The sequence below is a fragment of the Helicobacter turcicus genome, assembly GCF_019711685.1.
Taxonomy (GTDB): Bacteria; Campylobacterota; Campylobacteria; order Campylobacterales; family Helicobacteraceae; genus Helicobacter_D; species Helicobacter_D turcicus.
On the sequence record NZ_JAIGYQ010000009.1, the window covers coordinates 1 to 57,671 of the forward strand.

The window sequence follows — 57,671 nt, forward strand, 5'->3', positions numbered from 1 at the left end:
AACACACGTTCCTTACATGCAAAAAGTTCTCCCCCAAACAAACACAGAAAAATCACTAAAAACCGCAACTTATCCTCCCTTACCTATTACTTTTTCTTGATAAATTTAGGCTTTTCCTTGCATAACCTTTGTTTGTTTTTAGAATCCGTATTTTCTACAATCACGCAAGAGTCTTGCAGTGCTAGTAATTTGAAATTTGTCTGTGCATGTGTGAATTTTGCATTTAGCATAACCCAATTTCCATTGATATTTGCCTTAGTATGCAGTATTCCAAAGAGTTTTAATTCCCCAAAATCCTTAGTTCCGTAATAAAATGGGTCGCAAAAAAGCACTTGAATCAATAAAAAAAGTATTAAATAGCGCAACTACTCCCCTTGAATCTGCAAAGTTGCAAAAAGTGTCAAATCTCTAGCACTTGAGCTTGGATAAAGTTGCATCGCAAAAAGAGATAGCTTAGGTTGCGTTTGCAAAGATTCCAAAAAGTTTAACATTGCGTGATATTTTCCCCTCGCTCCAAAATTTATCCGTCCATTTTCTTGCGCAATCTCCACATTATAGAGTGCATTACTATCTGCTAATTCTCTTAAAAAATACACACCAAACCTCTCCAACGCAAGCCTTTTTCTCTCCTCTTGCTGCATAATTTTTTGTTCCATTATTGCGATTTCTTTGCGAATGGTTTGTGTATCTTGTGCATTGAGATTACTCTGTGTTGTAATAGCATTTTGCAATGCAAATAGCCTATGATTGAGTTGTGCATTTTGTGCATTTTGATTTGTAATTGTATTTTGCACACTCTTAGATAATAACATTACAACAAGTGCAAATCCTAGCACAAAACACAGCACAAAAAGCAGCACCATTTCCCGTCTTGAACGTTCTTGCAAAAAAGATTCTATTTGCAAGTTAGGAATTTCCATTTTTGTTTCCTTTAATTGCACTCCACACGAACTCCCCATAAGCTCCCATTGTTTGAATCTCGCCTAGCGATTCTTTCTCTACCGCCTCCAAAACTTTTAGTGCATTTACCCCAAAAAGCAACAAGGCAAAACTCTCCTGCTCCACCCCAAAATATGCAATTTTCACATTAAATTTTTCCAAATGCGGATTTAATGTAAGTATTAATTGCGCCACTTGAAAATCCGCTTCACCAAAATCCTTTAAAGATTCCGCATTAGAATGATAAACACTCCACAAAGATTCTAATTTTTCTTGCAAACCTATTAGCTCATTTTGAGCTTGTGTGCGATTTTCACTAAGTCTCTCAAGCTCACTTTGCAATGTGCTAATTTGCAATTGCAACCCCGTATTTTCTCTTTGTTTTAACAACCCAACTAAGATGAACACAGCCCCTAGAGCAATCCCAAGCGCAACTCCTGCGACCAAACACTTAAACGCTCCTCCTGTGCGCGTTTGCAAAAAGGGCAAAGATTTTTCTAAGGGATTAAAGTTATAAGACTCTAACAACTCCATATTTTCTAAGGTTTGCGCAATGTGATGCCTAGAAAATTTAGATTCCATATCCTTTAAAATTTCTCTCTCATGGCAAGTAAGGTCACCCACTTCCCATAACCAAAACGCATTTAAGCCCAATGTTTCTAACTTCTTGCGCACTTCCCCCAAATTTTCTAGCGCATAAAAATCCACAATATTTTGCTCTTTAAATCCCACAAACACCCAATTGAGATTCCCATCCTTTATCAAAACATAACCCTCCCTAACAAATTGCGCACACAAAAAACAAGGATGGCTTAGAAACTCTTCAGCACTACTGGTATAATCCTTCAAGGTTTCCTTATCTAGTAGCACACAATGGTAAGCAGTGCCACTATCAGATAAAGTATAATGCAAAAAATATTCATGCTCTTTTGGTAAATTTAACACCACGCAAATTTTTGCTTCCAAAAAATCACGCAAATTCTCGCTATTTGCTTGATCTTGCATTTCTTTATCGCTTAAAAATAACGTATAAAATATTATGCAATCACTCTTAAAACACTTCAAAAATCACAATTCCTTGAGTTTTATTTTGATTTTAAAACTTAAAATTAACACACATAAAATAAATTTTACTTTTTTAAAGAAACTTATATAATCCTTTTATGAAAGCATTTGCACTTTTAGAATTTTTAGTTTTTATGGTAGTTTTAGGTGTGGCTATCTTGGGAGTTTTGGGAAATCTTAAACAAAATCATAGTAAAAACCCGCAAAATACACACAATTATTCCTATGAATCTGTAACTTTTTGTAACAAAATATCTCCAAATTGCATTTTAGATTCCAACATTCCTCCCCTTACTCCACTTTTTGAAATCAATGCTACCAAAGCCTATTAAATGCCAAAAAACTTAAAAAGAAGCGCTTTTACATTATTAGAAGTCCTACTTGCTATTTTATTATTGGGAGTTTTTGGAATCTTTAGCGCAAAATTACTGCTAGGAATCTATCAAAATTACAGCTTAAAAAGCCAAAGTTTTCAAAAACAATTAAAAGCACAAAATGCGCTTTTACAGATTAAAAGGCTCTTAGAAAACGCGCAACTAAAAAGCTTGCAAATTTTATCTAACCCTTCCGGTGCGCAAATCTCCACAACTCCAAAAAATCTCATTGGAGAATCGCTCATTTTTTATGAAAAATTAGAACATTTTTCTTTGCATGGGGATTTTGCAATTCCTTGTTTTCATGGGATTTTTAACCCAAAAAGTGTGCAGGTTAAAAATAATACCTTAACTCTAGATTTCCTAAAACTCTCACAACCCTCTAGTGCTAATACAACATGTGATTTTAAGATTCCAAAAACAGCCCTTTTAATTACTGAAGAATTCATCGCTCCACAGGATTTTTATAATCCGAATTTTCAAGGCAAAATTTTAGCCCTAAACACAGATTCTATCACGTTAGAACTCCCATCAACGTTAAGACTCCAACCTCTCACCAAGATTTCCCCACAGCTTTATTTTCTAAACTCTCCCACACTTTTACACTTTAGTAATTCTATTATCTTAGAGCAAAATGGCAATAAAACTTTACTCCTTGAAAATCTAAGTCATTTTAGTCTAAAATCTCATCATTTAGGGCTTTATGCTCACCTATGTTTAGAAAAGGATTCCTATTGTGCCAGCACGATAATTGTGGAACTATGATGCATAAAGGCATTATCTTACTGCCTTTGATGCTTTTTGTGATTTTAGGAGCATTTGTGCTAATTCTCTCTACAAAATTTGAGCAAAAAAGCCATACATTAGAAGATTTAAACGCGCGCATTTTATGGCTAGACCTTCATTTAGTTAGCATCAAAGAAGCTTTAAAAATCCAATTAAAAAATAAAAGCTTAACATCGATTAATTTCACAGAGCTTTCTTTGCAAATTGGTGATTATCACTATATTATTGTCTTAAAGCAATTCACCCCGACACTAATGCAAACACCTCCCCAAACAAACGCTTTACAAATGCCACAACCCTCAACTATTGCTTATTATTTTGTGGATGTTTTTGGAATCTACCGCGACTCTAGCAAGGAGTTTTTGCAAGAATTTTCCACAAGAAGAAATTTTATTTTATCACTTGAGCTTTGAGCCTTAAAGCCACTAGCGCAAAGTTTCATTTAAAATATGCTACAATGCTTTCTTATTTAGATTAGAAATTATGAAGGAAATTTTGTGATTTTAAGCCACGAGATTCCACAGGGTTGCAAACTCTATTTTGGCAAAAATGCACGTCTAAAACGTGAGATTGAAGCCCTTGCTAGTGCGATTCTTTATCAAAATGGGTATGAAGAGATTATCACGCCGACTTTTGCATATTTGGAACATCAACGTGATACACAAAGCCGTGAAGTCGTTCGCACAAACAACCAATACAATCACCAAATCGCATTGCGTAATGATTCCACTATTGACACAATCCGTCTTTTAGCACCACATTTGCGCGAGAATGCACTAAATAAGCGTTGGTTTTATATCCAACCGATTTTTATTTATCCTACAACTGAGATTCATCAAATTGGTGTAGAAAACTTAGAGAATTGCGATATTGCGCATTTTATTGCAATGTCTTTGGGTGTTTTAGAATCCAATTTTTCAAATTCTAAAAATTCTAGTTTAACAAACAAAGAAAATCACAAGCTATTCTTACAACTTGCTAATGTAAAAATCCCACAAATTTGCGCAGAAACTTTTGGGATTCCACTCATTGCTTTTGAAAAAATTGATGTGGATGCAATAACTAGCGCAAATCCTCTTATGCAAGAGCTTTTGTGTGTGCATAATGCAGAATCTCTGCAAAATTTTATGCAACACCACAACAATTTACCACAGAATCTAAATAATGCTTTAGAGCAACTCTTAAACCTTGCAAAAGCAATCCCGTATGCAAATTGCATTATCTCGCCGCTGTATTATGCACCAATGCACTATTACACTGGATTGTTTTTTAGATTCTTTGCAGAGAATGCAACTTTAATTATGGGTGGAGAATACACGATTTTAGGACAAAATGCTTGCGGTTTTGGAATCTACACAGATGATTTAATCCAATATTTATTAAGGAGTGATGGTGAGTAAAGCAGATTTAATTGTAGGGATTCAATGGGGGGATGAAGGTAAGGGAAAAATGGTGGATTTGCTTGCGCGCAACTATGCCTATGTCGTGCGTTATCAAGGGGGACATAATGCTGGACACACTATTGTTACAGAGGGAAAGAAATATGCTCTACACCTAATCCCTTCGGGCATTCTCTACCCAAATTGTAAAAATATCATCGGCAGTGGTGTTGTTATTAGCCCAAAAGCATTAATCACAGAAATGGCTCAATTTGAAAACATGCATGGCGGACTACAAGGACGCTTGTTTATTAGTGCAAAGGCACACTTAATCTTATCCTATCATGAGTTGCTTGACCAACTTAATGAAAAAAGTGCAAAAGTAGCTATTGGCACAACAGGCAAGGGAATTGGACCAGCATACACTGATAAAGTCTCTCGCAATGGAATCCGTATTGAAGAGCTAAAAAACACAGAATCCTTAGCACAAAGAGTGCTAGAAAAATTCCAAAGCTTGAGTGCAAAAGGAATTGTGATTCCAACTCCTACTTTTGAAGACATTAAAACTGAACTTGACTCTTATGCTAAGGCACTTTTGCCTTATCTTGCAAACACAACTGCAATGCTATGGAAGGCAATGGACAATAACGAAAAAATTCTATGCGAGGGTGCGCAAGGCAGCATGTTAGATATCGACTTTGGAACTTATCCTTTTGTAACAAGCTCCACAACAACAGCAGCAGGAGCATGCAGTGGAACAGGAATCGCGCCAAGAGAGCTAGGCGAAGTCATCGGAATCACGAAGGCTTATTGTACACGTGTAGGCAATGGACCTTTTCCAACAGAGGAAGAAGGCGAAATTGGTGAAACTTTGCGCACAAAAGGCGGTGAATTTGGTGTAACAACAGGACGCGCAAGACGTTGCGGTTGGCTAGATGCAATGGCGGTGAAATATGCTTGTCGCATTAATGGAGTTAGCGCACTTGCAATGATGAAGCTTGATGTATTAGACGGATTTGCAAGTATCCAAGTTTGCACCGGCTATAAAGACAAGAAAGGGAATGTTTTAAAAGATTTTCCAAACGATTTAGCGCAGGTTACGCCGATTTATCAAAGCTTTAAAGGGTGGGATAAAACTGCTGGTGTTAGAGAATTTGCAAAACTTCCAAAAGATGCACAAGACTATATTTTAGCCCTAGAGCAATTTATCGGCGTAAAAATCACAATGATTTCTACAAGTCCTGATAGAAATGATACGATTTTTAGATGAAAACAAAATTCACACAACTTGTGCTTTTGCGCAAAAAAAAAGTAGATGAGGCAGAATTAATGCTCCAAAAAAATGCCCGGCACATCATTGCTAAGCAAGGCGAGATTGATGCGCTTGTGCAAGAATTTGCCACACTAAAAGAGCCACAAAATGGAATCTATCAAGCTTTTTTGACCTTTGTCCATCACAAAGAAGAATACCGCTCTAGCATTGATTTTAAAATGCAGGAATTAGCAGAGCTAAAACAAGAAAAAAAAGCCCTTCAAGAGCACTTCAAACTCCAAAATGTAGAGTATGAAAAGGCGAAATATTTAGATGGTTTAGAGGTAAAAAAAATGCTTGATAAAGCACGTATTCAAGAAAACAGAAATTTAGATGAAATTTCTGTAATGCTTCATGCAAACAACAAAGACAAACACTAAAAGGAATCTTATGAAACACTCTTTTCGTTTTCCAAGTATGCTTTATGCCCTTATGTTCCCTTTCTGCCTTAATGCAGCACAAAGCAACCAAGTCATTGACTGCAATATCATTTTTGAACAACGCAAAGGTGAGATTCTAAGGGAGCTTGAAAGAATTGACGAACAACAACAAGCCTTGCAAGCTCTCCAAAGCGCAACACAAAATGTGCTTGACCAAAAAGAACAAGACCTCAAAAAACGCGAACTAGCCATCGCCCAGACACAAAAAGACATTCAAGAACGTCAGGAAAAAATTGAGCGCCTACTTAAGCGCAACGAGGAAATTTTAAAAGAGATAAAAGGCATTACACAAAGCAAAATTGGCGAAACTTATGCCACAATGAAAGACTCTAAATCCGCTACAATTTTGCAAAGTTTATCCGATGATGAAGCTGCTACGATTCTATTCTCTTTAGATACAAAAATTATAAGCAAGATTCTAGCAAAAATGGATCCTCAAAAAGCAGCAACACTCACAATGCTCTTGCAAAAAGGTCCTCCTTTTAAAGAGGATTCCAAAGAGATGCAAGAAACTCAAAACTAGCACCACAAAATATATGCGATAGCCAATCTAAAATCGTAAGCTTGTCAGATTTGCGATTCCATCAACATTGCACTAACGCCGTAAGTTTCTGCGAAATTACCGCACAATTCCTAGTGAATTACTTCATAAATTATAACTTAAATTAAGCTATATTTAATATAACTCCGATATAATTGCGACCTTTATCCCAAAAAGAGTTTTTGGGCTTTTTAAGTCATAATATTTTTAAGAAAGGCAATGCAATGAATATTACCAAAATGGCAAAAGCCAATGAAATTAAACGCGAATGGGTTGTTTTAGATGCAGAAGGTAAGACATTTGGTCGTCTCATCACAGAAATCGCAACACTCCTTAGAGGTAAGCATAAGCCACTTTATACACCAAATGTAGATTGTGGAGATTTTGTCATCGTGATTAACGCGCCAAAAGCTAAATTTAGCGGAATGAAGCTAGAGGACAAAGAATACTTCACGCACTCTGGGTATTTTGGAAGCACAAAATCCAAAACACTGAAAGAAATGTTAGAAAAACACCCCGAAAAGCTTTATAAGCTTGCTGTTCGCGGTATGCTTCCTAAGACAAAATTAGGACGCGCAATGCTCAAAAAGTTAAAAGTTTATTGTGATGCAAATCATCCACACAGCGCACAAGTTTCAAAATAAGGATTGAGAATGGCAAAAATTTATGCAACAGGAAAAAGAAAAACAGCAATTGCAAAAGTTTGGTTAGCTCCAGGAAGCGGAAAATTAAGCATTAACGATACGAATCTTAACGATTGGCTTGGTGGGCATGAGGCTATCAAAATGAAAGTTATGCAGCCTTTATTACTCACAAAACAAGAAAAAAGCGTTGATATTGTAGCACTTACACATGGCAGTGGTTATTCCGCGCAAGCTGAAGCATTGCGACATGGAATCTCTAAAGCTCTAGCCCTGTATGATACAAACTTCAGAGCAATCCTTAAACCAAAAGGCTTATTAACGCGTGATTCTAGAGTTGTTGAGCGTAAAAAATACGGCAAACGCAAAGCAAGAAGAAGCCCACAATTCTCAAAGAGATAAATGGCTTTATTACAGAGCCCTTTTGGGGTTCTTATCCGAATCTTTTGGTATTTTGGAAGCGCATTTTACGCATTATGCTAAAAACTATTTTCCTACCCCAAAATATACGCTTTTTACACTTTATTTTTATTACTATTCTTTGCAGTATTCATTTTGGATTCCATTATTTAGATTTTAAACTTCTTTTAGACGACCCCAAAAACTTCGTAGATGGCACACTAATCCTTACTTCTTTTGATGCCTACCATTATGCAAAAGGCACAAGAGAGTTTTTAGAATTCTTAAAATCACCAAATTTTTATACATTCAATGCACTATCTATGTTGCCCTTTTTGTCTATTTTAGGCGGAATCCTTGCTAAATACACCTCTTTAAGCTTTGTTCTAAGTTTTGCTAGTGTGATTTTTAGTGCAACACTTGCTCCTATAATGTATGCACTAAATTATTTTGTGTTAAATCTTCTATCTCAAAAACGTTATTTTTGTAACAATCTCCTAGCATTTACCGCCTTTTTAGCAAGTCTAATTGCTCTGTTTTTGCCTAGCTTTTATCAACGCGTTGGGGCTGGATATTTTGATACAGATATGCTCTTACTAACCCTTCCTTTGTGCGCATTATTTTTCTTACTCAAATTCACAAACGCAACACGATTTAGCTACCTTGTCCTATTTGCTGCTTTTGGGTTTCTTGCAATAAACTGGCATAATGGAATCCAAAATATATTTTTATTAGGATTCTTGTTATTTTTAATTCTAGAAATCCTCTGTGCCTTGCGATTTCGTTCTATTTCACAAGAAAGCTTAATGCTTGCTAGTAGTTTCTTTGTGATTTTAACACCCTCTGCACCCTGTTTTATTGTGCTTATTGCCTTACTTTTAGCTTTTAGATTCTGCCCAAAAGGTATTTGGCTCTATTTTGGAATCTCAATAATTTACGCCATTGCTTTTGACTTATTTAATCCCCTTATTGCGCAAATTAACGCTTATATTTTTGGTGCGACACAACATACAAGCGACTTTATCTTTGCCTCTGTTGTTAATACAATTTTAGAGACAAGCCCCACTACGTTATCTGTGCTTATTGCACGCAATGGTGGAATCTTAATTTTTATGCTTGGGATACTAGGTTTTGGGGCACTGCTTTATAATGCCGCCTTTGTCTTTTTTAAAATGTTTATTGCACGCAAAAACCCTAGCAGACCTATTCTCTACCTAAGCATTTTTTTGCTTCCTTTTTGTATTCTAGGATTCTATTCTCTTAATCTTGGGGTACGTTTTAGTTTCTTTTTAACACCCATTGTTTCTCTTGGAATTACACTATTTTTGCTTATTTTCTTTTCAAAATGTTACCGCTACTTGCCCCTTTGCGTCTTTGCAAGTGCAATTATTTTGCCCCTATCACTCACAACTCTGCGCTATTCTATCCCAAAACCCATTTTATCCGCAGAAGAAATCCACGCATTTAAAATCCTAGATTCCAAACTTAGCGCAAATGACTTTATCTTTTCATGGTGGGATTATGGCTATGCGTTACGTTACTACACAAAGGCACAAATTTTTTTAGATGGAGGACGTCATTCTGGAGCGGTTAATTATCCTATTGCAAAGATTTTGCTAAGCAACTCACCAAAACTTTTTTATAACTTCTCACTACTTTTAGCCCAAAACCTACAAAATACACCTAAAAAAATGTGGAATCAGATTTTTGCATTAATGCTAAAAGATAAAAGCCCTCAAGATTTTTTAGATTCCTTAAAACAAGATTATCAAAATAGACCTTTAGCAAATAATGCACAAGTATATTGGGTGCTTCCAATGCGTGTTTTACCGCTACTTGCGAACATCAACACTTTTGCAAATCTCAATCTAAAAACTGGCAAACCCCTAAAGGATTCTGGTATTTTTGCCTATTTTAATAACACGAAAAATTCGCTAAATTACAAAATAAATCAAGAAATTAATATCTATCAATATTTCTATACACATACATTTTTTAGTGCCTCAAAAACACCTTTGACACAGATTAATTTTGGGCAAAATTCACTGCTATTGGACACAGATTATCTAAAAAGTAATATCATTTCTGCAATGATTTTTCAAAAACTTCCCCAAAATATATGCGCTAGTGGCAAAAATGTGCGCATATATCACCTAAAGGATTCTAAATGTGCGGAATTGCCGGCTCATTAAACACACAAAAACTTCCCCTAGAACACATTTGCGAGCTAATGCACCATAGGGGTCCAGACTCCAAAGGTGCATTTTATGACTCCACAAAATGGGGCTTATTGCAATTTTTTCATGCACGTCTAAGCATTCAAGATCTAAGTCCTCTAGCACATCAGCCAATGGAGTATGACAATTTGTGCTTGGTGTTTAATGGAGAAATTTATAACCATTTAGAATTTAGAAAAAATCTTGATTTTCCTTTTAAAACCCATAGTGATACAGAAACGATTCTTGCACTATTTGCACGTTTTGGGGAAACATTTTTAGAAAATCTCAATGCCTTTGATGGAATGTTTGCTTTAGCACTTTTTGATAAAGCTACACAAAAAATCTATTTTGCACGCGATAGAATGGGCAAAAAACCCCTATTTCTTTATCAAGATTCCACACAATTTGCCTTTGCAAGTGAGCTTAACACACTACAAATCCTAGTAGAACGTCCTTTGGAAATCGACTTTGATGCGCTAAATTTTTATCTCCAAAGTGGCTTTTTCTACTGCGATAACACGTCTTATAAAAACGTCTTTGCTCTTCCTAATGCAAGCTATGGAATCCTAAATTTAGCCACACACTCCTTAGAAATTAAGCCTTATTTTGATTTGAAATCCTGCTATGCAGCCCCAAAAATCACTGATGAAAACGAAGCCTTGCAAACTTGTGAAACTCTCCTAAAGCAGAGCATACAAAACCGCATAGAATCCTCTGATTTAGAGGTGGGTGCATTTTTAAGTGGAGGAATTGATAGCTCACTTATTGTAGCTCTAGGTTCGCAAATTACACCAAAGCTTCGCACATTTACTATAAGTTTTGAGAATTCTAGCTTTGATGAATCTATCCTCGCAGAAGCTACCGCCAAACGTTACAATACACTCCATACAACACTAAAAATTAGCACAAATCTAAAAGATGACGTCCCAAAGATTCTGCAAAACTATGGACGCCCGTTTTTTGATAGTTCAGCAATCCCTAGTTTTTATGTTGCAAAAGCCGCAAAAGAGCACTTAAGCGTAATTTTAAATGGCGATGGTGCTGATGAATTCTTTGGAGGATATAGGCGCTATGTGGGGCATTTGCTCTTAAACAAGATTCTACCCTTTAGTTTTTTTGCAAACTTACTTCCAAATCCAAAGGCAAAGCAGTCTTTATACAACTATTTCTACCGCCTTTTACAGATGGCAAATGCCTATAAGAAAGATTTATTAGAATATTATTTGTGTGCAACAACAGATATTTTTGTGGGATTCTATGATTTTCCTGTGTATCCTAGCTTCAAAGTTAAGGTGGAATCTATTTTTAAAAGCAATCTCTCGCCACTTTCTAAAATGTTACTTTTAGACGCGCAAAACCTTCTCCTTTGTGATTTATTGCCCAAAATGGACATCGCTACAATGGCACATTCCTTAGAGGCTCGCTCCCCATTCCTCTCTAAAAGCCTTGTGGAGTTTGCCCCACGCTTAGATGACAGCTTAAAAGTGCGCAAAAATGTTACAAAATATCTTCTTAGAAAACTTGCGAAAAAATACCTTGATGAAGCTGTTTGTAGCGCTCCAAAACGCGGCTTTGAAGTGCCTTTGACAACTTGGGTTGATGGTGAGCTTAAGCCTTTAATCCTAGAAACACTACAAACACCAAAAATCGCACAAGAATTTTTAGGGAAAAATACGCTAGAATCCCTTTGTTTTAAACCACATCTTTATCCCAAAGAAAAGCGTGCAAAAATGCTTTGGAGCTTATTTGTGCTTGAAGTGTGGTATCAAAATCAATATAAGAAGTTATAATGGAATTGACACAAGAAGAATTAGAGCGGTATAACCGCAACATTGTGCTAGCTGGAATCGGACAGGCTGGGCAATTAAAGCTAAAAAAAGCACGCGTTTTTGTAGTTGGTGCTGGTGGGCTTGGTTCACCCATTTTATATTATCTAACAGCTGCTGGAGTTGGAAATATTGGAATTTGCGATGGTGATGTTGTAGATACAAGCAATTTACAACGACAAATTCTGCACAATACGCAAGATATTAATAAAAATAAAGCAAAATCTGCCTATGAAAAACTTTACGCGCTCAATCCTACATTAAATTTACAGCGCATTGAGGAACGACTAAATACACAAAACATCTTAACATATATTAAGAATTATGATATTATCGTGGAAGCTACCGATGTATTTAGTGCAAAATTTTTGATTAACGACGCCTGTGTGTTAGCCAATAAAATCTTAGTACGTGCAAGTGCGCTTGCCTTTAGCGGACAAGCAATGAGTATTAAACCAAAGACTAGTGCGTGTTATGCCTGTTTGTTTAATGAGCCTCCAAAAATTACAATGCCAACGGGTGCTACAGCAGGGATTCTTGGCGCTGTGGCTGGGCTATTTGGTTGTATTGAAGCTAATGAGGTGATAAAAATTATCACAGGAGTTGGTGAGCCTCTTTTTGATAGGCTTCTAACCTGCGATGTACGTTCAATGGACTTTAGAACAATTGCAATTAAACGCAATCCAACCTGCCGTGTCTGCGGAGAAAATGGAATTACAAGCCTTGATGCTACACTCTATCAGTAAATGCTCAAATCTAATGAATTAACCTTTGGTAATTTTATGCAAGAGTGGCTCTATGGGGAAGGGGCTATTTTTGGAACAATAGGCTATTATCACACCGCTCGTATTGGGACTTTAGGGGATTTCTATACAAATGTGAGTGTGGGAAAATTTTTTGGGTATTGTATCGGCTACTACTTGCATACTATTCTTATGCAAAACTCTCTAAAAGGTAGAATCGCAATCGTTGAAATCGGTAGTGAAAAGGGGGATTTAATCTCTGATGTAGCAGAATTTTTTGCACAATTTGATGCACATTTAATGCTAGATTTTCTAACATTAGAACCACTCATTTCCTTACAAAACTTACAACAAAACACTTTTAAAACACGTAATTTAAATATTAGTTGCATTTGCGATTTTAATGCTTTAAAAGCATGCAATTATGATTATATTTTATTCCTTAGCAATGAACTTTTAGACGCTTTTGCTTGTGAGATACTTTGGCACAATACTATGGCTTTTATCAACAAAGAAACCCTAAAGCTTACTTTTAAACCCGCCAGTGAAGAAATGCTAGAATTAGCAGATTTATTTAAAATCTCTATTGGAGAAATTCCAATGCATGCTTTTAGTTTTGCAAAAAATCTTGCGGATTCTGCTCCAAAATGGCTGTTTTTGGGTTTTGATTATGGAGATTTAAAACCACGTAACGCGTTTTCCTTGCGTTTTTATCAAAACCACACAACAGAAAATCTTTTTTTGGACTCCACAACAAAAAATTACAATCAAAGATTATTAAAAAACTTTGGACTAACAGATATAACCTATGATGTTAATTTCGCACTTTGGCAGGAAGCCTTTTTGTGTGCTGGGGGCAAAACTTGGTTTCTCCACCGCCAAAATCGCACACTTGTAGAAATGGGTCTAGACAAAATGTGCTCTTGGTATATTGAGAAGTTTGGATTAGAATCCTACATGCTTCAAAGCGGAAAACTTCGCACACTAATATCTCCGGGAGCCTTTGGGGAGAGATTTTTTGGCTTTGCTTTTGCCAATTTCTAAAATACACTCTTATGGATTCTTAAACTCTAACAGCATACAATGCGCAACTAAAATTTGTAAAGGCTTTTTAATGTCTAATGCTGTTATGATTTTTTCTGCGATGATTTTTACAACCTTAATTGTCGCTTCAAATTATCTTGTGCAATTTCCACTCAATGACTTTTTTACCTATGGTGCGCTAACTTATCCTTTCACTTTTCTTTTAGCGGATATTTTAGCAGAACGTTACACAAGGAAAGAAGTGCTAAAAGTCGTCCGCATTGGAATCCTTTTTGCATTTATCCCCTCCATGCTCTTAGCGGAGTTTAGAATCGCAATTGCAAGCGTAAGTGCATTTTTCATCTCCCAACAAGCCGATGTGTATGCGTTTTATTGGATTAAAGCAAAGCTACCAAAAATTTGGTGGCTAAGAAGTGCTGGAAGCACAGCATTTTCACAATTCATTGATACAATGATTTTCTTCCATATTGCATTTTTATTTGTAATGCCTTGGCAAAATGTGCTAATGTTAATGCTTGGGGATTATGTAATGAAATTCATTTTTGCTTTCGCAAATACTCCGCTATTTTATCTCTTTGGAATTAAAATGCAAAAGTTATTTGGAGTGTTTGCACGATGAATCTAACAAATATTCAAAAACGTAAGGTTGTGTTTTTTGACCGCGATGGAGTGGTAAATTTAGAGGACGCTCCTTATGGCTATAAAATTGACACCTTTTACTTTGCGCCCCATTTTATGGAGCTTTTCTTAGAGCTCAAAAAACAAGATGCACTCTGCTTTATTGTTACAAATCAGTCAGGAATTCATCGCGGAATCTTTACACAAAAAGACTTTAATATCCTAACTTCCTTTATGCAAAGCTGCATAAAATCTTCCCTTATGATTCCTTTGCGCGAAAGTGGATTTATGCCTAAAAATATAGGCTTTGATGGAGTGTATTTCTGCCCACATACTGAAGAAGAGCATTGTTCTTGTCGTAAGCCAAATTCTGCAATGCTAGAGCAAGCCATTAAGGAATTTCACCTAAACATTAAAGATTGCGATTCCTATATTTTAGGAGATAAAGATACAGATATGCAAGCGGGGCTTAAAGTGGGGATAGAAACACGCATTTTTATAGGCAACACAGAAGCCCCAAACGCAACACATAAAGTTAAAAACCTAAAAGAAGCAGCAAAGATTATCCAAAGGAACGATTCTCTGCATTGAGCTGCAAACTTAGACCAAATCATCACAGACAAATTTAGTCTAAGTTCTGTTTGCTTTTAATACTTCAAAATTTTTTGTCAGATATATGATGACAAATAGCAAACAACCTTATGAAAATCTATACAAGATACATTGCACTCTATCATAACTAAAAGTGGGAATAAACCTGTAACCTTAACAAAGATCAGGTTATATGACAGACTTTAGTGCTTTTGAAACTTTCATTGGGGGGGGGTTGTCAAGTAGGATATTTGAATAAGATCTCGTAGAATCAAAAATGCTATCCAAATACTTTAGAAAAGATTCAAACTTATTTATTAATCAAGGTGTGGCATTAGATAAATCTTTCAAGTTAGACAATGTGGCTATTTCTTAGAATGGTGACGATTCGCCTTTTCATGTTTTTCATTTTCACAAAGAAAAATGCATTAGTTTATGCACTCCACTAGCTCACAAAAAGTTAAATGCCCTCACTGCAAGAATAAGGACTTCGCATTGTAGAATCTTCTACGATAAACCTTGCTAACAAATTCTTTTTGCAATTAAATCTCTCACAAACATAACAACCCCCTTGAATAACCCTGCAACAACCGCTTAAAAAAGTTTGAAAAGTGCAATTTTCAATAGTAAATTTATTTTAAGGTTTTTAATTGTTGCATTTAAATCGCAAAAGGGTTCTTACTTTTGGCACTTTTGATTTATTCCATTTTGGACATTTAAAGCTTTTGCAAAGGGCTGCAAAATTAGGTGATGAACTTTTTGTAGGCATATCTTCTGATAGTCTTAATTTTGCTAAAAAATCTCGTCTTCCTATTATGAATGAGTTTGAGAGAGCCCATATTGTAGCTTCTTTAAAATGTGTTAATAGTGTTTTCTTAGAAGAATCCTTAGAATTAAAAAGGCAGTATTTATTGCGTTATGAAGCCGATATTTTAGTAATGGGTGATGATTGGTCTGGAAAATTTGATGAATTTGCAGATATTTGCGAAGTTATATACCTTCCACGAACGAAAAATATCTCTACAAGCGAACTTTTACAAAGAATCAAAAATGACTTTTAAAGCAAGCTTAAAAAAAGCTTTTATTGAAACAAAAGGCGAATTTTTCATTACGCGGCTTTTGTGTGCTTTTTTTGAATATTATTTTCAAAGTCTCAAAACTCAAAAAAAGGCTTTTTTAATCCTTAAAATTTTAAGTATTTTTAAACAAGATATTAGTCTTTTTTATAAGGCTAAAATAGAGTATTTTAAAGGTGATTTTCATAAAGCTTTATTTTTGCTTGAATCCTTAAAACCAAACAAAAATCCCGATATTTGCTATTTGAAAGCAAGAGTTTTAAGCCTTTTGGGACAAAAAGAACAAGCCTTTTTGCTTTTGGAACAAAGTCTTAAAAGTTTCTCTAGGCTCAAGGGCTTTATAGAGCTTGTGAATTTAAGCACCAATAAAGAAGAATTTGCACTTGTAAAAAAACTTTTTGATGAAAATAAAGACAATTTTGCTCATTTTCAAAATAACAAAAAAGAGTTTTTGAAATGGCTTGCACAAGCAGCAATTAATGCTAAAGAATACCAGTTTGCAAAGCAGTTTTTAAAAGAGTCTTTATTTCTTTTTTTAAAAAATCCTAGAAAAAAATTTCAAGCCAAACAAATAATGCGCACAAAAGACGCTAAAGAAGCTTTAGAGGATTTAGCAGAGCTTTTAGCCCTTAATAAAATAACGATGTTTTTAATCAGCGGAGTTTTTTTGGGTTGTGTGCGGTCAAAAAGCTTTATAGAGCATGATTATGACATTGATGTAGGGGTGTTTGGGGTGAGTCTTGAAAGTTTGCATGAAATTTTTACAAAAAGTCCTTGTTTTGTTTTAAAAAATCCGCATTATCAAGGGGGAGTGCAACTTTATCATTTAAATGGAATCTATATTGATGTGTTTTTGCATTTTGAAGAACACGGCTTTATTTATCATGATGGAGATTTTGTAAGGTGGAAAAATACAGCTTTTGAGCTTTGTGAATATGAATTCTTAGGGAAAAAGTATTTAGCCCCTAAAGATTATGATTTATATTTAAGAGAAAATTATGGCGTAACTTATATGCAAAGCAAAAATTCTAAGACTTACTACACTTTCTTAGACACTCCTAATATGCAAATTTTAAATAAAGAGGAATTTATTATTTGTCTTTATGAATCGTTATTTAAGGAATTTGCACTTTTTAATGAGACAAGGATTTTAGACAAACTCAAAGAGCTTAATGAAAAAAGCTTTGTTACAGAATATTTAGATTTTAAAAAAGGATGTGTATGAAAATTTTGGCATTTTGGGTGTTTTATCTTTGGGCTATGAAAATTTACCATAAAGATAAAAACTATGGAAAAGCTTTAGAGTTTTATGAAAAAGCAAGGAAATTTAACCCCTCCTTTGCAAAAAATTATTTTAAAATGGGCATGTGTTACCACAAAATGCAAGATTATGCTAATGCAGAATTTTTTATTCAAAAAGCCTTAGAATTAAAACCGCAAAATTCCAAGTGGAAGAAACAGCTCTCCGTAGAGCAAAGTTCAAACATAGTTTTCATTCAAGCTCAAAGGCTTTATTGGAAAGACATTATAGATATAGAAACCGAGCTAAGAGAAGGCAAGAAAAGTTTTATTTTGTATTTTGAACTTGCAGGGGCTCTTTTAGAAATGCATCGCTTTTTGCAATCAGCTAAAGCTTACGAAGAGGCTTTGAAATTTTGCAAAGATAAAGGAATGCTAAGTAAGCTTTACTATGAAATGGGTTTTGCTTATGAAAAAGCTAGCACAGAAGAACAAAAAGAAGAATATTTAACCCAAGCAAAAGAAGCTTATAAAAAAGCGACTTTATATGATGAAGATTTTGATTCTAAAAGATATGGCGTGGGCGTGTTTCACGAGCAAAATCAAAGATGGGAATTTGCTAAAAATGCTTATTTGGAAAAAATTTATAAACAAGATAGCAAAGACTTAGAAAAGCTTTGCTTAGAGGATTTGCACACTTGTGAGGATAGTGAGCTTTTTTACAAAGTTGCTAGAGTTTTTGACATTTTAAGTGAGCATGAAAGGGCTGAATTTTTCTTTGAAAAAGCTTTAGAAATTAATTATCAAAATGCTCAAACCCATTATTATTTAGGCATAGTTTGTGAAAAGCAAGGCAAGTTTGAGAAGGCTAGTTTTGCTTACAAAGAAGCAGTAAGAAGGCAAAATTCTTTTAAGAGTGAATGGTTTTATCGCTTAGGCTTAACACTCCAAAAAGTAGGCAAAAAAGATGAAGCCTTAAAAACTTTTGAAAGCTTGCAAACCATAAATTTCGCTCCTTTTATACAGATTTCACAAGGTGCGGGGGGGGGGGGCTTTATGATGAATCTTTATAAGAACAAAACCTTAAAACAAAGGGCTATGTACACGCATTTTTATGAAAATTTAGAGCTTGAATGGAAAACTATACTTTATGAAAGTTTTCATGGACGGCTTATGTCTTGTAATCCTTATGCGATTTTTAAGGCTTTGCTAAAAGATGAAAGATTCAAAGATTACACGCATATTTGGGTGATTTCTGATAGCTCTTTTATCCAAAAAAAGTATGCAAAACTTAAAAATTTAATTCTTGTTTCAAGGAATAGCGACCTTTATTTAAGATATTTAGCAAGTGCAAAATATCTTATCAATAACACAACTTTTCCTCCTTATTTTCTTAGAAAAGAAGGGCAACTTTACCTCAACACTTGGCATGGCACAGCACTTAAAACTTTGGGTAAGCATATCAAAACAAGTTTTATGGAGCATAACAACACCCAAAGGAATTTCCTACAAAGCACACATATTATTAATCCTAATGCATTCATGCAAGATGTTTTGCTTAAGGATTATGATATTGATGAAATTTATAGTGGTAAAGCTTTGATTAGTGGTTATGCAAGGGTTGATTTGAGTTTAAAAAAAGCTTTCTCCAAAGAGCAAGAAGAGGAATTTACAAAAGAAAAACAAAGTTTAAAAGAGCATTTTTGTATCAAAGAAGGAGAAAAAGTTCTTTTATATGCCCCTACTTTTAGAGGACATTTTGGCAATGCAGATTTTGCGTACGAAAACATCACGAAGCTCTTGCAAGAGCTTTCCGTAATGCCCTTTAAAGTCCTTTTTAAAGGGCATCACGAAACTCTTAGGTATATAGAAGATGAAGAAAAAAGGATTTGCGATGCAAACGACAGAGAGATTGATACTAACGAGCTTTTGAGCATAGTTGATATTTTGATTACCGATTATTCTAGCATTGCTTTTGATTTTATGCCTTTAAATAGACCTATTATTTTCTTTGCTTATGATTATATGCAGTATCAACAACAAAGAGGCATGTATTTTAACTTCCAAGATTTAGGGATAAAACCAGCTACTAGCATAAAAGAAGTGAAAGCACTTTTAAGTGATACAAATTTTTTAAACGTTAAAGAGCCTTTTGCTCATCTTAAAGAAAGATTCTTTCCTCTTGATGATGGGCTTAGCACACAAAGGGTAATTGACTTTTTCTTTTTTGGCATTTATGATGAAAGTAAGCTTTTTAAAAACATGAGCAAAAAAACTAAGCTTTTGTTTTTTCAAGGCGGCTTTATGGCAAATGGCATAACTTCGGCTTTTAAAAACCTTATTGCAAATGTTGATAGAGAAAAATTTAGCATTCATTTAGCCATTGAAGGAGGGATTGACGCTTTTCCTGAAAGACTCGCTTTGTTTAATGAAGTAAAAGATTCTTGTAAGGTTTTGCCTAAGGTTGGCACTTTGAATTTGAGTTTTGTGGAATATGAGTTGATGAGGAATTTTTTTATAGAAAGGAATGCAGCACAAGAAAAGATTTTTGCTAAAGCTTGGCAAAGGGAGTTTAGAAGGCTTTATGGTGAGAGTAGGTTTGATAGCTTGATCCAGTATGATGGCTATAACCGCTATTTTTCCTATCTTTTTGCTTATGCGGAGGCAAAAAAATTCATTTATCTGCATAATGATATGCAAGGAGAGTTTTATAAAAGATTCCCCTATCTTAGGGGAATTTTTTACCTTTATAAAAGATTTGATGCACTCTTAAGCGTGAGTGAGCAAACAACAGAGCAGAATGCTAAAAATTTGGCTTTAAGTTATGGAATCAATGAGGATAAATTCAAAACAGCTTTTAATTTTATTAACGATAATGAGGTTTTAGAAAAATCAAAGCTTCCTCTTACTCAAAAGGATTTGGGTTATTTCAAAAAAGACTATACCACCTTTATAAACATAGCAAGGCTAAGTGTTGAGAAGGATCAGACAAGCTTGATTGAGGCTTTTGTGAGCTTTCATAAAGAATTTCCAAAAACAAGACTCTTGATTTTAGGAGATGGACCTTTAAAGAAAAATTTAGAAATTCTTGTGAAAAAACTCCAAGCAGAAAAATATATTTTTCTGCTTGGATTCGCACCTAATCCTTATAATTTCCTTAAACAAAGCGACATTTTCGTGCTTTCCAGCCAACACGAGGGGCAAGCCCTCGTGTTGGCTGAAGCTATGATTTTGCACAAAAAAATCCTTTGCACTGATTTTGCTTGTGCTAAAGACTTTCTAGGAGAAAACGCGTATGGGCTTGTAGTCCCACGTGGCAGTAGTGGCATACTTAAAGGGCTTAAGGAGATTTACACTAAGGATTTTAACTTCTTAGACTTTGATGTTAAAACCTACAATGAAAAAAGAAAAAAAGAATTCCAAAACTTTTTTGGAGAAAAAATTGGAGAGTAAAATGGCTTATAAAATCGCTATACAATTCTATGGGCATCTAAGAAGCTATAAAGACACTTTTGCATTTTTTCAAAAGAATGTCCTAGCAGCTAATGCACCCTTTGGGACGCAAATTGATGTCTTTATGCATACTTGGAATGAGCTTGAGCATACAGCACTAAGAGCGCAATACAAAAAAGACTTTGCATTTGCGGGTAAAAAAGTGAGTAAAGAGGACCTTGATTTTGTGAAAGAAAACTATAAACCCAAAGCCTTTTTATGCACTCCTCAAGTAAATTTAAGCCCTAAAGAAAAGGAATTCGTAGAACAAAAAGGTTTTAAAGCAGAAAATTACATAGCCATTTTTAATGTAAGCTATGCGATGGCGCAAGTAGATGGACTAAGAAAAGCTTATAGCAAAAAACACAAAATCAAATACGATTTAATAGTGCTTGTCCGCCCTGATATACTTTTTAAAGAGCCTTTAGTTTTTCATAAGGCTCTAAATGACAGAACTTTAGGTAAGCATAAATTCTTGCATTTTGGCATCGAAGAGTTTAATAAATGTGTGTTTTATGCCTATATGCAAAAAGAACCTTTACATGATGAGCTTTTTCGCAATCAAAAGCTTTATGTAACAGGAATCGACTTACTTTGTATGGCAAGTGAATGGGCTATGAGTCATCTTTGCTCTTGGCATAGCAGGGTTTTAAATTTCGCTCCTATGGGTATAGAGTGGTGGCTTACAAAACAAATTGTTGATAATGGCTTAGAGATTTCTTTGATGTATTACCAAAAACCTGCGAATTTCACTATTTTAAGAACGAATGATTCTGCCTTAAAAGAACAAGTTCAAAGTGCGGGGGGGGGGGGCATTTATGTTGCCTAACTCTTTGTATCAAAGTGAAATTGCAGCTGCAAGAGAGGCTTGGGATTTTGTAAAAGTTTTGCAAAGCTACGACAAGGCTTTAAAACAGAATGATTTTTTAATTTTTGAGTTTATACGTTTTTTAGCAGACACGGGAGCACTTGTAAGAATCAAAGAAATTTTTGAAAGTAAGGATTTAACATATTTTCAAGACTTAATTACTCACAATCACCACGACAAAAGAGCGGGAGAAATTCTTTTAAAATTTTATGAAAAATTTAAGAAAGCCTTGCAAGAACCACAGGATTTAGAGGAAAAACTACTTTTTAATGCTTACCATAAAAATTTTGACGCCTTAAAAGAGCTTTTAAAAAGTGATGAGGTTTTAAGCGATGTGGGTTATATGAGTATGATAGTCAATTACTGCTTTAATGAGCTTTTAGCTGCACAAATGCTAGAAGAAAGTTTTTTTATAAGGCTTATTGATTGCTATATAAAAAGCAGGAGAATCACTCCTACTAGAAAACAATTTGTTTTAAGTTGTGGGCTTGAGTATTTTGCTAAAAAGTCAAAATTTATAGATATTAATGCTGCAATGCGGCTTAATTCCTTAATTGTGAATTTAGCTTCTAAAGAACTTGCTAAAAACTTCAGTGTTAAAATTTATCAAGCTCTTTTAAAGGCATATCCTCAATTAAATGCGCTTCACTTAGCAAATCAAAAAAACCCTATTAAAACTCCTAAAACACGAGGTAAAAAAGTAGCTCTCTTGCTTTGTGGGCAAGTGAGGGGGAATTTCAACGCTTGTTTTGAAGTCTTTAATGAAAGAATCATAAAGCCCTTAAACGCCGATGTTTTTGTTTTTACTTGGGATTCTTATTTCAAATATCCCGGGTTAGCAGGAAGTGCAAGTAGGGGTAATGACTGGGCTTATAGATATGCTAAAGGCATTCCTTGCCCAAGCGATCTTAATTCCACAGGTTTTTTTATGGATAACTTTCCTTTAAGTTATGCAAAGCTTAATACCAAAACTCCGCCACAACCTACCAATAAAAATCTATTTAAAACCCTAAGAAATGTCAAAAATATAGAAATAGCAGATGAAAAGGAAGCCGATAAAGAATGTAAAGACTTTGCAATGGGACAAAATCAAAGAGAATCCAATATGTATAAAATGGTTTATGGCTTTAAGAGAATTTTAGAGAATGTCAAAGAATATGAGGCATTAAATGGAGAATACGATTATTTAATACGGGTTAGACCTGATGTTGTAGTTTATGGTGAATTTAGCTTTGAAAAACTTGAGACTTTGAATGCAAATGAAATTGTTGATGATTTTTTTCATTATGGAATGCAAGACCAGTTTTTTTTAGGTAGAAGAGAAGTTATGGATAGAATGCTTAAGTTTTATGATTGTGTAGCTAGGGCTAAAGATTTGCGGTATTACTCAAAAGATGTAAGCGCGAATTTTTCTTGCCATTTTGCTTTTTGGATGCATTGTATTTTAAATGATATTTTTGTTGTAAAAAGTTCTTATCCTAGGGATTTGAGTGTGTTTTTGAAAGATTTAAAATTGCCCGATATAAAAGAGGAATTTTTGATTGATTTTAAAAATGCTCCACAAAGCATTAAGATAAGAAAAGATATAAAAGAATTTTTTGCTAAAGCCTTTGGTTGTGGTGTTAAAACAAATCCTAAAGAACATCTTTCTTACAAGCTAGGCTCCGCCTTGATTAAAGCGCATAAAGCTTGGTATAAAGGAGGTTATATTAAATTCTTTTTTGAGCTTTATAAAATAAGAAAGGAATTTAAAGAAAAGCAAAAGACTAAGCTTTAATAGAATCCTTTAAGCCTTAAATATTCCAGACTTTTTAATGCGCGATTCCCTCATAAGCGCGCGCTGACTTGCTCTTTTGGTAGGATTCCTTTTAAGTCATACACAACTACTAAACCACGTTTGCTAAAATCTAGTGTTTTGAATGCATCATGAGCTACTGCAACAATAACTGCTTGATACTCTTGTAAGGCAAATTTGCTAAAATCACTTAAAGTTAGTCCATACTCATGTTTAACCTCTTCAGCATTAGCCCAAGGGTCATACACATCAACTTTGCATTCAAAATCTTTGAGTTCTTTTACAATATCCACAACACGAGAATTGCGAATATCTGGGCAGTTTTCTTTGAAAGTAATGCCTAAAATTGCAACCTTTCCTTTAACGATTTGGTGAGAGTTTTTAACCATAAGTTTAATCACTTTATTTGCCACGACAATACCCATATTATCATTGATATGACGTCCTGCTAAAATCACTTGAGAATGATAGCCTAGAGATTCTGCCTTGTGTGTAAGATAGTAAGGATCTACGCTAATGCAATGCCCACCAACAAGCCCAGGACGGAAGGGCAAGAAATTCCACTTGCTTCCTGCTGCTTCTAAAACATCAAGCGTGTCAATGCCTAATCTATCAAAGATTAATGCAAGTTCATTAACAAAGGCGATGTTAATATCACGTTGGGAGTTTTCAATCACTTTTGCTGCTTCTGCGACTTTAATGCTAGATGCTTTATGTGTGCCAGCAGTGATTATGCTAGAGTATAGGGCGTCAATCTCATCGGCAATTTGTGGAGTTGAACCGCTTGTTACTTTTTTGATATTGGGCAAGCGGTGTTTTTTGTCTCCGGGATTAATGCGCTCTGGAGAGTATCCACAAAAGAAATCCACATTAAACTTAAGTCCGCTCTCACACTCTAAAATTGGCACACAATCTTCCTCTGTGCAGCCCGGATACACGGTGCTTTCATAAATGACAATATCACCTTTTTTAAGCACTTTTCCTACGCTTTGTGATGCTTTTTTAAGCGGAGTTAAGTCGGGTTTATTGTAGGTGTCAATGGGAGTGGGCACGGTTATGATGTAGATTTGTGCTGCTTTTAAATCTTCTAAGTTTGTTGTGAATTGTAAATGTTTTGCTTCTTTTAATTCTTTAGAATCAACTTCTAGTGTGCGGTCATAGCCACTTTTTAACTCATCAATACGTTTTTGAAAAATGTCAAATCCTATCACCTTATACGTTTTGCCAAATTCTACTGCTAAGGGAAGTCCAACATAGCCAAGACCGATAATCGCAAGAGTTTTCATTCAAAGTCCTTTAAAAGATTTGTAACATTCTATCTGGTTTTGATAAATAAAAAGTAAAGCAATGATAGAATTATGGAATATTTTTTGCTGATTTTGGGAGAATCTCAATCCCATTTTTGCGCTTATAAGGAGTATTTATGAAAAAGCTAATTATTGGAATCTTTAGCGTGTTGTTATTTAGCGGATGTGTAACAACAAGCCTACAAACAAAAGTAACAATGGCACAAAGTGTGTTTATTGACCCTGTGAATGCAACACAAAAGATTATTTATGTCGCGGTGAGAAATACAAGTGGTCAAAATATCAATTTACAATCAAAAATTGAACAGCATTTGCAGCAAAAAGGCTACCAAATCACGCAAAACCCAGATAATGCAACTTTTATTTTGCAAGCAAACATTTTGTATTGCGATGTAAAGCAAGAAAACAATGCACAAGATGCCGCAATTTTAGGAGCAGCAGCGGGAGCGGGTGTGGGTATATATAATCACTCTAGCGCAACAGGTGGCGTTGTAGGTGGCTTAGCGGGAGCTGTTGTTGGAGGATTAGCCGGCAAACTTACAGAAGATAAGATTTTTCAAATGCAAGTGGATATTAACATTCGCCAAAAAACTAATGCGAGAGTGTGGGCGGATAATGGGCAGAGCATCGGACAAGCAAAAGTGAGCAACCAAAAACGTGCGGGATTTTTAAATAGCTTTGGTGGTAATGTACGTGATACACAAGGTGGCGGAAATTTGCAAAGTAATATTCAAAACTATGATAATCAATCTTATGAGCGCGACTATATCCAAAAACAAACCACGCTTCTTGCTGAAGCAACAAAGTTAAATCTAACACTTCAAGAAGCAATTCCTGTTTTAGAAGATAAAGTTTCTAGCCAAATCTCTGGAATTTTCTAGGCTGCTTAAGAGCATCGCCTCTCTTTTTATTCTCACATTTAAAGTTGGATTCCTTAGTGAAACATAAATTCACTAAGGGAAATTTGCTGTGTCAATTTGTGCGCATTTATTAATCTTTAAGATAATTAAAATTATTATATATGAACAAATGCTCATATATTGAGTATTTAATTTTAGATTCCAACTTCAAGGATATACAATGCTAGAAACCCAACGCAAACAGACATTACAAAATGCCGCAGAAAATCTTCCCAAAGAAGAGTTGCTCTATGATTTAGCAGATTTTTTTAAGATTTTTGGAGATTCTTCAAGGATTAGAATCTTATTTCTTTTGCGCGAAGAAAAACTTTGCGTTAATGCAATTTCTTACCTTTTGCAACTCTCACCAAGTGCGGTGTCTCATCAGCTTAGAGTCTTGCGTCAAGCGCGTCTTGTGCGCTACCAAAAAATCGGCAAGGAAGTGTTTTATAGTCTTGATGATGACCATATTGAAAAAATTCTAGACCAAGGTTTAGAGCATATTAAAGAAATGTAGAGGGGAAAATATGGAATGTTGTGGTAAGGATTGTAAAATAAAGTCTGCAAACAACAGCTTTAAGAAAGTTGTGTTTGGTGTGGCAATTTTTGGATTTCTCATGGCACTTGCTAGTGAGTTTGAGTTGTTTTATTTGCCAAAGCTAATGCAGATTCTGCTTTTTGTTGCAAGTTATTTTATGTTGGGTTATGGAATCTTAAAGGCAGCATTTTTAGGGCTTTTAAGACGTGAGTATTTTAATGAAAATAGCTTAATGGTGCTTGCAAGTTTGGGGGCATTTTGTATCGGTGATGGAGCTGAAGCGGTTGCGATTTTGCTTTTTTATCGCGTGGGCGAGTTTTTAGAGAATTTAATTGTAGAAAAATCTAAAAAGCAAATTCGCTCACTTGCGGATTTAAAAGTAGAGAATGCAAGGATTTTGCAAGAGGGCTCCCATGTGCAAATTCCTCCAGAGCGCGTAAAAAAAGATGATGTTTTAATTGTGTTTGCAGGAGAGAGAATCTTAGCAGATGGCGTGGTGATAAAGGGCGAGGGTAGTGTGGATAACTCCGCTCTAAGTGGCGAATCCATTCCGCAAAGTGTGTGCGTTGGCGATAAAGTCCTCTCAGGTGGTATTAATCTAGATGGAATCTTGGAGATTAGAGCGACACAAAGCTATGTAGATTCCGCATTTAGCAAGGTTTTAGAACTCATTGAAGAGGGAAGTGCGCAAAAAAGCAAAAGCGAAGAGTTTATTACAAGATTTGCTTACTATTATACGCCTATTGTTACGTTATGCGCTTTTTTGGTTGCATTAATCCCATCGCTTTATTTTTGGGCATTAGGCGGTAGTTTTATGCAAGAGTTGCAAACTTGGGCTTATAGAGGAATCATTTTTTTAGTTGTTTCTTGCCCTTGTGCGCTTGTAATTTCTATTCCGCTAACATTTTTTGCCTCTTTAGGAAGGGCGTCAAAAGAGGGGATTTTAATTAAAGGTTCAAGCTATTTAGAGGCACTAAACTCTGTTGGGGCTGTGGTGTTTGACAAAACTGGAACACTTACAAAAGGAATCTTATCGCTCAAAGAAGTGCGCACTTATGGAGACTATGCACAGGATTTTGCGCTAAGTCTTGCTGTGGCACTAGAATCGCATTCTAATCATCCTATTGCAAAGGCAATCTTAGAGGCTAGAGAAACTTTAAAAAATGTCGAAGTAGTGGTTTTAGATTCCATAAAAGAATGCGCTGGGGGTGGAATCCTAGCACAATACAAAGGAGAGGTTCTAGCACTAGGCAATGCGCGCTTTATCAAAGAGACAATAGGGCAACAAATTGCGGAATCTCAAAGTGAGAAATGCGAGATTTTTTTAAGTTTAGGAACAGAAGTTGTTGCGTCTTTTGTGCTTGAAGACGGAATCAAAGAGGGCGCAAAAGATGCAGTGAGGGATTTAGGCGGACTTGATATGTATATCTTAAGTGGGGATAGGGCAGAAGTTACACAAAATGTAGCCCAGCAAGTTGGAATTACAAATTATTTTGCGCCTTTGTTGCCAGCAGATAAGGTGGGGCATTTAAAGGAGATTTTAGCAAAGAATAAAGCACTAGGCAAAAAGGTGATTTTCGTAGGCGATGGAATCAATGATGCGCCTTCTTTAGCACTTAGTGATATTGGAATTGCTATGGGAAATGGTAGTGATGTAGCATTAGAGGGAGCGGATATTGTGATAATGCGCAATGATTTAAAAAAGATTCCATTTGTTTTAAAGCTTGCACAAAAAACGCGTTTGATTTTATGGCAGAATATTATTTTTGCTTTAGGAGTGAAAGTGGCGATTATGCTTTTTGGTGTGTTTGGAATCGCAAATCTATGGATTGCTCTTTTTGGTGATGTGGGTGTGGCAGCTCTAGCCCTTTTAAATGCAATGCGTGCAATCCGCTAAGAAAATGTTTCCGCGTAAATTTTATCGTTTAGTGTTTGCTTTTTTGATGTCTGTGTTTATGAGTTTTATAATGTCTGGAATCATTACATTTTTAAATTTAGGATTCCAAGCAGATTTTTTTGAACAATGGCTTTTAGAGGCGTTTCCAAAGGCTTGGGTGGTGGCATTTCCTATTGTGTTTTTTCTCGCGCCATGTGTGGCAAAACTTACGGAATTTCTTATGCGAGAGTGAAGTTTAAACCCTGTTTATAAGAGTTTAAAAAAAAAAACAATATTATACGTTATTAAATACGACTTAAGGAGATAAAATGGAAGATATAAACAAACTCTTTAGAGAATTCCAGCGGGAATGGAATCTACAAAAGGTGAAAAATATGACTTTAGAGGAATACACAGCAGTAGGCGGGGCAAATAGAAATGATTTTACTTATTGGATAGAACATAAGCTTAAAAAGCTAGGAGTTATGGGTGGTGGAGATTCGTTTAAATTTGGGATTTATAAAAGAGGAAATAACGGAGGAAAAACATTAGGAGAAGGCAAAAAGCATGATGGTGAATATGCTTGGCTTACAGAATATGGACAAACTTCAGAGGAAGCTTTTAAAGAGATAAAAAATCGCATTGTGCAAGTCATAGAATGTAGTCAGCAAAATAGGCTTGATGAGATTGAGAAAATACCCTTAGGGGATGTATATAAATGGAAAATTGCCTTTCACTATCAAGATATTGATAATATAAAGATTGTAAATATTTTTGCAAAAAGTTTATTACAAAACATTGCTAAAGGCGAGGGTTTAGGACAGAATCTAAACACAGCACAAATTCATCAAAAGCTTTTAGGAGATAAAACTTACACTCTTAATGCAATGATAGAGGAAAAATTCATTCCTTTTCGGAAGAAATATAAACTACAAAATCAAGGGGAGACAATGCAAGAATCTAATCAAAACAGCACTCAACAAGATTCCAAACAATCAAAACCCCCACTCAATCAAATCCTCTATGGACCTCCAGGCACAGGCAAAACATACAACACCAAAATTAAGGCATTGGAGATTTTAGTGAGCAAGGAGTATGAGAAAGCCTTAAGTTCTGGAGAAAGGGAGGAGATTTTAGAGATTTTAGAAACTTTAAAAAAGAATCCTAAAGATGAAAATAGCCAAGAAAGGGCTAAAAAAAATTTTGATGACAACAAGAAAAAGGGGCAGATTGCCTTTATCACTTTTCATCAAAGTTTTTCTTATGAAGAGTTTGTTGAGGGGATAAGACCTGTTCTTGGAAATTCTCAAATGAATTATGAATTGAAGGTTGGAATCTTTAAAGACATTTGCAAAAGGGCTGAAAAAAATCCTTCAAAGCCCTATATCCTAATTATTGATGAGATTAATCGCGGAAATATAAGCAAGATTCTAGGGGAGCTTATTACATTAATTGAGCCAGTTAAAAGAAAAGGCGAAAAGGAGGGCTTAGAGGTCAAACTCCCTTATAGTCAAGAATCCTTTGGTGTGCCTAACAACCTTTACATCATTGGCACGATGAATACCGCTGATAGAAGCATTGCCCTGCTTGATACTGCATTGCGTAGGAGGTTTGAATTTATTGAGATGATGCCAAATTTTGAACTTTTAAATTCAAATTGCGCGGGGGTGGATTTAAAAAAACTTTTAGAAAAACTTAATCAGCGCATAACATTTTTGCTTGATAGAGAGCATACCATAGGGCATAGCTTTTTTATGGAAGCAAAAAATTTAGAGAATTTAAAAAAGATTTTTAGTAGAAAAATTATCCCACTTCTGCAAGAATATTTCTATGAGGATTATGCAAAAATTGACGCAGTGCTTAATGGTAATGGAATGGTTAAATCAGAAGATTCTAACTTTAGCGAGTTATTTGATAGTAGTAAATTTAGCGACCTAGATAGCGAAAAGAAAATCTATACAATCACAGATTCTAACAATTGGAGTGAAAAGGAGTTTCAAAAAATTTATGATAATGCTATCAAAGATAAAAAAGACAATGAAGCATAAAAATTTATGTATTGCCGAATGGCAATGCTTTAACGTAGAGGATATTAAGCAGGTTTTAGGACAAAACAACGCAAAAATACAAGCTGAAAAAATCTTTGATGAATTAAGAGAATTTGCACAAGGTGAGGGTAATCATATTTTCTTAAAATTTGCAGGTAAAAAGCTAAAGGCGCAAAATTATGTCGGGCTTATCCAAACTAAAAGTGGCTTTTGCGTGGAGATTCTGCCTAAAATTTTTGCTAAAGAGAGTGAGGGTTACTCTCAAAACTGCACTTGTAAAGAAGCTAAAGAATCTCAAAATGCGAAATGTGAAGTTTGCGCAGCTAAAACACTTTTGCTTTCAATGCTTAAAACCCTAAAAAATTCCCCTTTCAAGCAAAGCCATTTGAGCAGTCTTAAAACCCAAAATCTCCCCTTGCTTGAAGTCTTTGTTTTAATGTTTTTAGAGCAATGTGAGGGGCTTATTAAAAGAGGGATTGTAAGCCATTATGTGCTAAGTGAAGAAAACCGCAAGTTTTTAAAAGGCAAACTCCTTTTTAACCAAAATCTTAAAACAAATCTTGTTCATAAAGAGAGATTTTTCACTTCAAGCGATGAATTTAGTCTAAATATCGCCCCTAATCGCCTCATAAAAACTACCTTAGAGTTTTTAGATAAGCAGAATCTAAGTAGCCAAAACCAAAGCAAACTCACACAAATACGTTTTATTTTTGCTGATATTCCACAAAGCCAAAATATCCATAAAGATTTCACGCAATGCCATACTGCTAAGCAATTTAAAAGCTATGAATTGCTTTTGCTGTGGTGTAAGATCTTTCTAAAAAAACAGAGTTTTACGCCTTATTATAGAGATTCTAAAGCTTTTGCCCTACTTTTTGATATGAATGTGTTGTTTGAAAGCTTTGTAGCAAACACAATGAAAAAATGGCTGCATAACAAGGAATTTAGGGAAAGAGAGGGGAGGCAATATGAGGATTTTATGAAGGAATTTTTAGAGAATACAGATTGCATTAAAACTCAAGAGTGTAAAAAATATTTAGCACAAGAAAAAGAGAATGGGCGTAAATTTCTCTTAAAGCCTGATATTGTGGGCTATCAAAGAGAGCAAGAACAACTTGTCTTTATTGCGGATACAAAATGGAAAATTTTAAACCAAGATTTAAAAAATATTTCAATACCTGATGTCTATCAAATATGGGCATATCTCTCAAAATACAAATGCAAAAAAGGCTTTTTGATTTACCCTCTTTTGCGAGATTGTGAATCAAAAAGGCTAACATTGGAATTTAAACCAGAGATACCTTGCTTTGAAAATAAAAAAGCTAGCTTTTCTTGTGTGTTTTTTCCACTTGAATGCAAATAGCAATTTTTATTTCTTTTAAATATTTATTGAGATTCTCAAAATTTTTTGCTAATGGATAATTTGGAGGCTAAAGCCTAGCTGATATTAAAAAGACGTTGAGTGTTTGCGTTAATCTGTGCTATTAGTGTCTCTTTGGGAAGTTGTAGAATTTCTTGCATTTTTTCTAAAACTAAAGGAATGTAGGAGGGTTCATTGCGTTGCCCTCTGTGCGGGTGGGGCGTGAGATAGGGAGCGTCTGTCTCAAGCAGTAGTGATTCTAGGGGAATCTTTGGTAGCACTTCTACTAGTTTTCTAGCGTTTTTAAAGGTTAAAACTCCTCCAATTCCATAATAAAAATTAAAAGGTGCAAGCTTTAAGAGTTGAGAGTCTGCATTAAAGCAGTGCAAAACTCCGCCTACTAAGTCTTTTGCATAAGTTTGTAGAATCTCTAAGCTATCATTTGAAGCATCTCTAATATGCACGATAAGAGGTTTTTTAAAAGCAATAGCAAGTTTAATTTGTGCGATAAACACGCGTTTTTGCATTTCCTTTAGCTCTAAGATGGAATCTAGGTTAAAATCCTCTAACTTTTCTTCTAAGTTGTAATAGTCCAAACCGCATTCTCCGATAGCAATGCACTTTGGATTGTTTAAAAAAGATTGAACATAGGCTTCATCATAAGCATAAGCTAAGTTAGGATGCACGCCACTTGCAAAATAGACATTTGTATGTGTGTTTGCTAAATTTTGTGCTTTTTGTAAATCTTTGGGGTCTGCTGCTGGGATAATAAAATGTGAGATTCCTGCATTTTCTGCGCGCTCTAGGATTTCTTCAAAGTCCGCATCATAACGTGCATCATCTAAATGGCAATGTGTATCGCAAAGCTGCATAATAATCCTTTTATGTTACAATTTGCGCATTGTATTAGATTGAAGCTTAAAGGTTAGGAATGTTTACAGGGCTTGTGCGCGAGTTTGGCAAGGTGGAGAGTTTGCAAGGGTCTAACTTGTGTATTTTAGCAGAACATAAGCCACGTATTGGGGATTCCATAGCGGTAAATGGAGTGTGTTTAACAGCAATTGAAGTTTTTAATAAAGGCTTTGTGCTAGAGCTTAGTGAAGAGACGCAAAAACACATTGCATTAGAATCTTATAAAGACTTAGTGCATATTGAACCTGCAATGCGCTTAAACGACCGCTTAGATGGACATATCGTGCAAGGACATGTTGATGGGATCGGGGTGATTACAAAAATTGTGCCACATTCTGTTGGGACGGATTTTTTTATTCAAGCAGATTCTAAGATTTTAGCTTTATGTGTGCCTAAGGGTAGCATTGCAATTAATGGGATTAGTTTAACTATTAACTCTCTTTTGGATTCCACATTGCGTTTGACAATTATTCCACACACAATGCAAACAACACTTTTTGGGCAGTATCAAATAGGAACACGTGTCAATATTGAAACAGATTGTTTAGCGCGCATGGTGCGACATTTCTTAACGCATAATTTAGATTCTAAACTTAGCTGGGAAGCAATAGATAGAATCTTGGGGAGTTATTAATGTTACAAAAAAATCCTTTGAACCAAAAAGCTGTTGCCTTAGCTTATGAGCAAAACAAACAACGTGCTCCAAAAGTGATTGCTAAAGGCGAAGGGTTTATTGCCGAAAAAATCATACAAAAGGCAAAAGAGTACGATATTCCCCTTTTTCAAAGTAGGGCACTTGTGGATTCACTCATAAACTTAGAGTTAGATGAAGAAATTCCACCTGCTTTGTATAAGGCAGTTGTGGAGGTCTTTATTTGGTTGTATCAAACAGAGAAAAAAGCACAGATTAGCAATACTTAGCATTTGCATTTAAGCAAAAGTGTTATACAATTAGCCCTTTTACTTCAAATAAAGGGTGTAGAGTTGTTTGCTGGTATTACAGAAAGCTTTCAAAATGCAATTAATAAAATCCGATTCCAAGATGATGAAAAAGCACTAAAACGCGCTCTAGATGAGCTTAAAAAAGCACTATTAAAATCTGATGTGCATTACAAGGTTTTAAAAGAGTTGTTAAGCGATGTGGAGCTTAAGACAAAGGCTTTAGGAATCGGAAAGGACAACTTTTTAAAAGCTTTGAAAGAGGCGTTAAATGCGATTCTAACTGCACCGGGACATTATGGATTTATTTTTGCCTCAAAGCCACCTACAATTGTTTTAATGGCAGGCTTGCAAGGAAGTGGTAAAACAACAACAACAGCGAAGTTAGCAAATTATTTAAAAGGCAAACAAAAGAAAGTTTTACTTGCTGCTTGTGATTTACAGAGGTTAGCAGCGGTGGAGCAGTTGCGCCAACTCTCTTTGCAAGTGGAGGTAGATTTTTTTCATCTTGAGGGAAAAAGTGCGGTAGAGATTGCAACAGAGGCTAAAAAAAAGGCAATAGAGGGTTTGTATGATGTGCTGCTGGTGGATACAGCAGGACGTTTAGCTATTGATGAAGAATTAATGCAGGAGTTACAAAGCATAAAGCAGGTAATTTCTCCTAATGAAGTGTTTTATGTGGTAGATAGCTTAAGTGGGCAAGATGGCGTGAAGAGTGCAGCAATTTTTCATGAAAAAATGGATTTAAGCGGTGTAATTTTAAGTAAGTTTGATGGCGATAGCAAAGGTGGAATCGCGCTTTCTATTGCCCATCAACTTGGGATTCCATTACGTTTTATTGGTGTAGGGGAGAAAATTGCAGATTTAGAAGTGTTTATTCCAGAGCGCGTGGTTGGGCGCTTAATGGGTGCTGGAGACATTCACTCATTGGCTGAAAAAACTGCGGCTGTGATTAGCGAGAAAGAGGCAAAAGATATTTCTAAAAAAATCAAAAAAGGCAAATTTACTTTTAATGATTTTATTGCACAGCTTGATAATATTAAAAAAATTGGTTCTATGCAGTCCATTTTATCAATGTTACCGGGTCTTGGAAATATGGCGAGTGCGCTAAAAGATGTAGATTTAGATAATTCTAAAGAGATTAAGCAAATGCGCGCGATGGTTTCTTCTATGACGCCAAAGGAACGTGATAATCCAGATTTATTAAATGGCAGTCGCAAAAAACGTATTGCAATGGGAGCGGGGATTGATGTGAGTGATGTTAATCGCTTTTTGAAGCAGTTTGAAAATGCCGCAAAAATGGCAAAAAAGTTTTCCAACAAAGGTGGAATGGGTGATTTAATGAGCCTGATGAAAGACGCAAGAATGGGACAACTAAGGTAATAAATGCCGCATCTCCCAAAAACATAAATTTAAGCGTAAGTTTGTATAAAAGTGAGTAGAATTTCACTTTTATACAGATTTATCTGTGGTTTCAAAGATTTAATTTTTAAGGAGCATATTTTGGCAACTGTTATCCGCTTAACAAAAATGGGACGCAAGAAAAAACCATTTTACAGAATCGTTGTAACTGATAGTAGAAAAAAACGTGATGGGGGTTGGATTGAGTCTATTGGGTATTATAATCCTCTAACAGAGCCATCTGTTGTAAAATGCGATACAGAGCGTTTAAAATACTGGGTTAGCGTTGGCGCAAAAATGAGCGACCGCGTGCGAGCAATCACAAAATAAAACAATATGGTAGAGAATTTTATAGAATCTTATGTCAAAAAAATCGTGGCAGAACCCGATAAAATCCGTGTAGTTAAGCATGAGATTGATACGAATTTTTATGAAATTGAGATTCTGTCTTCTTTGCAAGATGCTGGGCGATTGATTGGCAAAGATGGGAAGATGATTAGTGCAATCAAAACTTTTATTTCGGGCATTAAGGCAAAAGATGGCAGTTCTTATCGTGTTATAGTCAAGCCACAATAATGCTTGGCAAGGCGATTCCAAAGGATTGGGTGAGCGTCGCAAAAATCGGGCGTTCATTTGGTTTTGAGGGGGATGTAGTTTTGCATATCTTAAGTGATTTTCCAGAATCTTTTAGGGTTGGAAATGTTTATCACTCGCAGTTTAAAGAGCTAACTTTAGAACGTTACTCTCCGCAAAAATCTATCGCGAAATTTAAAGAAATCAATTCCAAAGAAGAAGCAAAACAGATTGTTAATTGTATTTTGTATTCTACGCAAGAAGAAAGCAGGGCGCAGTGCGTTTTGGAGGATAATGCGTTTTTTTGGTTTGATATTATAGGGAGTGAGGTTGTTGAAAATGGTGAAGTTTTGGGGCTAGTGAGTGAGATTGACCGCTTTTGCAATCAAGATTATTTGTATGTGAAAACCTCCTCTGCACTTGTAGCACAAAATTTTTCTAAGAGTTTTCTGATTCCTTATAATGCGCGCTATATTTTGAAAGTGGAATCTAAAATAGATTCCAAAGAGCAAAATCCAAAAAAAGATTTACTAATTAATCCTCAAGTTGATTTTAAAAGACAATCTAAATCAAATGCCCCAAAAATTATCCATACACAATTTTGCAAAGATATTTTAGAAAATAGCTAATGTGTTTCACTTTTGTTACATTATTTCCGCAATTAATTGAGGGTTATTTTAGCGATTCTATCTTGCACCGCGCACTAGAAGCAAAACTTTTAAGTGTGGATTTTGTCAATCCGCGTGATTTTTCCCAAAATAAATTTTTAAAAGTAGATGACTATCAAGTTGGTGGCGGAGCCGGTCTAGTGCTTGAACCTATAACACTTAGTTTAGCACTAGATTCTATTAAAATGCGGAATCCAAAAACGCATATTATTTTTTTAACGCCTTGTGCAAAAACTTTTTTGCAAAATGATGCAAAGCGTCTAAGTCAAAGTGAGCATATTACCCTTGTCTGTGGACGTTATGAAGGTTTTGATGAGCGCTTGATTGAATTGTATGCTGATGAAGTTTTTAGTGTTGGGGATTTTATCTTAACAGGTGGTGAGCTAGCAGCATTGTGTTTATGTGATAGTGTGTCAAGACAGATTGCTGGTGTGCTTGGAAATCAAGAATCTTTGCAAGGTGAGAGTTATGAGAGACATTTGCTTGAGGCTCCAAATTTTGTAAAGCCGCATTGTTTTAAAAAATTAACTATCCCTTCAGAGTATTCAAAGGGAAACCACGCTAAGATTGCCGATTTAAAACTAAAAGCTGCAGAGGCGAAGACCAAGTTTCATAGACTAGACCTCTATATGCGTTATAAACAAGGGTTAAAAGATGAGAAATAAATACATTCAGCATTTTGAAGATGCGCAAATTGCAGGCAAGGAAATTCCGCAATTTAAGGCGGGAGATACTCTAAGGATTGGGATTAGAATCTCTGAAGGAGATAAAACAAGAATCCAAAATTTTGAAGGTGTTTGTATTTCTTTGCGTGGTGTTGGGACAGGCAAGACTTTTACGATTAGAAAAATCGGTGCAAATGGTGTTGGTGTGGAGAGGATTTTTCCAATTTATTCCGAAAGCATTGATAGCATTAAAGTCCTTAAAATCGGTCGTGTTAGACGCGCAAAACTTTATTATTTGCGCACAAGAAGTGGAAAATCTGCTAGAATTAAAGAGATTAGAAAGAGTGAAAGAAATTAATAATTTCTTTTCTCTCCCTTGTGTGTGAGATTTTTAAACTTTATTTGGTAACTTTAGATTCCACATTTGGAATCTTTTTACACTTTCTACATATCCATTATAAAATCCAAAATTTCTATATTTCTATCTTGTAAAAGCTAGATTTATGTGGTTTTTACAACAATGTTTCGTTTTCTTGAATCGTTTGTTTCACATTGTAACTTTTTATAAAAATAATAATAATAAATTCTTGCAGTGAAAAAGTAAAGAATTTATTAATTAGATACAATAAATTATCTTGTATTTTTAAGGAGAAATAATGCGAATTTTAATGGCATTTTTGCTAGTGGTTTCTTGGCTGTTTGGGGCAGTAGATTTAAATACAGCAACTAAACAAGAATTAATGAGTGTAAAAGGAATTGGGGAAGCTAAAGCACAGGCAATTTTGGATTATCGCGCGAAACAACCTTTTAAAAGTGTAGATGATCTCATTAATGTGAAGGGTTTTGGAAGTAAAAATCTAGCAAAATTCAAAAATGAATTTAGCGTTTCAGAAGCAAAAGAAGAAGTGAAAAGCGAAGCAGAATCTAAAGAGTAGTCTATAAAATAAGAGAATTTTTGGGGCTCTGTAACGCTATTAGTGATTTTGTATACACTTTAAAAAGTTCGGATTTTACATAAATTTGAAATTTTAGTAGCTTTGGAGCTTTGATTTTATTAAAAGCAAAGCGATAACTTGTGCAAAACTCACTTTAGTAAGGTTTATGGAGTCGAATCTGTCAAGTTTTAGATTTAAAGTTTAGATTATAGTTACATACTTCAAGCAAGGCTGCTCTTGTGAGGAACTTATCTTAAGGACATAGATTAATGTTTGGGTTTAGTCTCCAGACTCTAAACAAGAGTTTTTCAAGCTATCTCAAGCTCACTTAGGATTAGCTTGGAAGCTTTCCTTTAAGTGAGACAATTTATGTAGTTTTTATAAAGATTTTGTTTAAAGCTTTGGGGGAACTATTTTAAAGCAGCCCCCTAAATTTGAGGAATCTAATAAAATCCTCTTATCGCAAACTCTCTATGTATGCTCCAACTTCGTCCATATCACGTTTTGTGTAGCGCTGGGCAATTTGATTTTTTACAAAGCGAGATTGTCCTTCAAAGGTTTGATTCGCATAGGTTTTAATTTCATTAGCAATATCAGCGGCTTTCCAAGTATTAATTGGTTTTTGGCTAGCAACAGAGATTTCGCCCTTTTGTCCATGGCAACCTGCACAATCTCTATTGTAGAGTTTTTTGCCATTTTCTAAGTTTGCTCCGCGCTTACTCTCACTGACTTCACCTGTGCCTAGCATACTTGATAAAAAACTGCGTTCTTGTGGAGTTAAGTCCGCATCTTCGCGCACAACTTTGATGTTATCCCCACCTAAGTTTTTGGAGTATTTTTTCATAATAGCCTTAATCTCCTCTCCAAATTCGCCTTTTAACTCAAAACAAATACACTCTCCAGCATATAAAGTTCCACTTAGAGTGAGTATGCAAGTTAGTGTTGATAGTAGTTTTTTCATTGTGAGATTCCTTAAATATTTAAAGTTATCTGTGCAATTCTGCCTAAAATTTATTAATTTTTGGATTAAAGTTAAATGCTGCTTTAGCTAGGATTGTTTATAATTGCGTCTGCCTAAGTGGTGCGTGTTTCTTTCACTTTGGGGTCCAACAGATTAAAGTATTGCTGATTGCATAGTTGGTTTTGTGTGATGGTGTTTTCGTTATTAGTCTCTTAAGTTGAGACGAGAATCTGCCGCCTAATGAACTGCTTGTGGTTAGAATCGTTGCCTATTTCGGGCCACACAAAAAAGTAACGGCTGCTTGGGTTTTTTGCTTTTTAAAGTTTTTTAAAATCTAAAATTTTAAAAATCAAAATATTTAAGGTAGAGTAAATGGAAATTGTTATTGTAGGAAGTGGCGGAAGAGAATATTCTATTGGGCTTGCTTTGCAAAGCGAGTGTAGGGTAGATGGAATCTATTTTTATCCTGGAAATGGTGCAACAAGCAAACTTGGTAAAAATATTGATTTTAAAAACCAAAAAGAATTTGTGGATTTCGCTTTAATACAGCGCATAGGACTTGTGATTATCGGTCCAGAAGCTCCATTAGTTGAAGGATTAGCAGACACATTAAGGGAGAATGGAATCCTAACCTTTGGTCCAAGCGCAAAGGCAGCACGTTTAGAGGGTTCAAAAGCGTATATGAAAGAATTTGCAAAACGTTATGATATTCCAACAGCAGGTTTTATTCAAACACAAGATTATGAGGAAGCTTGTGCATTCATTGATACGTTAAATACGCCTATTGTTGTAAAAGCTGATGGTTTGTGTGCAGGCAAAGGAGTGATTATTGCACAGAGCTATAATGAGGCAAAACAAGCAGCAAAAAAAATGTTAGAAGGCAAAAGTTTTGGAGATTCTGGAAAGACTATTGTGATTGAAGAGTTTTTAGATGGTTTTGAACTTTCTGTCTTTGCAATGTGTGATGGCAAGGATTTTATCGTGTTACCAGCAGCGCAAGACCATAAACGTTTATTGGATAACGATAAAGGACCAAATACCGGTGGAATGGGAGCTTATGCGCCCTCTCCTTTAGCAAGTGAAGCAATTATTAGGGAAGTGAAGCAAAGCATTATTATCCCAACGCTAGATGGTATGGCAAAAGATGGAAATCCTTTTAGTGGAACACTTTTTTGCGGGATTATGGTAGTGAAAGATAAGCCTTATTTGTTAGAATTTAATGTGCGCTTTGGAGACCCAGAATGTGAAGTGTTAATGCCTCTTTTTAAAGAGGGGTTGTTAGATTGTTTCTTAGCGTGTGCTAATGGAGATTTAAAAAGTGTGCAATATTGCTTGAGTGATGAAGTGTGTGTGGGTGTTGTGGTAGCTTCAAAAGACTATCCTTATAAGAGTTCTAAAAAAGAAAAAATCAAGTTTAATGCACAAAGCAACGGAAATGCACACATTAGTTTTGCAGGTGTGAGCAAAGAGGGCGAGGATTTGCTAGCAACTGGAGGGCGTGTGCTGGTGTGTGTGGGCAAAGGAGGTAATGTGCAAGAGGCAGTTAAAAACGCATACAAATGTGTAGAATCTGTGAAATTTGAGGGAATGCAATACCGTAAAGATATTGCATATCAAGTATTAGGACGCTAATGAATCCTGAAAAAATAGAAGAAATTTTAGCGCGTGAGGAAATCCAAACTGCGGCACTTTGGAAACGGGTGGTAGCACATATTATTGATGATTTGCTTGTGAGTATGGTGATTATTGGAATGTATTGGGAGAGTATTACACAAAATGTAGGCGATCCAGAAGTTGTCTTAAATGCTATTTCAAGCTCTTGGTTGATTTTGTATGTGGTGCGCATTGTGTATCATTGGCTTTTTGTGCGCTATTATGGAGCAACTATTGGAAAAATTGTGGTAAAGATTAAAGTTATTGAAACGGAGCTTTTAGATAATCCAAACATAAGACAAGCTTTTGTGCGCTCTTTGTTTAGAGCGTTAAGTGAATTTTTAATGTATTTGCCGTTTTTGTCTGTTTTGATGAATTCTTTACAATTAGGTTTGCATGATAGAGTTGCAAATACTATTGTTGTGGAGTTAAAGAGTTATAATGTTTAAAAAAAATGTCAAAAAATTAGGAGTCGCAATCTCTTTAGCAACAACTTTTACATTTAGTTTGCTTGAAGCGCGTCCGTCCATTAAGCAGTTTGATGCAAAGCAAGAGGCTGTTTTTGAGTTTTTAGCTGATGATATGGAATATAGCCAGTCCATTATCGTGGGTAAAGGGCATGCTACGGTGATTAACTTAGATTATTATATTAGTGCAAATAAGGCGGTATATAATACAAAAACACGTGAGATTACACTAAGTGGAGATGTCAATGCCTATAAAGGAAATGCACTTTATTTAAGGGCGCAAGAGGTCAAAATTAAACTCCAAGAAGATTATTCCTTTTTAGAGCCTTTTTATATGCAAGATTCCACAACAGGTTTATGGGTGGAAGCAAAGAGTGCAGAATATGATAAAGACGTGTATAAAATACAAGATGTGGCAATCTCCACTTGTAGTGTGAATAATCCTATTTGGAAGCTTAAAGCAGATGAGGGCAAATACGATACGAATAAAGAGTGGTTGACGCTTTGGCATCCGCGCTTGTGTGTGTATGATGTGCCAGTGCTTTATTTTCCTTATCTTTCTTTCTCCGCAGGTTACAAGCGTAAAAGTGGATTACTCTATCCCGTGCTTGGAAACTCCAAAGATGATGGAATCATTTATTCCCAACCTATTTATTTTGCTCCTTACAATTGGTGGGATATGACGCTAATACCGACTATGCGCACCAAAAGGGGTGGGGGTGTGTATGGAGAGTTTAGAGTTATTGATGATAAAAGTCAAATGTTATGGGCAAACTTTGGGTATTTTGGTGATTCTAATAGTTACCAAAATACTTACAATTTAGAGAATCAAGAGCATTTTGGATTCCAACTAGAATACACACGCAAAGATTTATTAACAGATGTGCAAAATTACTTTTATGAAGATGGACTCTATGCAGATATTTCGCAAGTTTCTGATATAGATTATTTTAGATTAACAGATGATAAAGCACGAGAGCGTGCGGATTTGCAGGGTAGCCTTTTAACCACAAGATTAAACTATTTTTTAAAAAGTGATTCTGACTATATTGGAATCTATGGGCGATACTATTCGGATTTAGAATCCACAAGCAATGCAAAAACACTCCAAACTTTGCCACAAGTGCAGTATCATCGCCAAATTGACAAGCTTTTTATTGAGGATTTGTATTATAGCTTTGATTACCAAATCAAGCACTTTACACGTCCTATTGGGTATAGAGCGGTGCAGCAAGAAGCGCAACTGCCAATCCTCTTTACTCAAAGTTTTGCTGATGATTATTTAAATGTTTCGCTTTCCCCAGTGTTTTATGCTACGCAGGTGAATTATAATAATATAGACGATGGATTGCATCTAGCGACAGGACGTTACATTACGCAACATTATCAATTTAAAGCAAACACAGATTTGGTTAAGCAGTATGAGAATTTTGGACATACGTTAAACTTAGAGACATTTTACACGTTACCCGGATTTGAAGACAAAAAGGGGAGCTTTACAACTTTTTTTGCTCTTCCGGGCGATAAGCAAGAGCTAAGATTTAGTGCTTCACAACATTTTTATGACACAAACAATATTTTAAAACTTTCTCATCGTATGCGTCAATATTTTTACTTAGAAGATAAACATAAGGTGGGTGAGCTAGAAAATGAAGTGCAATATTTTTATAACCATGAGTGGAGCCTTTTGAGTGATATTTTCTATGCGCATTCAGAAAATAGAATCTCAGAAGCCACACACAAGATTAATTACAACAGAGAGTATTTAAATGCTTATTTTGGGCATTTTTTTCGTGATTCCTTTGCTAAAACGGATTGGAGTCGTGGGCGTTATGGAGAGGCAAATTATATTATGGCAGGTGTTGAGAAGGATTTCGCGAATTTAAATCTTTTTGCAAGTTTGGGCTATGATTATAAGGAAGATTATTTTAAGACTTGGCAAGTAGGTTTTGAAACAAGTGTGCGTTGCTTTTCTTTTGGGTTAAAATATGTGAGTGAAATCTATCCCATGCTAACAACACATGGAGCAAGGGCGAGAGATGATAGATATGCGCTTTTGACCATTAAATTTATTCCGCTTTTAAGTAGTGATGTCAAGGTAGGACGCTAATGCAAAGTATTCAAAATATCATAGGCAGTGCGATTCCAAATACACAAAGGAGCAACGCAACACATTCCACAAGACGTAAAATTCTCTTTGAAAATCGTGATGATGCTCTCCAGAAACTGCTTAGTAATATGCCGCTTAGTTTTTTTGAACGTCAAGATTGTATTGTTGTTGGAATCTCTTTTGATGGGATTTATTTTGCCTATCGTTTAGCTCAAACTATTAAAGCACCTTTAGCCTTTCTTTTTACTTCCCAAATCCTAGCTCCTAATAATCCAGAATGTGAAATCGCAATGGCGACAGAAACACATGATGTTGTGATAAATGAACCGCTTGTGCGCTCTTTTGGAATTAGTTTAGACTATATTTATGGAGAGGTGCAAAGACAATATGAAGATAAAATGTTGCCACTAATCTATCAATACCGCAAAGGCAATCCGCTAATCTCATTTAAGGGAAAGCGCGTGTTAATTGTAGATGAAGGTATCAATAGTGGATTAACAGCACTTTCTGCCATTAAGTCAGTGGTTACTTTGCGAGCAAAAACGGTGTATTTTGCTTGTCCTGTTGCACCTTATGATGTTGCAGAAATTATGGAAGAAGCCACAGATGGAATCTTTTGTCTTTATAAATCAAAAGATTTTGTTGATATTGGATATTATTACAAAGATTATCCACCGATTGAAACAGCAACAATTGAAGAAGTTTTTAGCAAGATACAAGGAGAGTAAATGTGTGAAATTAACCTTTCGTTTTTAGAAAAGGAAGAACAATACATTTTTGATTATGTTGCAAAACAAGCAAGCGGGAGCGTGTATTATAAAAGCGGAAATAATGTGTTATTAGCAACTGTGGCGGTAGATTGTGATTCCATTGTGGAGGAGAATTTTTTACCTCTAACTGTGCAATATATTGAAAAAGCCTATGCAGTAGGGAAGTTTCCGGGTGGTTATGTAAAAAGAGAAGCAAAGCCCGGAGACTTTGAAACACTTACAGCAAGGATTGTAGATAGAAGTCTGCGCCCACTTTTTCCAAAGGATTACTGCTATCCTACGCAAATTACAATCATAGTGTTAAGTGCAGATAGTGATGCAGACTTGCAGATTTTAGCACTAAATGCAGCAAGTGCGGCTTTGTATGTTTCGGAGATTCCGCTAAACTTTCCGATAAATGGTGTGCGCATAGGCAGAATCGGAAATGCATTTGTGGTTAATCCAAGTTTAAAGGATATGGAACAAAGCACACTAGATTTGTTGGTAAGCGGAGTTAATGAGGATTTATTAATGATTGAAATGCGCACATTTGGTGGTGTGGATATTGTATCTCCTAGCAACCCGCTATGCTTAGTAACTACGCTTATGGAGGATAAAAAAGCAGAATTTAGTGCAAATGAACTTACAGAATCAGAGCTAATGCAAGCTTTAGAGTTAGCTAAAACAAACATTAACAAGAAGAGTAAGCTAATAGAAGAAAGCTTTAAAATTTGTGTAAAGACGCCTTTAGAATTATTCCAAATGCGCAAAAGTTACAAATGCCAAAGAGTGCAAGATTTTATAGTGCAAGGCTATTTAGGTGAGTTGCATGAAATCATTGCGCATCTTTCTAAAACTGAGCGCCATAGTCGTCTAAAAGCTTTTGCAAAAAAAATTGCACAAGATTATGTTCTTAAAAACCCAGAGGATACAGAATTCATAGAAATGCGTGTTGATGCAACACTTGATGCGCAAAAACGACAAATTATCCGCACAATGATACTAGAAGAGGGGGTGCGTGCAGATGGGCGAACACTCAAAGAGGTGCGCCCTATTAGCATTGAAACAAACATTTTGCCAAAGGCGCATGCAAGTGCGCTCTTTACGCGCGGACAAACGCAAGCACTTGTAGTTTGCACGCTTGGTGGTGATATGGACGCGCAAAATTATGAGTTGTTAACCGATAAAGGTACATCAAAAGAGCGTTTTATGGTGCATTACAATTTTCCACCTTTTAGCGTGGGTGAAGCAAGTAGCATTGGTGCAACAGGTAGGCGAGAACTAGGACATGGAAATTTAGCTAAAAGAGCATTGGAATGTAGTGTGATTAATGGTGAGCAAAAGACAATTCGCCTTGTGTCTGAGATTTTGGAATCTAATGGCTCTTCTTCTATGGCAACAGTGTGTGGAGGCTCACTAGCACTTGCTGCGGCAGATATTGAATGTACTTCACTTATTGCTGGAGTAGCAATGGGGCTAGTGTGTGAGGATGGAAAATATGCAGTTTTAACTGATATTATGGGTTTGGAAGATCACGATGGAGATATGGATTTCAAAGTTGCTGGGAGCAAGAAGGGAATTACAGCTTTGCAAATGGATATTAAGCTTGGTGGTCTAAGTATGGAGATTTTAGAGTGCGCACTAGGGCAAGCAAAAGAGGCACGATTGCATATTTTAGAAATTATGGAGAGTGCAAAAGCAAAAATTATACTCAATACAGCAGTGCTTCCTAGCTCACAGATTTTTGCAATTCATCCTAGTAAGATTGTTGAGGTGATTGGACAAGCTGGTAGGACAATTAAAGAAATTATTGAAAAATTTGAAGTGGCGATTGATTTAAATCGCGATAATGGTGAAGTGAAAGTTAGTGGTGGGAATAGAGAAAAAGTAGATGCTGCAAAAGAATATATTATTGGAATTACAAGTGCTGTGAGTGATAAACCTAACATTGCTGAACTTTACAAAGTGGGCGATGTGTATGAAGGTAGGGTAAAAAAAGTTGTGGATTTTGGGGCATTTGTAGAATTGCCACATAATTATGATGGGCTTTTGCATATTTCAAAAATTACAAGCAATAGAAATGCGCAAGTGGGTGATTATTTAAATGAGGGAGATTTGTTACGCGTAGAAGTGTTGTCTTTAAATAAAAACAAAGTTGAATTAGGACTGCAAGAAAAATTGAGTAAATAGGTGGCATTTACACATTTGAAATGCTTGTTTTGAGCTTAAATTAAATAAAAATTTAGCTAAATGCGTTTATAATGAACTCTCACAAAGTGTTGAGTAGGGGACAGATCCGAAAGGGCTTTGAAATTTTAAGGAGAAAGTTATGAAAAAATTACTTCTAGTGTTTTTTGCATTAGCTGGTGTAGCATTTGCTGCAGAGGGAAATGAAATGTTATTGTCTTATTCAGCAATTGCTGCTGGTATTGGTCTAGGTATTGCTGCTCTTGGTGGTGCAATCGGTATGGGAAGCACAGCTGCTGCTACAATCTCTGGTATGGCTAGAAATCCGGGCGTTGGTGGTAAATTAATGACAACAATGTTTATTGCATTAGCGATGATTGAAGCGCAAGTTATCTATACACTTGTTGTTGCACTAATTTTACTTTATGCAAACCCATTTTTAGGCTAATTAATAGTTTCAAATTCCTTAGGCTTGCCTAAGGTATGCGCTGGTGGTGGAATGGTAGACACACCATCTTGAGGGGGTGGCGGGGCGACCCGTGCGAGTTCAAGTCTCGCTCAGCGCACCACTTCTAAATTCTTCTTTATAAATCTTTCATTTTAGATTCTTGGTTTTCGTAGTTTGCAATCTGTAATAGCCTTACAACATAGAATCTAAAAAAATACAGAAACACTTGTGCTTAAAAAGAGTTTTTATAAACATAATTTAGGGATTGATATAAAAAGTTTGGAATAAAAGAGATAAAAACATAACCTCTATAATAAGCAAATGTAACTCCAATAAAGAATCTGTGAGTGTTCATAGAACCCACTAAGAAAGCACTATGATATGAATCTTAAAAATTAGTATTTCAAGAAATATTCTTGAATTTTTTTAGGGTTGTTTGTTTTTGTAAGTGCGAGTGCTAAAAGGATTCTAGCTTTTTGTGGATTTAAATCTTCTGCGCTAATAAAGCCTAGTTTTGCATCTGCTTTGCTTACTACTACACGTCCTGCGACAACTCTTGAGCTAATAGCGATATTTACGCCCTCTTTTAAAAGTTCTTTTAACACTTTTTTTTGGTTTTGGTGGATATTTCCAGAGCCACTTCCTGCAATTACCAATCCTTTTGCGCCATCGGCAACAAAAGCTTTTGCGGCAACTGCTCCCCCGTCATTGGAATAAGTATAAAGAATATCTACTTTTGGAAGCTCTGTTAATTTGCTTACATCAAATGGAGATTTTTTTTGTGTTTTTTTTGTAATATTGTTGCAGAAGAAAACTTGACCATCTGTAATGTAGCCTAAATCCCCAAAATTTGGAGATGAAAACGCATCCACATTTAGACAATGTGTTTTTACAACACCTCTAGCGCTTTGAATTTTATCATTCATAGCAACCATTACGTCTCTATCTTTAGAAAGCGTGTCTGCTGCAAGTGCTACTGCGTTGTAGAGATTTTTAGGACCATCTGCGCTCATTGCAGTTGAAGGGCGCATTGCACCAACTAATACAACAGGTTTATTGCTTTTAATGGTAAGGTTAAGAAAATACGCAGTTTCTTCCATAGTGTCTGTTCCATGTGTGATAACAATGCCATCAATTCCGCTTGTAAAAAGTTTATTAATTTCTTTTGCAAGCTTGAGTTGGATTTCATCTGTCATATTTGAGCTATCAATATTTGCGATTTGTTGTGTAGAAATTTTTGCTAAATTTTTGATTTGTGGCACTGCTTGTATGAGCGCATCTGCGCTAACGACACCAGCGGTATATCCTGTTGTGGCAACAGAAGTATCAATAGAGCCTGCGATTGTTCCGCCTGTGGCAAGAATTACGATTTTAGGTTTTGTATAAGCCATACATGCTCCTAAAAACAAAAGTCATTATGCAAAGCAATGACTCCTTAGTAAAATTTATTCCATAAGGAATTTATATAGGGTTGATTGATAAGAATCTCTTTTTATTAAGGGGCTTTAATTATAGCTAAACCTTTAAGTTTTTTAGCTGATTTTGCAATTATGGTTAAGCAAACGATTAGTTTTGCAATGCAAAATAAAAACTAGAGAGCGTGTATTGCTGGGAATAAAATGCTAATAGTTGCAGATTTTTCCAATGCTGCAAAAGAAGCAATGGAGATTATGGCGAAGTCGGGCGTTAAAGAGTGTTCTTGCCCACAATTTTTAAATGAAGTAAGAAAGCGTAGATGATAAAATGACTAAAAATTGTATGCAATTCAAAGAGATTTTTTGTATAAGAGATACTGAAAACCCAGAACATTTTCAAGCTAGAAAAATGTAGTAGTTGATTATGTAAAAAATTGTTTAGAAGAGTTTAAAATCTAATGATTTAATAAATGTAACTTCTTATTTTTATTTGTTTTAGTCTTGTATTCTTAAGGCTGGAATCTAAAAAGTTAAGCAAAAAATGGCAATATGTCTGCTAGAATATCAACTCTTTTTGACCCTTTCATCTAGTGGCCAAGGATAATGCTCTTTCACGGCATAAACGGAAGTTCGAATCTTTCAAGGGTCGCCATTATGTTTGCAATTCCTTGTTTCCTGTAAATTTTTCCATTGTTATGCTTGTGCTTGAACTAATGTCTTTGCGTTTAATCACCTTATAAAAGGTTATCCAAAAAATCCTACAATCTAACCAAAAACTAAGATTATCCACATACCAAACATCAAGTTTAAATTTCTCTTCCCAAGAAATTGCATTGCGTCCATTAACCTGCGCCCAACCTGTGATTCCGGGTTTGACCTCGTGACGTCGTGCCTGTGTTTTAGAATAAAGAGGTAGATATTCTACAAGTAAAGGGCGCGGTCCTATGAAACTCATCTCGCCCTTTAGCACATTAAAGAGTTGAGGGAGTTCATCAAGACTGCTTTTGCGCACAATCTCTCCAAAGCCTTTTAAGCGTTCGTTATCTGGTAGCAGCTCACCATTTGCATCACGTGCATTAGTCATTGTGCGGAATTTGTAGATTTTAAAGATTTTTCCATTTTTGCCCGGTCGTTCTTGAGTAAAAAAGATTGGAGAGCCTAATTTAATACGAATTAAAAGTGCTACAATACATAAAATAGGAGAAAAAAGAAGCAATAAAACAAGAGCAAAAACGTGGTCAAAGAGTGGCTTAAAAAAATATGCATAAAAACTTTTATATTTTAAATTTTGGGATTTTATGTTGGAATCTGTTTTTGTATTTAAGATTCCATCATATAGAGAAAGATACTGCTTCACCACGGAATCTATGCTAAATTCCTTGCAGATTTTCTTGCGACTTGCTGTGCCAAATTTTGTTTGCAAGTCTTTGTTTTTACAAAGCTTCTCTAACGCTTGTGTTAGGGATTGTGTATTTGCAACTTCAACAAGGAATCCATTTTCGCCATCATTGACCACTTCACGACATCCCACTGCATTTGTGGTAATAATAGGCTTTGCCATACTTCCAGCCTCTAAAAGTGTGCGCGGAATCCCTTCTCTATAACTTGGTAGCACAAACACATCGCAAGCGCTAATTAGCTCTCTAATATCCTTGCGCTCCCCTAGATAAATCACAGCCTTAGAACTTTTTAAAAATGTTTCTTCAATTGGTGCGATATTACCCAAATCCAAGCCACCAACATATAAAAACACAAAATTTGGATTCTGCTCTTTAAGTATTTGAGCGCTTGTATAATACTCTTTTACGCCTTTGTGTAAAATTGCACGCGCAATCATTAAAATAATCACGCAATGTTTTGGGATATTAGGATCTATGGAATCTAAAATCTTGTTTCTAATCTCAACGCGTTTAGGGTAAGAGTAAGGCATAAAGGCTTGTGTATCAATGCCAGAGCCTTTAATTAGAGCGGTTTTGTTTGTATGGACTAAGCCTTTTTTAACAAATAAATCCAAATCATCTTGGTTTTGAAACAGCACTTTTTTAGAGATTGCAAAGGCTATACGATTTAAGGATTCTATAATAAAACGAAAAATCTTAGCTTTTGTGTCGTTTTGAATGTAAAAACTCCCAAGACCTGTGAGGCTATTTATCACATAAGGGATTCCAGCAATTTTAGCTGCAAATGCGCCATAAATATTTGGTTTTAGCATAAAAGTATGCACAATATCTGGACGTATCACTTTTAGAATCTTAGTGATTTCTTGAATGCTGCTTAGTGCGCTAAAGGGATTTAAGCTACCCCGTTTAATGTGGTATTCTATCGCCTCAATGCCTAAGGGAGCAAATTTTTCAAAATCTTCACCCCTTGGAGTGAGGGCAATAACTTTGTGTCCTTGTTCCTTTAAGGCAAGCATAACAGGGAGGCGGAATCTAAAAAGATTGGAATCTGTGTGGGATAAAAATACAATTTTCATACAGAACCTTTTAAAATTTAAAATAAAGATTATAGCATTAAAAGACAACAGATTTAAGTGTGCAATTATGCTATAATATAGCTATTGCAAAGGAGTTGTAATGGATGAAGAACTCATAGATGATGAAGAGGATTTTTTAAACAAGCCTGATAATGATGCAGTCATTCAAAAAGTGTGCTTGAATATTGATTCTGCAAATGGGGTGATTAAGGAGCAAAAATATGGCAAAGCGAGTGTTTTGTTAGAAGTTACAAGCAAAATGGTGCTTGACAAATTTGGGCTTGTGCATTCTGGGTATTTGTTTTCAAGCGCTGCGTATTGTGCGCTTTTAGCAGTTAATGAACCCAATGGTATTATGATTGGCGCAGAAGTGAAGTTTCTAGCCCCCATTGAACTAGGCAATGAAGTGTTATTTCGTGCAGAAACTTTACAAGAGGATACCAAAAAACGTGAAGTGAAGGTGGAGGGATTTGTGCTTGATATTAAGATCTTTGACGCAATTTTTTATGTTGCTGTGTTTGATAAGCATGTCTTAAGTTTGCATATTACCAAAGAAATGGAAAAGAAAATGGGCTAAGGACATAAAATGCATGTAGATTTACATAATCATACAAGTTTGTGCAACCACGCCACAGGAACAATGGAGGAATACATTATAAAAGCCATTGAAAAAGGGATTGATGTTTTTGGGTTTTCCTGCCATAATCCAATGGCTTTTGACTCTAAATACAGAATGCGTTTTGAAGAATTGCCGCTATATTTGGATTCTCTTAAAACTTTAAGAGAAAAATACGTTGGGCAAATTGAGATTCTAAGCGCACTTGAGATTGACTTTTTGCCGCAATTTATGGAGGATTCTTTATTTAAGATTCCACTAGATTATAGAATTGGAGCGGTGCATTTTTTAGGGGATTGGGGATTTGATAATTTAGAATTTATTAGAGAATATGCAAAGCGAGATATTAATGATTGTTGGGTGGAGTATTTTAAAGCAATAGAAATGTTGGCAAATAGCGGTAAGTTTGATATTGTGGCGCATATAGATTTACTGAAAATTTTTAAATATTTTCCTACAAAAGATTTAAGAAGGGAGATAGAAACCACATTAAAGGCGATAAAGCGGGCAAATATGAGCGTAGAGATTAATGCCGCGGGATTCCGCAAGGAAGTGGGTGAGCAGTATCCTAGTAGAGAGATTTTGGAGATGTGTTATGGTTTTGAGATTCCAATTACTTTTGGAAGTGATGCACACGCAATAAATCAAATTAATTTCAAACGCAAGGAAATAGAAGCTTTAGCAAAAGATGTAGGTTACACAAAATGTGCGGTGTATCGTCAAAGAGAGCAAGAATTGGTGGAGTTTTAAACGCGTTTTGCCTAACTTTTCTCAATGAAAATTAAGTAAATTTGCGCTAAATTCTCTTTTCTACATAAATTGCGGAGGGTATATGTCGCTGGTGGGCATCGTGGGCTTCAAACCCATTTGAGCGGATAGGTGTCTATTTGCTGGGGAGTTCGATTCTCTCACCCTCTCGCCACTTCACTTAAGGACTTTATTATAAAAACAAAAAGTTATAAAGAGGTTTTGTTGCAAGTTAATAATACAAAAATGCTTATCATTGGCGCACTAATACTTTTTGGAATCTTAACGCTTCTAGGTGAGATACTAGATTTCTTGAACGTTTTGCCACATGTGCAGTTTTGGCTTTTGGGGTATTTTGGCTATATTTGGGCATTTGGCGTTGCTTATGCACTATATCAAGCAAAAGCAATTCCAAGTCTTAAAAGCCCCTTTCTTTTAGAAAAGGCATTAGGTGTTACAATTATTTCTTTTGCCCTTCTTGTGCTTCAAGGATTGTTTTTTCATAATGCTGGAATTTTAGGTATTGCATTTAATAATGTTTTAAAGCCTATTATCACTTCGCTTGGAATCTTTGGCTTAAGTCTTGTAATGCTTGGCTTTGGCGTGGTGCTATACACAGCAAAATCCCCAAAAGAACTCTATATAATCCTACTAAAAGCACTTAAAGATGATTTACAAAAAGACATTAAGCAAGCTAACATTTCTAAAGCTAAACTCTATAAAAATATAGGAAAATTAAAAAATTTTTGCCTAAAAACAAAGGCGTTTTTTACTCTACCTACAAAAAAGGATTCCGAAGAGGAATCTAAAATGGATTTTGTGCAAAGTGTGCAAGAGAGTAATGAGAAAGAAGTTTTAAAAGAGGATTTTAAAGAAGAACAAAAAGAGATTATAGAAGAGGGCGAAGAGTTACGTCCTTTGACACTAGAAGAACTCATTGAGCAAAGCAAAAACAATCCCCCCCCAAAAGAACGCGTGTCTTTTAACTTTGATAAAGATGAAGAAGAGTTAGAAGAAGAGACACAAGTTTTCGTGGATTCAATGGAATCTAAAAGTTTTGAGGATGGTATTGACGCGTTGCGTCAGGATATTGAGCTTCCAATGCGTGAGGATAATCCTTTAGAAGAGGCTTCCAAAGAGTTAGAAAATCAAGATTCCAAAATCCGTGTGATAAGTGCAAAAAGTATCCAACATGAGGGCTTTGACCCTGCACAATTCCAAATGCAATCTATGGCAAGTTTAGAGAGTTTTAAGCGCTTTGAGAAAAGTAATTTTTACCACAAAGAAGAACAAAAAGAAGAGCCAATAAAACTTATTAAAAAAGAGAGTGTTGCCCAAGGTGAGTATAATATATCTTATGGAGATGCGCTAGAAGTTGCGTCAGTCCCACAAGTTGAACCTTTAAAAGAGGAATCTAAAAAACAAGTCATCAAAGCCTATCCAAAAAATCTCTATGCCGCAACGCCTTTTAGCGCGTATTACGATAAAGAGCCAGTTGGCACCCATGATTGCCTTATAGATATAGAAAATATTTATAAAGGATATCCAAGCAAGAGCGAAAAAGACGAGCTTCCTAGAACGATTTTTTATTATGGGGATAAGGTGAGTACACATCCGTTGTCAGAAAATACTGAAGCACAAAATATGGAATCTAAAGCCATTGAGGTCGTAGAAACTCCACAAGAAGCTGCATTAACTCAAAATGTGGAATCCAAAATAGAATCACAAGTTACGCAACAAGTTACACCACAAGTTGCTCAAGAAAGTGCGCCACAACAGGTTATGCAACAGCCAATATTTCAAACCTCGCAGATTAAAGAGATTCCAACTCCACGATACGTCGCAACTCTTAGTGTGATTCCGACTTTTGATTATAACTATGGGCATTATCAAGAGTCGGCACAACAAGCTAAACCACAGCAAGTCAAATCCGAAACGATTAATTTATTTCAAGATTCCAAACAAAAAGTAGCACAAAATACGGAATCTAAAATAGCACAAGCACCCCAGCAAATTATAGAACAATCAACATCTCAAATATTAACAGAAGTCGCACCTAAACAAGCTCCAATGCCACAATCACAATTTTCTCCCCAAGCTGCAGAATCACAGGCCCCACAACACACGCAACAACTTGTGCAATCCCAAACACACACTCTTGTGAAAACACTAGAAGAAAATGCCGTGCTTTTGGAGGATTTAGAAATGACACAAACTCCACAAGTGCTAGAACCTAAAGATTATGAGTTGCCAAAATTAGAATTTTTGCAAGAGCCAAAGAGTGCGCATGTTGAAATTGATGAAAGTGAGATTGATAGAAAAATTAATGATTTATTGAACAAAATGCGTGTGTTTAAGATTGAGGGCGATATTGTGCGCACTTATTCAGGTCCTATTGTTACAACTTTTGAGTTTCGTCCAAGCCCAAATGTCAAGGTTTCACGTATTCTAACCTTACAAGATGATTTAGCAATGGCATTGCGTGCAAAAACGATTCGCATTCAAGCACCAATTCCGGGCAAAGATGTCGTAGGTATAGAGATTCCAAATGCACAAGTAGAGACAATTTATTTGCGCGAAATTTTAGAAAATGATTTATTTAAACACTCTGTTTCGCCTCTTACTTTAGCTTTAGGAAAAGATATTGTAGGCAATCCTTTTGTAACAGATTTAAAAAAGCTACCTCATTTACTTATTGCAGGGACAACAGGAAGCGGTAAAAGTGTGGGGATTAATGCAATGATTTTATCGTTGTTGTATAAAAATCCTCCCGATAAACTCAAGCTCATTATGGTAGATCCTAAAATGGTGGAATTTAGCATTTATAATGATATTCCTCATTTATTAACCCCTGTAATTACAAGTCCTAAAAATGCGATTTTTGCGCTTGATGTAGCAGTAAAAGAAATGGAACAACGTAATGCGCTCATTAGCGAAGCAAGGGTAAAAAACATTGAAAGCTATAATCAAAAAGCGGAAATGGAAGGTTTTGAACCCTTTCCTTACATTGTAATTATTATTGATGAGTTAGCGGATTTAATGATGACAGGAGGCAAAGAGGCAGAAGCATCTATCTCGCGCTTGACACAAATGGCGCGCTCAAGTGGAATCCATTTAATTGTTGCGACACAACGTCCAAGCGTAGATGTTGTTACAGGATTGATTAAAGCAAATCTTCCCTCACGCATTAGCTATAAAGTCGGGCAAAAAATTGATTCTAAGGTGATTTTAGATTGCCATGGGGCAGAGTCCTTGCTAGGAAATGGCGATATGCTTTTTGCAATGGGTGGAGGCAATGTAACACGTTTGCATGCTCCTTTTAGCACAGAAGAAGAAATTGAGCGCATTGTAGAATTTATCAAAGTGCAATGCCCACCACAATATGATGAACGCTTTTTGCAAAAAGAGGAACGCTTACAAGTGCAATCTAATGGAGATGCTGATGATCTTTATGAAGAAGCAAAACGCATTATGTTAGCAGATGGTAAAACTTCCATTAGCTACATACAGCGCCGATTGGGAATCGGATTTAATAAGGCAGCAAATATTGTAGAGCAAATGCAACAAAGAGGATTTTTGAGTAAAGAAAATTCTAAAGGTGTGCGCGAAATTATCGGCGAGTGAGAAAACACTAATAGAATTTGCAGTTTTAAGAAAAATTTTGCTAAAATTAATAATCACTTAATTTTAAATTTGGAGCATAAAAAGAATGAATGCAAGTCTAAAGGTCAATAGAGTAGATAGCGCAAATGCAACAGCACAGGCTATGATTCCAGTTGATGCATTAAATAAAAAGCTAGATAAAGTTACAAAAGCAGCAAGCAAGAATCTAAAATTAGATGGATTTCGTAAAGGAAAAGTGCCAGCTGCAGCAATTAAACAGCGCTATGGAAAGCAACTTGAAGAAGATGCACAAAGAGAGTGTGTGCAAGACTTGTTGCAAGATATCTTAAAAGAGCTAAATGTGGAAGCAGTTATGTTGCTTGGTGATCCGCGCATTACTAAATTTGAGAAAAAAGACAATGGAATTGAGCTTGAAGTTGAGTTAAGTCTAGCCCCGACAATCAAGCTTGATGATGTAGATACTTGTATTCCAGAAGTTAAGATTCCAGAAGTGAAAGATACCGATGTTGATGCGCGTTTAGAAGAGATTGCGAGTGCTAGAGCACCTTTGGTTAAAATTGAAGATGGCAGACGCAAATTAAAAGATGGTGAATATGCTAAGATTGATTTTGAAGGCTTTATTGATGGGGAGCCATTTGATGGAGGAAAAGCAGAGGGCTACTTATTAAAAATTGGTAGCAAGTCTTTTATTGATGATTTTGAAAATCAGCTTATTGGAATGAAAAGGGGGGAAGAAAAGGAGGTTAATGTAACTTTTCCAGAAAATTATCAAGCGCAAAATTTAGCAGGAAAACCTGCAGTATTCAAGGTAAAATTGCTTGAAATTCAAACAAAAGGCAAGATTGAAATTGACGATAATTTTGCAAAAACACTATTCCCAGATGATAAAGATGTAAGTGTGGATAGTCTAAAAGTAAAAGTAAAAGAACAACTTCAAAATGAGAAAAAGCATGAAGTTTATAACAATGAGCTAAAAGAAAAGCTTGTGGATAGCTTGAATGCTAAGATTCTATTTGACTTACCAAAATCTATTGTTGAACAAGAAATGGATTTATTGCTTAGAAATGCGTTTGCAACACTACCAAAAGAAGAACAAGAAAAACTTGCAAAAGATAAAGAGGCAATACAGGCAAAACGCGAAGAGCAAAGAGAAAATGCACAAAAAAGTGTGCGCATAACTTTACTCATTGATGCGATTGCAAAACGTGATAATATCCAGATACCAGATAATGAAGTGATTAATACAATTTACTATGAAGCAATGGCAATGCGCCAAGATCCAAAAGCAATGTTTGAGTATTATAAGAACAATAACTTAATTCCAGCAGTTAAAATGGCAATGCTTGAAGATAGAGTTCTTACAGCACTCTTGGATAAAAAGGCATAATATGGCGTATTATGTGCCAACGGTTATTGAAAAAACTGGACGTGGTGAGCGTGCGTATGATATTTACTCCAGACTTTTAAAAGATAGAATTATTCTCTTAAGTGGGCAAATTGATGATGGTTTAGCTTCGTCTATTGTCGCGCAGTTATTATTTTTAGAGGCTGAAGATCCCGATAAAGATATTTATTTGTATATCAATTCTCCAGGTGGTGTTGTAACTAGCGGATTAAGCATTTATGATACGATGAATTATGTGAAGCCTGATATTAGCACTATTTGTATTGGGCAAGCAGCAAGTATGGGGGCATTTTTATTAAGCTGCGGAACAAAGGGTAAGCGGTATTCCTTGCCAAATTCACGCATTATGATTCATCAGCCATTAGGTGGTGCGCAGGGACAAGCGACAGAGATTGAAATCCAAGCAAAAGAGATTTTACGACTAAAAGCAAGTTTAAATGCAATTTTAGCAAGCAATACAAATCAACCATTAGAGAAGATAGCAAAAGATACGGATAGAGATTTTTATCTAAGCGCAAAAGAAGCACAAGAGTATGGGTTAATTGATAGTGTTTTAGAAAAAAGTTTAAAATGAGGGGTGTGTGGTGAAAGACGATTTTGGTTCTCTTGATGGGTTGCAGAGTTTTGAAGCCGGTGGCGTTGAGGAATCTGGTGCAGGGAGTGAAAGTTCCTTTTCATCTTTTGGAACGGATTCCGCACCTTCGTCTGTTGCTCCAACTCAAAACAAGGAATCAAATGCTGGTGCAAATACGCTTGAAGAATATGGCTTACAAATTGTCCAAGAATTGCAAGCTAATGGAGTCTTACCTACACCTTATAATTATAGAATCTATTTTGAAAAACTTTTAGAAAACAAACCCCAGCAGTTTAAAGATGAAGCATTTCAGTATGTAGAGGTTCATCAGCGCCCAGAAGAAAAGCAGGCTGCATTGGAATCTAAAGTGTTTAAAGCACAAAGTTACATGACAAATACTTTGCATCAAGTTGGTGCTTTATTAAAAAATCTAAGATTACTTCAGGATATCTTAAAAAAACACGAAAAAGAGGTGGAAACAACTACCAATGCCATTGCGCTACAAAACATCATCACAGTTTTTCAAAAAGAGTTGGATAAACTTAGTGAAGTTGCAGGACACCAGCTTCAAGATATTAAAGCAATGCATGAAAAAACGCTCGCTTCTATCGGAGGAATTAGTGATGAGGTAATTTGTAATAGTGTTTATGGAATTTACAATAAACGTTTCTTGGAAAAACGCGTGTTAGCTGAAGCAGATTCAGTGAATATGGGAGGATATAAGTCTTCAC

General features: G+C 35.7%; 54 protein-coding genes, 3 tRNA genes and 1 pseudogene (1 of these 58 running past the window's edge). 49 read left to right on the forward strand and 9 right to left on the reverse strand.

The genetic code is table 11. The features are described 5' to 3' along the window. Positions 1-86 precede the first annotated feature (86 nt). Genes K4G57_RS06640 through K4G57_RS06650 form a run of 3 tightly spaced genes read right to left on the reverse strand, consistent with a single transcriptional unit; the run spans position 87 to position 2,004 of the window. On the reverse strand, positions 87-365 hold the full coding sequence (locus tag K4G57_RS06640; protein ID WP_221532407.1) for a hypothetical protein: 279 nt from the start codon (positions 363-365) through the stop codon (positions 87-89). Then, complete coding sequence (locus K4G57_RS06645; protein WP_221532408.1) at positions 366-920, reverse strand: hypothetical protein; 555 nt, start codon at positions 918-920, stop codon at positions 366-368. Next, the gene (locus K4G57_RS06650; RefSeq protein WP_221532409.1) at positions 907-2,004 is read right to left on the reverse strand and encodes a copper transporter; all 1,098 of its coding nucleotides are present in this window, start codon (positions 2,002-2,004) and stop codon (positions 907-909) included. Before K4G57_RS06650 ends, K4G57_RS06645 begins: the two co-directional genes overlap by 14 nt. Before the next feature lie 332 nt (positions 2,005-2,336). On the opposite strand from K4G57_RS06650, the gene K4G57_RS06655 reads away from it, so the two are divergent. From K4G57_RS06655 to K4G57_RS06745, 19 genes are all read left to right on the forward strand, one after another. Beyond that, entirely contained in the window at positions 2,337-3,143 is an 807-nt protein-coding gene (locus tag K4G57_RS06655; RefSeq protein WP_221532411.1) for a hypothetical protein, read from the forward strand. After that, entirely contained in the window at positions 3,143-3,577 is a 435-nt protein-coding gene (locus K4G57_RS06660; RefSeq protein WP_221532412.1) for a hypothetical protein, read from the forward strand. Before K4G57_RS06655 ends, K4G57_RS06660 begins: the two co-directional genes overlap by 1 nt. Before the next feature lie 84 nt (positions 3,578-3,661). Further along, on the forward strand, positions 3,662-4,564 hold the full coding sequence (locus K4G57_RS06665; RefSeq protein WP_221532413.1) for an ATP phosphoribosyltransferase regulatory subunit: 903 nt from the start codon (positions 3,662-3,664) through the stop codon (positions 4,562-4,564). Next, complete coding sequence (locus K4G57_RS06670) at positions 4,554-5,813, forward strand: adenylosuccinate synthase (RefSeq protein ID WP_221532414.1); 1,260 nt, start codon at positions 4,554-4,556, stop codon at positions 5,811-5,813. Before K4G57_RS06665 ends, K4G57_RS06670 begins: the two co-directional genes overlap by 11 nt. Beyond that, positions 5,810-6,235: a flagellar export protein FliJ gene (locus K4G57_RS06675; protein WP_221532415.1), complete on the forward strand. Its 426-nt coding sequence runs from the start codon at positions 5,810-5,812 to the stop codon at positions 6,233-6,235. Before K4G57_RS06670 ends, K4G57_RS06675 begins: the two co-directional genes overlap by 4 nt. Before the next feature lie 10 nt (positions 6,236-6,245). Beyond that, positions 6,246-6,818, forward strand: coding sequence for a MotE family protein (locus K4G57_RS06680; protein WP_236033262.1), 573 nt, complete (start codon positions 6,246-6,248; stop codon positions 6,816-6,818). Between the two features lie 248 nt (positions 6,819-7,066). After that, entirely contained in the window at positions 7,067-7,480 is a 414-nt protein-coding gene (gene rplM / locus K4G57_RS06685; RefSeq protein ID WP_180322675.1) for a 50S ribosomal protein L13, read from the forward strand. 9 nt (positions 7,481-7,489) lie between these two features. Further along, positions 7,490-7,879, forward strand: a complete 390-nt coding sequence (gene rpsI / locus K4G57_RS06690) for a 30S ribosomal protein S9 (protein WP_221532416.1) — start codon at positions 7,490-7,492, stop codon at positions 7,877-7,879. 74 nt (positions 7,880-7,953) lie between these two features. Next, the gene (locus K4G57_RS06695) at positions 7,954-10,068 is read left to right on the forward strand and encodes an STT3 domain-containing protein (protein ID WP_221532417.1); all 2,115 of its coding nucleotides are present in this window, start codon (positions 7,954-7,956) and stop codon (positions 10,066-10,068) included. Further along, positions 10,044-11,885 (forward strand): asparagine synthase (glutamine-hydrolyzing), encoded by a 1,842-nt coding sequence (gene asnB / locus K4G57_RS06700; RefSeq protein ID WP_221532418.1) that lies wholly within the window; start codon positions 10,044-10,046, stop codon positions 11,883-11,885. Before K4G57_RS06695 ends, asnB begins: the two co-directional genes overlap by 25 nt. Further along, complete coding sequence (locus tag K4G57_RS06705) at positions 11,885-12,667, forward strand: HesA/MoeB/ThiF family protein (RefSeq protein ID WP_221532419.1); 783 nt, start codon at positions 11,885-11,887, stop codon at positions 12,665-12,667. Before asnB ends, K4G57_RS06705 begins: the two co-directional genes overlap by 1 nt. A 36-nt stretch (positions 12,668-12,703) precedes the next feature. Next, positions 12,704-13,708 (forward strand): SAM-dependent methyltransferase, encoded by a 1,005-nt coding sequence (locus tag K4G57_RS06710; protein WP_221532420.1) that lies wholly within the window; start codon positions 12,704-12,706, stop codon positions 13,706-13,708. A gap of 70 nt (positions 13,709-13,778) precedes the next feature. Beyond that, the gene (locus K4G57_RS06715; protein WP_221532421.1) at positions 13,779-14,327 is read left to right on the forward strand and encodes a queuosine precursor transporter; all 549 of its coding nucleotides are present in this window, start codon (positions 13,779-13,781) and stop codon (positions 14,325-14,327) included. Further along, positions 14,324-14,917 (forward strand): D-glycero-alpha-D-manno-heptose-1,7-bisphosphate 7-phosphatase, encoded by a 594-nt coding sequence (locus K4G57_RS06720; protein WP_221532422.1) that lies wholly within the window; start codon positions 14,324-14,326, stop codon positions 14,915-14,917. Before K4G57_RS06715 ends, K4G57_RS06720 begins: the two co-directional genes overlap by 4 nt. A gap of 650 nt (positions 14,918-15,567) precedes the next feature. Beyond that, a complete protein-coding gene (locus K4G57_RS06725; protein ID WP_236033263.1) occupies positions 15,568-15,978 on the forward strand; it encodes an FAD synthase family protein in 411 nt (136 codons plus the stop codon). Then, positions 15,968-17,218 carry a LicD family protein gene (locus K4G57_RS06730; protein ID WP_221532423.1) on the forward strand — a complete coding sequence of 417 codons (1,251 nt, stop codon included), beginning with the start codon at positions 15,968-15,970 and terminating at the stop codon, positions 17,216-17,218. Before K4G57_RS06725 ends, K4G57_RS06730 begins: the two co-directional genes overlap by 11 nt. After that, a complete protein-coding gene (locus K4G57_RS06735; RefSeq protein WP_221561820.1) occupies positions 17,215-20,685 on the forward strand; it encodes a CDP-glycerol glycerophosphotransferase family protein in 3,471 nt (1,156 codons plus the stop codon). The genes K4G57_RS06730 and K4G57_RS06735 overlap by 4 nt, the downstream gene beginning before the upstream one ends. Before the next feature lies 1 nt (position 20,686). Beyond that, positions 20,687-21,553 carry a hypothetical protein gene (locus K4G57_RS06740; RefSeq protein WP_221532425.1) on the forward strand — a complete coding sequence of 289 codons (867 nt, stop codon included), beginning with the start codon at positions 20,687-20,689 and terminating at the stop codon, positions 21,551-21,553. Beyond that, positions 21,543-23,369, forward strand: a complete 1,827-nt coding sequence (locus K4G57_RS06745) for a hypothetical protein (RefSeq protein WP_221532426.1) — start codon at positions 21,543-21,545, stop codon at positions 23,367-23,369. Before K4G57_RS06740 ends, K4G57_RS06745 begins: the two co-directional genes overlap by 11 nt. Positions 23,370-23,419: 50 nt before the next feature. Here the strand turns inward: K4G57_RS06745 and tviB are convergent, their stop codons facing one another. Further along, positions 23,420-24,673: a Vi polysaccharide biosynthesis UDP-N-acetylglucosamine C-6 dehydrogenase TviB gene (gene tviB, locus K4G57_RS06750; protein ID WP_221532427.1), complete on the reverse strand. Its 1,254-nt coding sequence runs from the start codon at positions 24,671-24,673 to the stop codon at positions 23,420-23,422. A gap of 137 nt (positions 24,674-24,810) precedes the next feature. On the opposite strand from tviB, the gene traT reads away from it, so the two are divergent. From traT to K4G57_RS06780, 6 genes are all read left to right on the forward strand, one after another. Further along, positions 24,811-25,575, forward strand: a complete 765-nt coding sequence (gene traT / locus K4G57_RS06755; RefSeq protein WP_221532428.1) for a complement resistance protein TraT — start codon at positions 24,811-24,813, stop codon at positions 25,573-25,575. Between the two features lie 199 nt (positions 25,576-25,774). Further along, complete coding sequence (locus K4G57_RS06760) at positions 25,775-26,110, forward strand: ArsR/SmtB family transcription factor (RefSeq protein ID WP_221532429.1); 336 nt, start codon at positions 25,775-25,777, stop codon at positions 26,108-26,110. 10 nt (positions 26,111-26,120) lie between these two features. Further along, complete coding sequence (locus tag K4G57_RS06765; protein ID WP_221532430.1) at positions 26,121-28,028, forward strand: heavy metal translocating P-type ATPase; 1,908 nt, start codon at positions 26,121-26,123, stop codon at positions 28,026-28,028. Further along, the gene (locus K4G57_RS06770; protein WP_346728173.1) at positions 28,006-28,260 is read left to right on the forward strand and encodes a DUF2798 domain-containing protein; all 255 of its coding nucleotides are present in this window, start codon (positions 28,006-28,008) and stop codon (positions 28,258-28,260) included. The genes K4G57_RS06765 and K4G57_RS06770 overlap by 23 nt, the downstream gene beginning before the upstream one ends. Positions 28,261-28,336: 76 nt before the next feature. Further along, positions 28,337-30,055 carry an McrB family protein gene (locus K4G57_RS06775; RefSeq protein ID WP_236033264.1) on the forward strand — a complete coding sequence of 573 codons (1,719 nt, stop codon included), beginning with the start codon at positions 28,337-28,339 and terminating at the stop codon, positions 30,053-30,055. Next, positions 30,015-31,418, forward strand: coding sequence for an McrC family protein (locus K4G57_RS06780; protein WP_221532432.1), 1,404 nt, complete (start codon positions 30,015-30,017; stop codon positions 31,416-31,418). The genes K4G57_RS06775 and K4G57_RS06780 overlap by 41 nt, the downstream gene beginning before the upstream one ends. Before the next feature lie 74 nt (positions 31,419-31,492). Here K4G57_RS06780 and K4G57_RS06785 read toward each other — a convergent pair whose 3' ends face one another. Beyond that, positions 31,493-32,287 (reverse strand): TatD family hydrolase, encoded by a 795-nt coding sequence (locus K4G57_RS06785; RefSeq protein WP_221532433.1) that lies wholly within the window; start codon positions 32,285-32,287, stop codon positions 31,493-31,495. Between the two features lie 59 nt (positions 32,288-32,346). Between K4G57_RS06785 and ribE the strand changes: the two genes are divergently transcribed. From ribE to K4G57_RS06830, 9 genes are all read left to right on the forward strand, one after another. Next, the gene (gene ribE, locus K4G57_RS06790; protein WP_221532434.1) at positions 32,347-32,961 is read left to right on the forward strand and encodes a riboflavin synthase; all 615 of its coding nucleotides are present in this window, start codon (positions 32,347-32,349) and stop codon (positions 32,959-32,961) included. Next, positions 32,961-33,248 (forward strand): EscU/YscU/HrcU family type III secretion system export apparatus switch protein, encoded by a 288-nt coding sequence (locus tag K4G57_RS06795; protein WP_221532435.1) that lies wholly within the window; start codon positions 32,961-32,963, stop codon positions 33,246-33,248. The genes ribE and K4G57_RS06795 overlap by 1 nt, the downstream gene beginning before the upstream one ends. Positions 33,249-33,311: 63 nt before the next feature. After that, positions 33,312-34,649: a signal recognition particle protein gene (gene ffh, locus K4G57_RS06800; protein ID WP_221532436.1), complete on the forward strand. Its 1,338-nt coding sequence runs from the start codon at positions 33,312-33,314 to the stop codon at positions 34,647-34,649. A gap of 120 nt (positions 34,650-34,769) precedes the next feature. Then, entirely contained in the window at positions 34,770-34,997 is a 228-nt protein-coding gene (gene rpsP, locus K4G57_RS06805) for a 30S ribosomal protein S16 (RefSeq protein ID WP_221532437.1), read from the forward strand. A gap of 6 nt (positions 34,998-35,003) precedes the next feature. Beyond that, entirely contained in the window at positions 35,004-35,243 is a 240-nt protein-coding gene (locus K4G57_RS06810) for a KH domain-containing protein (protein WP_221532438.1), read from the forward strand. Further along, positions 35,243-35,869, forward strand: a complete 627-nt coding sequence (rimM, locus tag K4G57_RS06815) for a ribosome maturation factor RimM (protein WP_236033265.1) — start codon at positions 35,243-35,245, stop codon at positions 35,867-35,869. Before K4G57_RS06810 ends, rimM begins: the two co-directional genes overlap by 1 nt. Next, positions 35,869-36,573, forward strand: a complete 705-nt coding sequence (gene trmD / locus K4G57_RS06820; RefSeq protein ID WP_221532439.1) for a tRNA (guanosine(37)-N1)-methyltransferase TrmD — start codon at positions 35,869-35,871, stop codon at positions 36,571-36,573. The genes rimM and trmD overlap by 1 nt, the downstream gene beginning before the upstream one ends. Next, positions 36,563-36,931, forward strand: a complete 369-nt coding sequence (gene rplS / locus K4G57_RS06825) for a 50S ribosomal protein L19 (protein WP_221532440.1) — start codon at positions 36,563-36,565, stop codon at positions 36,929-36,931. The genes trmD and rplS overlap by 11 nt, the downstream gene beginning before the upstream one ends. A 298-nt stretch (positions 36,932-37,229) precedes the next feature. Further along, positions 37,230-37,508 carry a ComEA family DNA-binding protein gene (locus K4G57_RS06830; protein WP_221532441.1) on the forward strand — a complete coding sequence of 93 codons (279 nt, stop codon included), beginning with the start codon at positions 37,230-37,232 and terminating at the stop codon, positions 37,506-37,508. A 457-nt stretch (positions 37,509-37,965) separates the two neighbouring features. Here K4G57_RS06830 and K4G57_RS06835 read toward each other — a convergent pair whose 3' ends face one another. After that, positions 37,966-38,469 (reverse strand): c-type cytochrome, encoded by a 504-nt coding sequence (locus K4G57_RS06835; RefSeq protein WP_221532442.1) that lies wholly within the window; start codon positions 38,467-38,469, stop codon positions 37,966-37,968. A 372-nt stretch (positions 38,470-38,841) separates the two neighbouring features. On the opposite strand from K4G57_RS06835, the gene purD reads away from it, so the two are divergent. The 7 genes from purD to K4G57_RS06870 all read left to right on the forward strand — a co-directional run bounded on the left by purD (position 38,842) and on the right by K4G57_RS06870 (position 46,204). Continuing rightward, the gene (purD, locus tag K4G57_RS06840; RefSeq protein ID WP_221532443.1) at positions 38,842-40,101 is read left to right on the forward strand and encodes a phosphoribosylamine--glycine ligase; all 1,260 of its coding nucleotides are present in this window, start codon (positions 38,842-38,844) and stop codon (positions 40,099-40,101) included. Beyond that, entirely contained in the window at positions 40,101-40,571 is a 471-nt protein-coding gene (locus K4G57_RS06845) for an RDD family protein (protein ID WP_221532444.1), read from the forward strand. The genes purD and K4G57_RS06845 overlap by 1 nt, the downstream gene beginning before the upstream one ends. Continuing rightward, positions 40,564-42,699: an LPS-assembly protein LptD gene (locus K4G57_RS06850; RefSeq protein WP_221532445.1), complete on the forward strand. Its 2,136-nt coding sequence runs from the start codon at positions 40,564-40,566 to the stop codon at positions 42,697-42,699. The genes K4G57_RS06845 and K4G57_RS06850 overlap by 8 nt, the downstream gene beginning before the upstream one ends. Beyond that, a complete protein-coding gene (locus tag K4G57_RS06855; protein WP_221532446.1) occupies positions 42,699-43,427 on the forward strand; it encodes a phosphoribosyltransferase in 729 nt (242 codons plus the stop codon). Before K4G57_RS06850 ends, K4G57_RS06855 begins: the two co-directional genes overlap by 1 nt. Before the next feature lie 9 nt (positions 43,428-43,436). After that, on the forward strand, positions 43,437-45,638 hold the full coding sequence (locus tag K4G57_RS06860) for a polyribonucleotide nucleotidyltransferase (protein ID WP_429913086.1): 2,202 nt from the start codon (positions 43,437-43,439) through the stop codon (positions 45,636-45,638). Between the two features lie 139 nt (positions 45,639-45,777). Further along, positions 45,778-46,083, forward strand: a complete 306-nt coding sequence (locus K4G57_RS06865; protein WP_006802245.1) for a F0F1 ATP synthase subunit C — start codon at positions 45,778-45,780, stop codon at positions 46,081-46,083. A 37-nt stretch (positions 46,084-46,120) separates the two neighbouring features. Further along, positions 46,121-46,204, forward strand: a tRNA-Leu gene (locus tag K4G57_RS06870). 274 nt (positions 46,205-46,478) lie between these two features. Here the strand turns inward: K4G57_RS06870 and K4G57_RS06875 are convergent. Then, positions 46,479-47,474, reverse strand: coding sequence for a type II asparaginase (locus tag K4G57_RS06875; protein WP_221532448.1), 996 nt, complete (start codon positions 47,472-47,474; stop codon positions 46,479-46,481). Positions 47,475-48,074: 600 nt separating this feature from the next. Here K4G57_RS06875 and K4G57_RS06880 point away from each other — a divergent pair. After that, positions 48,075-48,150 (forward strand) — tRNA-Glu (locus K4G57_RS06880). Here the strand turns inward: K4G57_RS06880 and K4G57_RS06885 are convergent. Together K4G57_RS06885 and K4G57_RS06890 are read right to left on the reverse strand one after the other, a co-directional pair. Next, on the reverse strand, positions 48,151-48,798 hold the full coding sequence (locus tag K4G57_RS06885) for a sugar transferase (protein ID WP_221532471.1): 648 nt from the start codon (positions 48,796-48,798) through the stop codon (positions 48,151-48,153). Positions 48,799-48,900: 102 nt separating this feature from the next. Continuing rightward, positions 48,901-49,974: pseudogene (locus K4G57_RS06890) on the reverse strand (glycosyltransferase family 4 protein); the annotation flags it as partial. A gap of 100 nt (positions 49,975-50,074) precedes the next feature. Here K4G57_RS06890 and K4G57_RS06895 point away from each other — a divergent pair. From K4G57_RS06895 to K4G57_RS06925, 7 genes are all read left to right on the forward strand, one after another. Next, on the forward strand, positions 50,075-50,551 hold the full coding sequence (locus K4G57_RS06895; protein ID WP_221532449.1) for a hypothetical protein: 477 nt from the start codon (positions 50,075-50,077) through the stop codon (positions 50,549-50,551). A gap of 9 nt (positions 50,552-50,560) precedes the next feature. Then, positions 50,561-51,340, forward strand: coding sequence for a histidinol-phosphatase (locus K4G57_RS06900; protein ID WP_221532450.1), 780 nt, complete (start codon positions 50,561-50,563; stop codon positions 51,338-51,340). A gap of 73 nt (positions 51,341-51,413) precedes the next feature. Further along, positions 51,414-51,512: transfer RNA gene (locus tag K4G57_RS06905), tRNA-Sec, on the forward strand. A 50-nt stretch (positions 51,513-51,562) separates the two neighbouring features. Then, a complete protein-coding gene (locus K4G57_RS06910) occupies positions 51,563-54,961 on the forward strand; it encodes a DNA translocase FtsK (RefSeq protein ID WP_429913085.1) in 3,399 nt (1,132 codons plus the stop codon). 85 nt (positions 54,962-55,046) lie between these two features. Further along, positions 55,047-56,348 carry a trigger factor gene (gene tig / locus K4G57_RS06915; protein ID WP_221532451.1) on the forward strand — a complete coding sequence of 434 codons (1,302 nt, stop codon included), beginning with the start codon at positions 55,047-55,049 and terminating at the stop codon, positions 56,346-56,348. 1 nt (position 56,349) lies between these two features. Continuing rightward, a complete protein-coding gene (gene clpP, locus K4G57_RS06920; RefSeq protein ID WP_221532452.1) occupies positions 56,350-56,940 on the forward strand; it encodes an ATP-dependent Clp endopeptidase proteolytic subunit ClpP in 591 nt (196 codons plus the stop codon). Positions 56,941-56,950: 10 nt separating this feature from the next. Beyond that, positions 56,951-57,671 carry the 5' portion of a GGDEF domain-containing protein gene (locus tag K4G57_RS06925; RefSeq protein ID WP_221532453.1) on the forward strand. 383 nt of this gene lie beyond the right edge of the window, so only the first 721 of its 1,104 coding nucleotides appear in the window; its start codon is at positions 56,951-56,953; its stop codon lies off the right edge, out of view.

What these genes read in the sequence shown, in the direction of transcription:
- K4G57_RS06645 (WP_221532408.1), bottom strand. Translation starts at nt 920, where the DNA reads ATGGAAATTCCTAACTTGCAAATAGAATCTTTTTTGCAAGAACGTTCA.
- K4G57_RS06655 (WP_221532411.1), top strand. Translation starts at nt 2,337, where the DNA reads ATGCCAAAAAACTTAAAAAGAAGCGCTTTTACATTATTAGAAGTCCTA.
- K4G57_RS06660 (WP_221532412.1), top strand. Translation starts at nt 3,143, where the DNA reads ATGCATAAAGGCATTATCTTACTGCCTTTGATGCTTTTTGTGATTTTA.
- K4G57_RS06670 (WP_221532414.1), top strand. Translation starts at nt 4,554, where the DNA reads ATGGTGAGTAAAGCAGATTTAATTGTAGGGATTCAATGGGGGGATGAA.
- K4G57_RS06675 (WP_221532415.1), top strand. Translation starts at nt 5,810, where the DNA reads ATGAAAACAAAATTCACACAACTTGTGCTTTTGCGCAAAAAAAAAGTA.
- K4G57_RS06680 (WP_236033262.1), top strand. Translation starts at nt 6,246, where the DNA reads ATGAAACACTCTTTTCGTTTTCCAAGTATGCTTTATGCCCTTATGTTC.
- rpsI (WP_221532416.1), top strand. Translation starts at nt 7,490, where the DNA reads ATGGCAAAAATTTATGCAACAGGAAAAAGAAAAACAGCAATTGCAAAA.
- K4G57_RS06695 (WP_221532417.1), top strand. Translation starts at nt 7,954, where the DNA reads ATGCTAAAAACTATTTTCCTACCCCAAAATATACGCTTTTTACACTTT.
- asnB (WP_221532418.1), top strand. Translation starts at nt 10,044, where the DNA reads ATGTGCGGAATTGCCGGCTCATTAAACACACAAAAACTTCCCCTAGAA.
- K4G57_RS06705 (WP_221532419.1), top strand. Translation starts at nt 11,885, where the DNA reads ATGGAATTGACACAAGAAGAATTAGAGCGGTATAACCGCAACATTGTG.
- K4G57_RS06710 (WP_221532420.1), top strand. Translation starts at nt 12,704, where the DNA reads ATGCAAGAGTGGCTCTATGGGGAAGGGGCTATTTTTGGAACAATAGGC.
- K4G57_RS06715 (WP_221532421.1), top strand. Translation starts at nt 13,779, where the DNA reads ATGTCTAATGCTGTTATGATTTTTTCTGCGATGATTTTTACAACCTTA.
- K4G57_RS06720 (WP_221532422.1), top strand. Translation starts at nt 14,324, where the DNA reads ATGAATCTAACAAATATTCAAAAACGTAAGGTTGTGTTTTTTGACCGC.
- K4G57_RS06730 (WP_221532423.1), top strand. Translation starts at nt 15,968, where the DNA reads ATGACTTTTAAAGCAAGCTTAAAAAAAGCTTTTATTGAAACAAAAGGC.
- K4G57_RS06735 (WP_221561820.1), top strand. Translation starts at nt 17,215, where the DNA reads ATGAAAATTTTGGCATTTTGGGTGTTTTATCTTTGGGCTATGAAAATT.
- K4G57_RS06740 (WP_221532425.1), top strand. Translation starts at nt 20,687, where the DNA reads ATGGCTTATAAAATCGCTATACAATTCTATGGGCATCTAAGAAGCTAT.
- K4G57_RS06745 (WP_221532426.1), top strand. Translation starts at nt 21,543, where the DNA reads ATGTTGCCTAACTCTTTGTATCAAAGTGAAATTGCAGCTGCAAGAGAG.
- tviB (WP_221532427.1), bottom strand. Translation starts at nt 24,673, where the DNA reads ATGAAAACTCTTGCGATTATCGGTCTTGGCTATGTTGGACTTCCCTTA.
- traT (WP_221532428.1), top strand. Translation starts at nt 24,811, where the DNA reads ATGAAAAAGCTAATTATTGGAATCTTTAGCGTGTTGTTATTTAGCGGA.
- K4G57_RS06760 (WP_221532429.1), top strand. Translation starts at nt 25,775, where the DNA reads ATGCTAGAAACCCAACGCAAACAGACATTACAAAATGCCGCAGAAAAT.
- K4G57_RS06765 (WP_221532430.1), top strand. Translation starts at nt 26,121, where the DNA reads ATGGAATGTTGTGGTAAGGATTGTAAAATAAAGTCTGCAAACAACAGC.
- K4G57_RS06770 (WP_346728173.1), top strand. Translation starts at nt 28,006, where the DNA reads ATGCAATGCGTGCAATCCGCTAAGAAAATGTTTCCGCGTAAATTTTAT.
- K4G57_RS06775 (WP_236033264.1), top strand. Translation starts at nt 28,337, where the DNA reads ATGGAAGATATAAACAAACTCTTTAGAGAATTCCAGCGGGAATGGAAT.
- K4G57_RS06780 (WP_221532432.1), top strand. Translation starts at nt 30,015, where the DNA reads ATGATAATGCTATCAAAGATAAAAAAGACAATGAAGCATAAAAATTTA.
- K4G57_RS06785 (WP_221532433.1), bottom strand. Translation starts at nt 32,287, where the DNA reads ATGCAGCTTTGCGATACACATTGCCATTTAGATGATGCACGTTATGAT.
- ribE (WP_221532434.1), top strand. Translation starts at nt 32,347, where the DNA reads ATGTTTACAGGGCTTGTGCGCGAGTTTGGCAAGGTGGAGAGTTTGCAA.
- K4G57_RS06795 (WP_221532435.1), top strand. Translation starts at nt 32,961, where the DNA reads ATGTTACAAAAAAATCCTTTGAACCAAAAAGCTGTTGCCTTAGCTTAT.
- K4G57_RS06810 (WP_221532438.1), top strand. Translation starts at nt 35,004, where the DNA reads ATGGTAGAGAATTTTATAGAATCTTATGTCAAAAAAATCGTGGCAGAA.
- rimM (WP_236033265.1), top strand. Translation starts at nt 35,243, where the DNA reads ATGCTTGGCAAGGCGATTCCAAAGGATTGGGTGAGCGTCGCAAAAATC.
- trmD (WP_221532439.1), top strand. Translation starts at nt 35,869, where the DNA reads ATGTGTTTCACTTTTGTTACATTATTTCCGCAATTAATTGAGGGTTAT.
- rplS (WP_221532440.1), top strand. Translation starts at nt 36,563, where the DNA reads ATGAGAAATAAATACATTCAGCATTTTGAAGATGCGCAAATTGCAGGC.
- K4G57_RS06830 (WP_221532441.1), top strand. Translation starts at nt 37,230, where the DNA reads ATGCGAATTTTAATGGCATTTTTGCTAGTGGTTTCTTGGCTGTTTGGG.
- K4G57_RS06835 (WP_221532442.1), bottom strand. Translation starts at nt 38,469, where the DNA reads ATGAAAAAACTACTATCAACACTAACTTGCATACTCACTCTAAGTGGA.
- purD (WP_221532443.1), top strand. Translation starts at nt 38,842, where the DNA reads ATGGAAATTGTTATTGTAGGAAGTGGCGGAAGAGAATATTCTATTGGG.
- K4G57_RS06845 (WP_221532444.1), top strand. Translation starts at nt 40,101, where the DNA reads ATGAATCCTGAAAAAATAGAAGAAATTTTAGCGCGTGAGGAAATCCAA.
- K4G57_RS06850 (WP_221532445.1), top strand. Translation starts at nt 40,564, where the DNA reads ATGTTTAAAAAAAATGTCAAAAAATTAGGAGTCGCAATCTCTTTAGCA.
- K4G57_RS06855 (WP_221532446.1), top strand. Translation starts at nt 42,699, where the DNA reads ATGCAAAGTATTCAAAATATCATAGGCAGTGCGATTCCAAATACACAA.
- K4G57_RS06865 (WP_006802245.1), top strand. Translation starts at nt 45,778, where the DNA reads ATGAAAAAATTACTTCTAGTGTTTTTTGCATTAGCTGGTGTAGCATTT.
- K4G57_RS06875 (WP_221532448.1), bottom strand. Translation starts at nt 47,474, where the DNA reads ATGGCTTATACAAAACCTAAAATCGTAATTCTTGCCACAGGCGGAACA.
- K4G57_RS06895 (WP_221532449.1), top strand. Translation starts at nt 50,075, where the DNA reads ATGGATGAAGAACTCATAGATGATGAAGAGGATTTTTTAAACAAGCCT.
- K4G57_RS06900 (WP_221532450.1), top strand. Translation starts at nt 50,561, where the DNA reads ATGCATGTAGATTTACATAATCATACAAGTTTGTGCAACCACGCCACA.
- tig (WP_221532451.1), top strand. Translation starts at nt 55,047, where the DNA reads ATGAATGCAAGTCTAAAGGTCAATAGAGTAGATAGCGCAAATGCAACA.
- clpP (WP_221532452.1), top strand. Translation starts at nt 56,350, where the DNA reads ATGGCGTATTATGTGCCAACGGTTATTGAAAAAACTGGACGTGGTGAG.